This window comes from Roseovarius atlanticus, assembly GCF_001441615.1.
GTDB classification, from domain to species: domain Bacteria; phylum Pseudomonadota; class Alphaproteobacteria; order Rhodobacterales; family Rhodobacteraceae; genus Roseovarius; species Roseovarius atlanticus.
Genome location: NZ_LAXJ01000032.1, coordinates 1 through 55,821, shown reverse-complemented (window position 1 = coordinate 55,821; position 55,821 = coordinate 1). Strand labels below are relative to the sequence as shown.

Below are 55,821 nucleotides of genomic sequence, written 5' to 3'. Positions count from 1 at the left end.
CTGTCCCATGGGCGCTGATCCCGGACAGTCGGTTCGAACGTACGCGAGGTCAAGACACGTGCGGACCGAGAGGGCGATAAGATTTTCGTCACTGGCCAGAAACTCTGGATTTCCAATGGGGCCCAGTCGGATTTCGCCATCGTTGTCTGCAATCTGGACGACGGTATTTCCATGGTCATCGTCGACCGCGACACCGGCAACTACGAGAGCCGCGAATTGCGCAAGATGGGACTTGTCGGTGCATCGACCTGCGAATTGTTCTTTGATCAGGCCGAAACCACGGAGGCCCACGTTCTGGGCAATTCCGGCGGCGGTCTGTTCCAGACCTTGAAGCTGTTTGAAAGCGCGCGTGTGTTTGTTGGCCTGACCAGCATCGGCATCGCCCAGGCAGCGCTGGAATGTGCGGTCAAATATGCGCAGGAACGCGAGCAGCATGGCAAACCGATTGGCGGGCACCAGTTGATCCAGGGCTATCTGGCCGACATGGCCACACATCTCGATGCCGGGCGGCTTTTGTGCCAACGCGGGCTGCAACTCTTGGATCTGGGCGTGCGCTGCGACACCCAGACCTCGATGGCAAAATGGTATGCGACCGAGATGGCCGTCGAAATCGCCGGCAAAGCGGTGCAAATCCACGGCGGCAACGGCATCACCAAGGAGTTCCCCGTTGAACGGCACTTCCGCAATACGAAGGTCATGCCGATCCCGGATGGCACCACCGAAATTCAGAAGCTGGTGATCGGGCGAAACCTGACCGGGTTGAACGCGTTCTGAAAAAGGGCCTTGGCCGCCCCACCCTCGACGGTCGTCAGCGTCGAGGGTGGGCACGACCCGGCGGAATCGCGATACGGGCGAAGGGTCAGTAGGACTTGGGCATCCCCAGTGCCTTCTCGGCCACGTAGGAGAGGATCAATTCCTCACTGACCGGCGCGATGAAGTTCAGCACGCTTTCGCGAAAGTAGCGCTCGACGTGGTATTCCTGCGCGAAGCCAAAGCCGCCATGGGTGCGCACCGCCCGGAACGCCGCTTCGTAGGCTGCCGATCCTGCGAGGGTGCGCGCGGTATTGGCCTGGAGCCCGCGGAGCCTGTTCTGAACGTAAAGCGCGGCGGAACTGAAGACGCATCCACACCGAAGCGAGCGGATGCTGGATAGACTGGTTCTGACTGATCGGACGACCCAAGACGACGCGCTCGCGCGAAAAGGCCGGTGCCTGCCTCATGGGACCACTGCAACCCGCTGCCGTCAATTTACCCTGACTTTGCAAAAAGCCAGCGCCAGTGGGTTACCGATTCTGACCAGGGTCAGAACCTACTCTTTTGCCAGGGGGGGCACAAAAATCACGACGGGTGGGGATCCCGATGTTCAACAGACTCTAGGATCATGACCTTTCTTTCCCAGATGCCGAACAATTTCTTCACGCATGATCCTAACAATCTCGTTCTCGGATCGCTGGATGACATCCGTTGGGGCACCAACCCCGACGGCAAAAAGGCGGGAACTCTGGTGGCTGGGAAAAGGCATGGAGATCAATCCGGCGCCTTTGACGACTTGATCGGTGGAAAGATAGTACCCCTTGGCACGGGTCTCGGCCAACGAGGCGACGAAGGCCTTCACGTCCACCGCCGGTTTGTCGGGCGCACGATAAGCATTGATCTTTCGTAACAGGCGGCACACTTCTTCATCGCTGAAGCGGCTCATCAGAACCCGCCCCACCCCCGAAGTCCCCAGCGGACGTCGCGTTCCGAGTGAAATGTGGTGGATCGGCGACTTCTTCAGACGGATTACTTGGACATACTCGGCTTCGTCACCGTTCTTTGTTCCCAGGACAACGACATGTTGCGTCCGTTGCGCGATCGCCTTGAGCAACCGCTGGATGATGCCTTCGCCGAACAGATCCGGGTTCATCCATGAGCCCAGAAGAGGGACGCGTTCCGTGGGGAAGTAGTTCTTGTTTCGGGCATCGTGTGTCAGGAAGCCGAGGCTGACCATGCTCTTCAAGAGCGCCGAGGTACTCGATTGCGGATACCCCAGTTTCTTGGATACTTCCACGACCGATAGCGGCCGTCGCACCTCGTCGAAATACACCAACGTTTCACAGGTGCGGGCGACTGATTTCACGATGTGGTGCCCGCCGGTCTTCGCCAGCGTCTGATGCGCGTCTTTCATGATCCCCTCTCAGCATACTATTATATGAACAGTATTCCGAAATCAAAATGGCCGCGTATGTGGTTTCTGTCAACTGTTAGAAAATCGCAGAAGGCTCGCCGCAGCTGTCAGGGGATCGGGAAGATGTCGGGCTCGTTTGTCAGTCGCCGCCTCGCTTTGTGGGGATGATTACGCCATCAGCGGCCACGGCGCCCTGGCCACTGGGCCCGACGATCAACGGGTTCACATCAATGGTCTCAAGCGCTGCCCCGTGATAGGCGACAAAGGCCGACAGGCGCGCAACGGCGTCGGCGAGCGCGCCGATGTCGCGTTCGGGCGCCCCCCGGAATGCGTCCAGCAGTTTTCGACCGTGAATTTCGTCGATCATGCGGCGCGCTTCGGCGGGACCGAAAGGAGCAACCCGGAAGGACACGTCTCCCAGCGCCTCGACCAGCACGCCGCCCAGACCGAACATGACCACCGGGCCGAACGCCGGATCCTGGGTCACACCCAGTATGGCCTCCAGCCCAGGTGCTGCCTGTTCCGCCACGACCAGACCGTCGACTCGCGCATCGGGCGCTTTCTCGGACGCCAGTTCCAGAATGCGCGCACCGGCAGATCGGACCTCTTCGACCGAGCGCAGGTTCAGCGCCACGCCACCGATATCGGATTTATGCAGAATGTCGGGCGAGGCGATCTTCAACACGATCGGAAAGCCCATCTCCTGCGCCGCCTCGGCTGCCGCCTCCGGAGTCCTGGCCAGGGTTTCGCGCACGATCCCGATGCCGGCCTCGGCAAGCAGCGCCTTGGCCTCGATCTCGTTCACCATGCCGTCCGGCAACGGCGACAGGTCGGACAGTTCGGGTATCGGGTCATGTTCGCCGGCCCGCGCGAAGGACCTGGCGAAATAGCGCAATGCGGCCATCGCACGGACCGCGCGGGTCGGTTCCTCGAACACGATGAACCCCGACTTTTCATATGCAGCACGACCCTCGGGTTCGGTCAGCGAACAGAACAGCATCGGCCGGCCGGGAAACTTCTCGCGGATGCGCTCCAGCCCGGTCCGGATGGCTTCGTTCAGGTCGGCGACAAGGCCGACCGTGGACATGAAGATGATGGCTCCGTCGATTTCGCCGTCGCCAAACAACACATCCATGTTGGTTTCCAGCAGGTCGATCTGGTTGACCAACTGCGCCGTCACATCGACCGGGTTTCGGACACCTGCGAAAGGCAGCACCTCTTTCAGTTTTTTCTGCGCGTGATCGGGAAGCGCGGGCACGTCCAGTTTCAGTTTCTCGGCCTCGTCGGCCATCAGCACCCCAACGCCGCCGGACACCGTCACAAGACCCAGCCGGTCGCCCTGCATCATCGAACCGGATTCGGCGCAGGCATAGGTCACATCGAACATTTCGTCGACCGATTGCGCCCGGTAGACGCCGTATTGCCGAAAGGCCGCGTCATAGACCGCGTCGGACCCCGCCAGCGAGGCGGTATGCGATTGCGCGGCCTCGGCACCGACCGCGCTGCGGCCGACCTTCATCATGACCACCGGCTTTTCCCGTGCGCGCGCCAGTTCAAGGGCCTCGACCAGCCTGTCGCGGTCGGTCGCGCCTTCGAGGTATCCCATGATTACCCGGGTTTCGTCATCCTGCGCGCAATAGGCCACCGCATCGGCGAAATCGACGTCGCAGGAATTGCCCGTCGTCGCCCAGAGGTTCACACCCAGTCCGCGCATCCTGACCAGCGTCATGCAATACGACCCGAAGGCGCCGCTCTGGCTGACGATCGACACGCCGCCGGGCTTGGGCAGGTGCTTTTCGACCCCCGGTGTGAAGGTGGCGTAAAGATTGTGGCGCACATTGGCGATGCCAAGGCAGTTCGGCCCGACAAGCCGCATCCCCCCTTCGCGCGCGATATCCACCATACGCGCCTGAAGCGCGGCGCCTTCGGAATCAACCTCGGAAAACCCCGAGCTGAAGATCACCGCCCCCCGCACGCCGCGGGCCGCGCATTGCTCGACCGCTTGAACCGCCAGCGGCGCGGGCAGCGCGATCACCGCCAGATCCGGGGTCGTCGGGGCCTCGGAGATCGACGGATAGGCCGTCAAACCCTGCACCTCGTGCGACTTAGGATTTATCGGCAGGATCGGGCCGTCGAACCCGTGACGTATGAGAAAATCCACCGGCCGTCCGCCGATGCGCTTGGGGTCACTCGACGCGCCGATCACGGCAACAGAACGAGGAGCGAAAATGGCATCCATTCCGTCAATTCGCATGGGTCTTCCTTTGATATTCTAAACTAGTAGGACTTCGGCAGGCCGAGCGCATGTTCCGCGATGAACGACAGCACCAGTTGCGGGGTGACCGGCGCGATGCGGAACAGGATGGCTTCCCGCACAAGCCGCTCGACATGGTATTCCTTGGCATAGCCGAAACCGCCGAAGGTAAGCTGCGCGGTCTGCGTCGCCTTCACCGCCGCTTCGCCGGCTAGGTATTTGCCTGCGTTGGCTTCGTTTCCGCAGGGCTTGCCGGCATCGTAAAGCGCGCCGGCGTTCATCGCCATGAGGTTGGCGGCTTCCAGCTCGGCCCAGCAGGCGGCCAGCGGGTGCTGCACACCCTGGTTCTGTCCGATCGGCCTGCCAAAGACGACACGCTCATTGGCGTAATCCGCCGCACGCCGAAGCGCGTTGCGCCCGATGCCCACCGCTTCGGCGGCGATAAGCACCCTTTCGGGATTCAGCCCGTGCAGGATCTGGCGAAAGCCCTGACCTTCCTCGCCGATCAGATCTTCGGCCGGGATCGGCAGCCCGTCGATGAACAGCTCGTTTGAATCGACGCACTTGCGACCCATCTTCTCGATCTCGCGCACCGTGACGAACGTCCGATCAAGATCGGTGTAGAACAGGCTCAGGCCTTCGGTCGGTTTTTTGACCTCTTCAAGCGGGGTGGTGCGCGCCAGAAGCAGGATCTTGTCGGCCACCTGGGCGGTCGAAATCCAGACCTTCTGCCCATGCACGACATAGCGGTCGCCCTGACGCACGGCGCGGGTTTTCAGCTTGGTCGTGTCGAGGCCGGTCGTCGGTTCGGTGACACCGAAACAGGCCCGTTGCTCGCCGGCCACCAGTGGCGGAAGATAGGTCTTCTTCTGGTCCTCGGTGCCGAACTTGACGACCGGATTCAGGCCGAAGATGTTCATATGGATCGCCGAGGCGGCGCTGTTGCCGCCCCCGGACTCTGCGATCGCCTGCATCATGATCGCAGCGTCGACAATGCCAAGTCCGGCGCCGCCGTAGGCTTCGGGGATGGCGATTCCCAGCCAGCCATCGCGGGCCAGATTCTGGTGCAATTCGTGCGGGAAGCCGCCTTCGCGATCCCGGTTCAGCCAGAACTCGTCGTCGAACTCTTCGCAAATGCGCAGGACGGCATCGCGGATTCCCTGCTGATCGGATGTCATCTGATAGGTCATGGTGTTCTCCTCAAATCTCGCAGTCCGCTCTCAGCGTTTCGGTTCGGCTACAGTGCCGTTTTCGGTGAGCTTGTCGATCTTCCCGGCGTCGTATCCGAGCTCTTCCAGCACTGCGCGGCTGTCGGCGCCCAGTTCTCTGCGCCCGAGCCAGCGCAGCCGTCCCGGCGTCTTGTCCAGCTTTGGCACGGGTCCGACGACCTTGGTGTCGTCGCCCTCGACCCCGACGATGTCGCCGCGCGCGGCGATCTGCGGATCGGCAAGGATGTCATCGACGTCATAGACCATCGCCGCCACGGCATCGTGGGCCTGGAAGATGTCAATCGCCTTCTGCGCGTCATGCTGTGCCACAAATGCGCCGAGACGGTCCACAATCTCGTCCATGTGCTCCGCGAAGCCATCGAGGCTTTGGAATTGCGGCTGTTCCGCCCATTCCTTTCCGCCCGCGGCTTCCAGAAGCCGCCGCCCGGTCGCCGCACTGCCTGCGCTGATTGTGACCCATTTCCCGTCCCTGGCGCGAAACACCCCCGCCGGGGCGTAGGAATTGGGTGCCTGAAGTCCGTTTCGGTCAACCGGCAGCCCCGCGCCGGTTCGCGTCGGAACATGATAGTCGATCAGGCGTAACAGCGGCTCGAAGATGGCCAGGTCCACCACCTGGCCCCTGGCACTGCCGTTCTGCACCGCATGAAGCGCCATCATCGCGCCGTAGGCCGCCATCAGGCCGGTGGTCGAATCCGCGGCGGGAAAGCCGGGGTGCATCGGCGCGTTGTCGGCAAAGCCGGTGATGTGCGCCAGTCCGCTCATGGCCTCGCCGGCCCGACCGAAACCCGGCCACGAGGAACGCGGCCCGGTCTGGCCATAGCCCGAGATCCGCACGATCACCAGATCGGGATTCCAGCCATGCAGAACCTCTGGCGCCAATCCCGCCCTTTCAAGCACGCCGGGGCGGAAGTTTTCGATAAGAACCTGCGCGTTTTCGACCAAGCGGCGCAGAACCTCGCGGCCGTCTTCGGTTTTCCAGTCCAGCGCAACCAGTCGCTTGTTTCGGGCCAGCGTCTTCCACCACACACCGACGCCATCCTTGGCGCGCGCGCTCAGAACCCGCAGCATGTCGCCCTGCCCCGGCCGTTCGATCTTGATCACATCGGCGCCGAAATCGGAGAGCAGAGCGCCGCACATCGGCGCGGCAATCACATGCCCCATTTCAATCACCCTGAGATCGCTCAGCGGCCCGTCTGTTAATTTCACTCGGTAGTCTCCCAGATTGTCATTTCTCGGTCGTCAAGCCCCAACCTCCGGGTCCAGCGCCCTCAGTCTCATCGGAACCTAAATCCATTGCGAGAACAATCGAACGCCCGTTAGATCATCGAAGCGGGCAATAAAATTTTCACTTGACGGAGAAAGAAATGGCTGAGCCAAACACGAATCGAATGACGACACCCCGCCCCACGGTTGGCCAAGCTCTGGACGGGCTGTTCGATCCGCGCACCATCGCGGTCGTCGGGGCGTCCCGCACCAAGGGCAAGCTCGGGCAGGCCGTGCTGGCCCTGCTGAAGAGCAACGGCTATCGCGGCAAGATCATTCCCGTGAACCCCTCGGGCGGCGAAATCGAGGGGCTTGCGGCAGCACGCAGCCTAGAGGAGATCGACGGCCCGATCGACGTGGTCGTTCTGGCAACCCCTGTCGGCGTCGCTCTCGATGCGCTGGAAACCTGTACCCGGCTCGATGTGAAAGTCGTGGTCGGGGTGACCTCCGGCTTTTCGGAAGCCGGGCAAGACGGCCACAACAACGAGATGCGGCTGCGCCGGATCATGCAGGACGCGCCCTTTCGCCTGGTCGGGCCGAACTGCGAAGGCGTGGTGCGCCCAGCGTCGGATCTGCAATTGACCTTCAGCCCCATGTTCAACGGTCTCAGGCCCGGCCCCGTGGCCATGATTTCCCAGTCCGGCGCGCTAGGCGGCCTTATGGCGTTGCGTCTGGGCGAACGCGGCGTGGGGATCAATGCCATCGTCTCCAGCGGCAACGAAACGGATCTGACCGCCGGGGATCTGCTCGAATATCTCGGCAACGATCCGCAGACCCGCGTGGTTCTGTGCTACGTCGAGGAACTGCGCGACGGGCGCCGCTTTGCCGAGGCGGCCCAACGACTCACAAGAGCCGGAAAGCACGTCGTTGCGGTCAAGGGCGGACGAAGCCACGCCGGATCGCGCGCTGTCCAATCGCATACCGGCGCGATGGCCGGAGACGACCGGGTGATCAGTGCGGTCTTCCGCGAAACCGGGGTTATCCGCGCCCGGGAATCCGTGGCTGCCGTCGATGCCGTCACGGCCCTCGCCGCAGGCAGGCGGCCTGCCGGCAACCGGGTCGGAATCATCTCTGTCACCGGCGGGCTCGGCGTCGAGATGACCGACCTGGCCGAAAGCGCCGGCTTCGAGGTTCCGGTCCTGGCCGAAGCGACGCAAACCGCGCTGTCGCGTTATGTGCCGTTCTACGGCTCGGTGTCGAATCCGGTCGATCTGACCGGCGTCGTTCTGGCGAATCCCACCTATGTGGGCCGTTGCCTGAAGGCCGTAGCGGCCGATCCGGGCGTGGATATCGCCATCGCAATTATCACATTTGTGCCGGATCAACAGTTCATCGAGGCTTTGGCCGAGGCGTTCGACAGCACCGGCAAGCCGATCCTGATTGTCTGGACAGGCTCGGCGCGCAGCAATGCCTCGGGCGAGGCTCTGCGCGAACGGGCTGTCCCGGTTTATGATTCGCCCGCGCGGGCGGCCTCGGGCCTTTCGGCGCTGGCGGCTACGACAGGAGAAGTGGCATGACCCCGAGGGAAACACTGGAAAACTGGCAGCGCGCCGGGCGTAAAGTGGTCCACGAGGCCGACTCGAAGGACCTGCTGCAACAGATCGGGATACCGGTGCCGAAACGCGATCCCGCCGAGGGGCGCTGTGTCGCCAAGTTGTGTCACGACGACTACCCGCATAAGTCCGATCATGGTCTCGTCCGACTGGGTCTCTCGCCTCAAGAGGCGAAACAGGCCGCCGCCGAAATGGCGGAACGGTTTGTGGGCGGCACGGCGCTGATCGAGGAAATGGAAGAAGGGTCCGTGGCCGAATGGATCATCGGTTGCAAACGCGACGACACCTTTGGCCCGATCGTTCTGGCCGGCCCCGGCGGAATTCTGGTGGAACTGATAGACGCGGCCGAAATCCGGCTTGCACCCGCAGGGCCGCAAACCGCCGAGGCGATGGTGGATTCGGGCCCGGGTGCCAGGTTGCTGGCGGGGCTGCGCGGCGCGGAACCCGCCGACAAGGGGGCCCTGGCAGACCTGATTTCACGCATATCTGTTTTCTTCGCCGAAAACGCCGATCTGATCTCGGAAATTGAAATCAACCCTGTGATGGTTCGGGCGGACGGGAAAGGATTGGCTGCTGCCGATGCCTTGATCGTGTTGGCACCCAAGGCGAATGAACAGGAGAATTTAACGTGATACGTCACCCTTTTGGAGAGTTGTCACTGGGCCAGACCGGCGTTTCGAGCGGGCGGACGATGACGGAAACCGATGTCGTCAATTTCTGCATGCTCACCGGGAACTGGCTCGAACTGCATTCCAACATCGAGCATGCCAAGGAGGCGATATACGGCCAGCGCCTTGTTCAGGGCAGCCTCGTGTTTTCCATCGTCAACGCGATGATCCCCTTCGACAGCTCCGTGCTCGCTGCCTTCTACGGCTGCGACAAGCTGCGCTTTCTGCGACCGACCTTCATCAACGACACCTTCTGGGCCCGCGCGGAAATCGTCAATCTGAAGGATCATGACGAAAAGCATGGTGTCGTGACCAGCAAGCTGGAAGGCATCAACCAGCGGGACGAAACGGTGATGCGCTGCGAGTTCAGCCTGCTAATCCGAAAGACCCGTCTCGATCGCCCCGGAGAACCGCCCAAAATCCGGGCCGCGCACGACACCACACAAGGAGAGAGCGCATGAACTTCCTGACCCCCGAGCAGGAGATGTGGCGCGCGACCGTCGAGCGTTTCATCGACGAGGAGATCGGCCGCGACTATATCCGCAAATGCGATCTCGAACGCGAATACCCCTATGAGGCCTACGAAAAGGTGGCCAAGCAGGGCTGGCTCGGCATCCTGTTCTCGGAAGAGAGCGGCGGGCTGGGCGGCGACATCATGGATTATGCGCTGATGTGCGAGGGGCTGGCAAAATACGGCTTCGACTTTTCCACCGGCCTGATGGTCGCCACCTTCACCGCAATGAATATCGAGAAATTCGGCACGCCCGAACAGAAAGAGCGGTACATCCAGCCGTTCCTGGATGGCGACATCCGCTTCTCGATCTCGATTTCCGAACCCGGCGCCGGGTCGGACGCGGCTTCGACCAAGACCCGCGCGCGGCGCGACGGCAACGGCTGGGTGGTCAAGGGGCAAAAGCTCTGGTGCTCGGGCGCAAAGGCCGACAATGCGATCCTCGCCATGCTGACCCGCACCGACCCCGACGCGCCAAAGCACAAGGGGCTGTCGGTCTTCCTGATCCCCAACGACACCGAGGGTCTGGACATCCGCAAGCTGCCGACCCTGGCGCGGCGCGCAACAGGAACCACCGAGATTTTCGTGGACGACGTGAAACTGCCTTCCGATGCGCTGCTGGGCACCGAGAATGAAGGCTGGTCGATCATCACCGACCATCTGGAACTGGAACGTGTCGCCGTGGCCGCGGCCTATGTCGGCAATGCCCAGACAGCGGTGGACGATGCCCTGCGCTACGCGCATGAACGGATCCAATTCGACAAGCCGATCTTCGACTTTCAGGTGATCCGCCACATGCTGGCCGACATGCAGACCCAGGTCGACGCCGCGCGGCTTCTGGTCTATCGCGCTGCCAGCCTGGCCGCGGCCAAGACGCCCTGCACGCGCGAAGTGTCGATGGCGAAACTCTTTGCCTCCGAGACCCTGCAAACCGTCACCCGTAACGGCATGCAGATCCTCGGCGGGCATTCCATGCTGCCCGACTCGGACATGGAACGCTATTTCCGTGAAGGCATGCAAAGCACCATCGGTGGCGGAACCTCGCAGATACAGCGCACGCTGATCGCCAAGACCATGCGCCCGAACTGACCTCGGGACCGCTTTGGGACACCACCGCACAACAAAGGGAAAAAACATATGAAGAACGGACGCGATCCGGTGATCGTCGGCCTTGCCGACGCGCCAATCGAGGACGGGAAATTCGTCACCAAGGCCTCGGTTCTGGGCCATGCCGCCCTGGTGGCGAAGGCCGCCGTCGATGAAGCCGGCCTGACGCTTGATGATGTCGACGGTCTTTTGACCGCCGGCATGTGGGGCGTGCCGGGGCCGGGACAGCTCGCCACGGTAACGCTGGGCGAATATCTCAATATAATGCCAACCTATGTCGATGGCACCAATATCGGCGGCTCGGCCTTCGAAGCGCATGTCGCCCACGCCGCGATGGCGCTGCGCGAGGGCTATTGCGAGGTTGCCCTGATCGTCTACAGTTCCGACCAGAAATCCCTGCGCAGCCGAAACCTGGGGGGCCGGCCCTCGGTCCTGTCCATGCAACATGAAACACCCTTTGGGATGCCCACGCCTGTGGGCGGCTATGCGATGGCCGCGCAGCGTCACATGCACGAATACGGCACCACCTCCGAAAACCTGGCCGAAATTGCCGTCGCCACCCGGAAATGGGCACAGCTGAACCCCGCCGCGACTCGGCGCGATCCGCTCACCGTCGACGATGTCCTGTCCAGCACGATGATCTCGGAACCGCTGCATCTTCTCGATTGCTGCCTTGTCACCGACGGCGCGGGCGCCATCGTGATGACCACCGCCGAACGCGCCAGGGACCTCAAGACCAAACCCGTCGCGGTCAAGGGCTATGGCGAAGCGCACACCCATTGGGCCATCGGCGAGATGCCCGACCTCGCCCGCCTGCTGCCCGCGCAGAAGGCCGGCGAAACGGCGATGAAAATGGCCGGGGTAAGCCATTCCGACATCGACGTGGTCGAGGTCTACGACAGTTTCACCGTCACGGTCCTGCTGACGCTCGAAGCGCTTGGCTTCTGCAAGATCGGCGAGGGCGGCGATTTCGTGTCGGACCAGCGCACGGCACCAGGCGGGGCGTTCCCAATGAACACCAGCGGCGGCGGCCTCTCGGCGCTGCATCCGGGCATGTTCGGAATGTTCCTGCTGATCGAGGCCGTCCGGCAGCTTCGCGGCGAAGGCGGCGAACGCCAGGTCAAGGGCGCCGAGACCGCCCTGGTGCATGGTACCGGGGGTACGCTTTCCTCTGGTGCGACCGTGATTTTGCAGAAGGGCTAAGACGATGAGCATTGAAAAACCGCTTCCGGTGATCGACCATGACAGCGCCCCCTATTGGGAGGCCGCGCGCGAGGGCCGCCTCGACATCCCGCTTTGCGGCGATTGCGGCGAACATCATTTCTATCCCCGCTCTATTTGCCCGTATTGCCATTCCGACAATTTGCGCTTCAACACCGTGAGCGGACGCGGCAAGGTGCATACCTTCACCATCGCGCGCCGTCCGGCTGGGCCGGCATTCGCTGATGACGTGCCATATGTCGTGGCATTGATTGAGCTGGAGGAAGGCCCCCGGATGATGAGCCGGATCCAGACCGGCGACCCCGAGAAGGTTCATATCGGGGCCAAGGTGGAAGTGACGTTCGTCAAGGCAACCGACGAAGTGACTTTTCCCTACTTCAAAATGACCTGAGGCCAGAGGCACCGCCACTTCGGGGCCGAATGTGGAAGAGCCGTCGCAGAGGTTGTCTGCGGTGGCTCTTCGCTTTTTTGAGGTCACCCGGCGCGGCCGGGCTGCGGTGCTCCGCGCAAAAACCGCCACGCCAAGAGCCCGGCCAGCGCCAGCCCACCAACGATGTCGGCCGCAGGCGCGGCGTAAAACAGCAAGCCGGCAGCCGACAGGAACAGCAACCGGCCGATGACCGGCACCTTTCCACGAAACCAGCCGCTTGTGCCGACGCTGACGGCAAAAACCGCGGCGCAGGCCACGCCCATATCCAGTAGGATTTGCACCGTGCCGCCCTGGGCCAGTATGCCCGGCCGGAACACAAAGAGAAACGGCACCACATAGATCGCTCCGGCCAACATCAGCGCGCGACCCGCCACCCGCCAGAAATTGGCCCCTGCCAGGGCGGCGGCGGCATAGACACTGGCGCAAACCGGTGGCGTGATGGCCGATAGGATCGCATAGTAGAAGACGAAAAGATGAGCCGTCAGTTCGGGCAGGCCAAGCCGTACGAGACTCGGCGCGGCGATCGCCGCAGCCAGCACATAGGAGGCCGTCGTCGGCACGTCCATACCCAGCAAGATCGCCAGCACCGCCGCCAGCAACAGGGCCAAGATCAGCCCCTGACCGGACACAGAGAACAACAGGTTCGAGACTTTGACCCCGGCACCCGTCGCCGTCAGAACCTTGACGACGATGGCGGCGCAGGCAAGCAGCGCCGCGATCATCACCAGCGCCCGCCCTGCTTCGACCATCCCCTCATAGATGTCGCGGGCCAGCTTGGCCCAACAGGCCAGCACACCCTGCTTTTTTCCGTCGCGTGCGAAGGGACGCACCAGACCACAGGCCACGACCAGCACGATGATCGCACCCGCCCCTGCATAGCTTGGCGTGTAACCGTTGAAAAGGAAATAGACCATCGCCGCGATGGGAAGGAACAGCGGGATCGACTTGTCCGGCGCAAGGAATTCCGCCGGTTCGGGCATTTCGCTCCTCGGTGTCGGTTGCAACCCTGTGCGACGCGCATAGAGATCCACCCCGAGCCATACCGCCAGGTAGTAGAGAAATGCCGGACCGATCGCCGCAACGACAATGTCGGTATAGGGAATGTTCAGGAACTCAGCCATGATGAAGGCCGCTGCCCCCATCACCGGCGGCGTAAGCTGGCCGGCGGAGGAGGCAACGGCCTCGACCGCCCCGGCAAAGGCCGGCGGATAGCGCAGTCGCTTCATCGTGGGGATTGTAATCGACCCGGTCGCCATGACATTGGCCACCGCCGAGCCGGTCACCGTCCCGAACATCGCCGATGACAGGGCACAGACCTTTGCCGGACCGCCATAAGAGCGCCCGGCGATCCAGGTCGCCATTTTCATAAAGGAATCTGTCGACCCGGTGGACAACAGCAGAGCCCCCAGAAGCACATAGATCACGATGACCCGAGCCCCGATATCCGCAAGGTAGCCAAAGAGGCCAGTAGTCGAGCTGTAGAAAGTCTCGACCGCCGTACGGGCCGACACACGCGGTGGGCGCCAGGCCCCTTCGATCAGATCATGGCCGAAATAAAAATAGATCACAGTGCAAAGCGCCAGCAGCGGCAGGAACCAGCCGATCACCCGGCGCGCCGCTTCAAGAGTCAGCAGAACAGCCAACAGACCGGCCGCCTTGTCGAGCGGCCCGTAGCGCACCATGATATCCGACAAGCGATCCCGGTTCACGATTACATAGAGGCAAACCGCGAACGCCAGTAGTCCCAGCATGATGTCCACAGCCCGTTCAATCCCGCTTCGCGCACCGGTGCGCGAGGCCCGCGCCGCATAGAGAAAAAACGCGCAGCCGATTCCAAAACCGACAAAAATCGGTCGCTGAACCAGCGGTTCGAACTGTCCGAAGAGGGCATTATAGAAATGCAGCGCGACGAATGCGGCGAACAATACGCCAAGCGCCTGCTCTCCGCGCCGTTCCCAATTGGGTATTGCGGTCGATGTCTGCGTCATGTTCTCTCCGAGAGCGGTAACGGCGGGGTGCCCGCAGCACCCCGTCTGGATCAGCCTATGGCCGCCGTCGTGACGGCCCGCGATTCCGGTCAGCTTCCGGCCGCCTCTCTCCAGTAACGTTCCGCACCTGGATGATAGGTAATTCCTGCCTCCATCGTGGCGACGGCATCGGCGGCAATGTCATAGTCCGCCAGTTGTGGCCAGGCTTCGGTCAGCAGGCTCATGTTCTGGTGGATGCTGCGAGCGATGTCGTAGGCGGTCTGGTCATCCATGACACCGGTGCGGGTCAGAAAGAAAACGTTGAGCTTCGGAACGCGCATTGCTTCGGAGCCGGGAATGAGTTCTGCCGGAAGAGTTGTGAAACCGACGCCCTCCATAGCCCCTGTCGCCGCTTTCTCCTGCTCTTCGGTAAAGCCGATCAAGCGCATCTTGGTGCTGGTCATCAATTCCTGCAGACTTGCATCGACGGAGTCTGCGGCCCCATATTTGCTGTAACCGACGATTTGGCGGTTCTTGATGCCTTCCACCGCGTCGCCAACGGCGCCATGCACCAGGTCCGCGTTGATATCGAACATGGACAGGACACCGGTCGTCAACGTCTCGGCCGCCGATCCGCGGATGCCGGGATTGAACTTCTTTCCGTCCAGTTCGTCCAGCGTCGTCACACCAGACTCTTCGGTGACCGCGATCAGCAGGATCGAGGCGCTGTAAGGATAAAGCGCAACCGTATCTGGGATTGCGTTACCTTCGAACTTGCCGGTCCCGTTTCTGGCGGAGATCAGAATGTCGGTGGTGGCAAGCCCAAGGTCGATCTCGTCGCGCGCCAGCCGCAGCACATTGTCCACGCTGGCCCCGGTTTCGATCACGCTGACATTGGTGCCTTCCATGCCGGTCTCGATCGCCTTGCTCATCGCAACCGAAATGGTGAAATGGCTCGACGTCGGGCTGGTCGTGCCCATCGTGAGATCCTTGGCAGATGCCGCGCCGCCAAGGGCCATCGCGCCCATGGCCGCGATAGCACCCACCGCCGCCCGGTATCCGGTCAACTTGCGTTGGATCATTTTATCCTCCCGTTTTTGCCTTTAAAGTAACGTCAGCCCGGTCGCTTAAGCACGCAGGGCCCCCGATGTATCGATCCGCTCTCTCAGAACGCGCAATTCTTCCTCCGTTGGTGGCCGCGTTTGCGGCACCTCGCCTCTGATCGCCAGATCGAACCCCGTATGACGCTGGACCTCTTCGGGCGTATTTCCCGCATGCACCGATTTCAGTCGCATTCGCAGCGTCGTCTTGTCGAAATCCATAACCGCTCGCGGTGTCACCACCAGGCGCGGTCCTTCATTGACCAGCCCGGCGTCGCGTTTCGCGGCAGGCCCGGACAGATGTCCGGGTATTGTGATGAAATCGACCGTTTCCACAAAGTTTCGCGCCGTATGCACGGTGGGGCAAATGTAATACCGCGACGAGGTGTGGCAGTATGACAGGTTTGCTGCCCCCGGCCCGCGCATCTTTGGTGCGTGCAGCGTGCCGCCGACGTGGTGCAGGTTGATGTTGCCGTACACATCGTGCTGCAAGCCACTGTGAAAGAAAAAATCCAGCCCGTGATGGCTGTGGCCGAACAACTCGATAAAGGTCTCGGCGGCCTCGCAGCGGCCGAGCGCACGATCGTCCAGCATCGACGGATACAAACGCCCCGGCTCGGGGTTGAAGAACATCTCGCCGCCGACCGTCAGGTTCGGTGCATGCAGCTCGCGGGCTAGCGCAATGGCCGCCATCGGCACCAACGCGGCTGCACCCGCCGCACCCAGTTCTCCGTCGGCCAGATCGCGGGCCAACACGACGACCATCTGTTCAATTGGGGAAACCGCTGCACTCATTCGTTCCGTGCCTCGGCTTCGAGCACGGCGAAATACCCGGTTCCCCCGACCGCTTCGATGTAGTCGCTCTGGTTTTTCGGTCCGGTCACATGGCGGGCGATATAGGTGTCCAGCCCCGTGCTGTCGCCGGTCCGGGCGGCATCCCCCAGATCGGCGTAGGCATCAATATATTCCTCGTCCATCGCATAGTTGGGAAAGCTCGCGGTTGGGTGCGCGCCATAGGGCACCTCGACCACGGCATCGACATAATAAGACGGCACGGTAACCCGCGAGGGATCGTCCAGAACGACCTCGTCCGGCACGATCCGGTCCACGCTGGCAATGACCATGTCAGACGCGCGTGCCATCAGCTGATCGGCGTAGACCATCGTGCTGAGATGGCGCAGGTTTCCCCAGCGGTCGGCTTCCTGCGCGTGCAAGAACGTCACTCTGGGGCGGATCGGCCCGACGGCGTGAATACGGCGGCCGGAGAACGGGCAGTCGATTTCCCGCAAAAGCGGGTTGTGCTTCAGAACGTCCGATCCGCGCAGCGCGTCGATTGGCTGGAACGGCACGCCATGAGCCGACGCCATCAGCCCGCCCACCACGGTCAGCGCATCCAGCGCGTGCGCGGTCACCTGCCCTGCCTCGACCGCGCGGCGGAAATTCGGGCAAAGCCGGTTTTCCAGCGTAACGCCGGGAATAAAGACCTGTGCGACCGCGCCTGCCGCAATCATCAGGTCGACATCATACCCCGCGCCCGGCGAGGAATACAAATGCAGACCATCCGCGCCCGCGGCCAGCAACGCGCGCACCAGTGCGACAGGGCGGCTTTGCTTGAACAGACCACCGAGACAAAGCTCGGGGCGTTCTTCCAAAGCGCCTCGTGCCAGCCGGGCTGCGTCTTGCAGGCCTGTGACCTTGCTGCGACGTGCGGGTTTCGCTTGGCCTTCCATCGTTGGGCGTGCCACTCCGATAGTGATTGCGCTGACCCATCCTAGTTGACGCTATGGGGTCCATCACCTTCCGACTGGCGCAAAGCCTGATCGAACACATATGTGGAAATGCTTGCGCCCGGTTCCTGACAGGCAATTGAGACCGGTCAGAACCACCCTGCCGCGACACCGCCGCCAACGATGAGCGTGATGAGGAGGATGCTCGCAACACCGAAGATCCCGTTCCACCGCAAGCCGATGGTCAGCGGCCGCTCGCCCACGATGGAAGAGGCGTAGACCACGGCCGTGATGGCCGGCCCCATGCAGATGATGCTGCTCCAGCCACCAGCCAGCGCAAGGCCCAGAGCAAGCGGCGACAAACCTTCCACGCCGACGCGGTTGACCACCTCTGCCAGCAGGACCACCGAGATCATCGGATGCACGCCCAGCAGCCCCGTCAGGAACACCGTCATGATCAACAGCACAACAGTCGTGACCGGCCGCGCGGCCATCCAGCCCAAATGGTCGGCAATCCATTCGACCGGGGCGACCTCCAATGCGACAAGACCAATGAACCCCGCCGACGCGATGACGCTCATTTCGGTCGCGAAACCCGGTGCCTGGGTCACAAACCGGCGCGATATACCGGCAAGGCTGCCACTGCCGCTGCGCATAACCGACCAGAGCAGCGCATAGATCGGCACGATGGTGATCAGGACGGTCTGGAAACTGTACTGGGTCAACCGGTCCAGCGTGACCACGGCGGCGCCCAAAAAAAGCACATGCCCGGACACGATCAGGACGGCCCAGCGGCTCCAGTCCGGCAAGTCACCGGTCAGGGCCGGTGCCCGGCCGCGCGCCGAGGGCGGGCGCCACCATTCCACCGTGTCGAACAGCCATCCCAGAAGAAACAGAATCCCGGCCAGAGCAATCCCGTAAGGCGCCAGGGTCGTCCATTCGAGCCCCGGTATTGTGAGAATCATCAGATTGAGAGCGATTCCGAACGGCGTCCAGAAAGCGATCGAGGAAAACCCTCGCATGCAGGCGCTTACCATCCTGCGCTTGCGAGCCTGGAACACGAATTCGTCCATCTCGTGCCGATGCGCCGCCAGCCCTTTCATTATGATCTCCAGCATCACCCCAAGCCCGCCGAGATTCAGAAGCACCCCGAACAGATGCCCGCCCGCACCCAGAGAGGCGTAGCGACGGGTCGGCGGCTGCAGTGTCAGGAATTCACCGGCAACCTCGACGATCGGGTCTTGGGTGGCCGCGATGCGCAGGAAGGCGACAGCCGTGAGCAGCGCGGACAGGAACACGACACGCCCGGCCGCTTCGACAAAGATGCCGGCTCGGATCCCGTCTGCCAGCGCCAGAAGGGCAATCGCGAGGGAAAAGAAAAGCAGTACCCATCCGATGCGGGCGATATAGCGAGATGCAATAACGAGATAGAGTCCGAAGAACGGCACGGCTGCAATGGACGCAATGCTGGAGGAGAAAACGCCCTGCACGATGGCAGCGCCGAGACAAATCAGCAGACATAGGGCAGTAATGCGCGTGGCGGAAGGCTTCACGGATTTATTGGACAACAACTCGCCCCACCGTTCCGAAAGCGTCCCTCATGTCTGCGAGGCGACGGCAACTGAGTTCGCTCAAGGCAAGAACGCGGAGCAAATGCGAGGTCGACTATTGCACCCCTACAAGCTGTGACACGCAGGGCGTCGATCTCGTGAACACGGGAATGGCACGAAACAACTCTCGTCGGAGCCGACCGCATTTTTCTTTGGTCTTCGAGAATACATCGTCTGGCGAAAAATGACACGACGGCACCTCGAAATATCTCTTCGCAATCGCGCGCTTGTCCTCTGGACCTTATACGCCACCACCCTCAGCCAGATTTGCCATTCTTTCCGAAGCTTTACTGGTCAGGGTCAATTTCCGATTCAGCGCCGATACGGGTGGAAGTTCGACATCCAGAATGTCCAACTGCCGCAAGTATCACAATACGAAAATCCTGTTCCAACACATATGTGCGAAAGTGTAGCGCCGAGAGTTGATTGCGTCTTCCTTTATCAGGCAATGTGCAGTGAAGGACAATATGGTCAGCGATTTCACCACCCGTTTGTCGCGGTTCGTTGCCGCGCCGCACCGGCTGAGCGATGCGGACGCCGAGCAGGCCGCGCTTTGCGTTGAGGATACCATAGCCGCCATCTATGGCGGGTGGCATGAACCGGTGGTTCGCCGGCTGGCCGCGCTTGACGCGGGCGGACCGGCAGTCCCGGCAGGAGCTGCTGAAGGTGGCAGTCCCGAACAGGCCGCGTTCCTGAACGCGGTTGCCGGTCATGCGCTCGATTTCGACGATGTCCATACGGTCAGCGTCACCCATCCCAGTGTTGTAATCGTGCCGGCGCTGCTGGCCACCGCGGGTGTCCGGCCGGACACGGCCGGCCGCATTGCCCCCGCGCTTGCGGTCGGAACCGCCGTCAATGTCGCGCTCGGTCAGATCCTGGGTTTTGGCCACTACAACAAGGGCTGGCACGCAACGTCGACCATCGGGGTTCTGGCATCGGCGGCAGCGGTCGCGCATCAGCTTGGGCTCGACGACGACGCAGTCCGCAACGCCCTGTCCCTGGCCGCGTCGCTGGCCGGGGGAATGCAGATCAATTTCGGCGCCATGGCGAAACCGATCCAGGCCGGAAACGCCGCCCTTGTCGGATTGCGGGCCACCCGGATGGCCGAGGCCGGCATCACAGGCGCCCCGGACATCTTCGCGGCGCGCGGCTTCTTCGACCTTTATGCCGGCCCGGACGGGATTGCGGCCGACCCCGCAGCGGTGGAACCGCGGATCGATCTGGGCACGGTGTCCCGCAAGCTGTATCCCTGCTGCTACCTCACCCACAGGATGATCGCCGCCGGGCGGCACCTTCACGCCGAACGCGGCGGCGAGGCGGTGCCCGAAGGGTCGGTGATTGAAATGACAGTTCCCGAAAGCGTCATGGTCCCGTTGCATGTCACCGACCCCAAAGATGGAATGCAGGCCAAGTTCTGTGCCGCCTATACGCTCGCCGTGGCCCTGCAGCAGGGCCAGGTCGGGCTGGTGGATTTCGAAGGGGACAGCCCCCATCGCCCCGCGGTGCGCCGGCTTATGGACATGGTGCATATCCAAACCATGCCGGAAGCGGGGCGGGATCACGTTGGCGTGGACCATGGGACGGTCCATGTCCGCCTGCGCAAAGGGAACGTAACCCTGGCCGAAACCTCGGTCGCGGCGCACCCCGGCTCTCCCTCGGATCCGGCAACCCCTGCCGCGATCGGCGACAAAATCGCCGATTGCCTCGGAAAATATCGCAGGGACGGGGGCGCGGCGCCCTCTGCCAGTGCGTTCCGCCGGGATCTGCGCACGCGGCTGCATCTGCCGCCACTGCGAGAGGCGTCGGCCCCCGACGGGCAAAAAAACCATGCGCGGCAGGACAAGCCCGTGAAGGAAATGTCCAGCGCCGATCAAACACCGTCTGAAAGGACCGTCTGATGGAATCGATGATTCATGACATGGCAGAGCGACTGTTCCGCGACCATGTCACCCACCGCATGCGCGAAGACGCCGCCTCGGGACAATGCCCCGAGGCGCTCTGGACGCAGATCGAGGAGGCAGGGTTAACCATGGCGCTGGCGCCAGAGGACGCAGGCGGTTTCGGCGTGCCACCGGCCGAGGCGCTCGGTCTTGTGCGTATTGTCGGGGCGCATGGCCTGCCCTTGCCTCTGGCTGAAACCCTGATCGCAAACGCCGTTCTGGCGGCCGCGAATATGGCCCTTCCCGGTGGCAGGCTGACCATCGCCGAAGGCGAAGCGCTGCGGTTGGAACGGCGCGGCAAGAAGATCCATGCGAGCGGGCATCTGACACTGGTGCCCTTTGCCCGCTGGGCGAACCGGATCGTGACCATTGGCGTCCTGGACGGTGTCGATCACGTCCTGTCCCTGCCGGTGAAGGATCTGATCGTTGACCCGGCGCAGGATTTTGCCGGGATGCCGCGCGATGACATCGAACTCGATTATACCCTGACAGAGACCGATGTCACCCCCTTGCCACGACCCGTGGGAGGGATGCGCGGGCTCGGTGCACTTATCCGCAGTCTTGCCACCACCGGGGCGATGGAGACCATCCTGAAGATGAGCGTTCAATACGCCAACGACCGGGTGCAGTTCGGACGGCCAATCGGCAGGTTCCAGGCGATCCAGCACAATCTTGCGACAATGGCCGGAGAAACCGCAGCCTCGCGCACGGCCGCCGAGATGGCGGCCGGCAGCTATGACACACCGGCCTTTGCGCTGGCCGTTGCCGCCGCCAAGGCCCGCGCCGGAGAAGCGGCCGAGAAGGTCGGGGCCCTGGCCCACCAGATTCACGGGGCCATCGGTTATACCCAGGAACACGCGCTTCACCATTTCACCAAACGGATTTGGGGCTGGCGTGACGAGTTCGGCACCGAGCTTGACTGGACCAGGGAACTTGGGCGGGCCGCCCTGTCGAGCCCCCACGACACCTTCTGGCATTTCATCACAGACAGCGCTGCAAAAGGGACCCAGGCATGACCCTCACCGCTTTTTCTCCCCCCCCGCCCGGCGCCGACTATGACGACCTCCGGCAAGAGGTCCGCGCGTTCCTGGCCGACGAACTGGCCGATTTCCCGCCCATAAAACGCGCGCAGTCGTGGAATGGGTTCAGCCGTGATTTTTCACGAAAGCTGGCGCAGCGCGGCTGGGTTGGCATGACCTTCCCAAAGGAATACGGCGGCCACGCGCGCAGCGCGCTTGAGCGGTATGTCGTGTCCGAAGAGCTACTGGCCGCCGGTGCCCCGGTGATTTCGCACTGGATCGCAGATCGGCAGAGCGGTCCGCTCATACTTGCCAAGGGCACCGACGATCAGAAACGCCGGATCGTGCCGCGCATCGCCGCGGGCGAACTGTGTTTCTGCATCGGGATGAGCGAGCCGGATTCCGGCTCGGACCTGGCGGCGACGCGCACGATGGCCACCGAGGTCGACGGGGGGTTCCGGATCAACGGCACGAAGGTCTGGACGACCTATGCGCATGTCGCCGATTACATGATCCTGTTCTGCCGCACCGGCAAGAGCGACGACCGCCACGGCGGGATGAGCCAATTTCTGGTCGATCTCAAGGCCACCGACAACATTCAGATCACCCCGATCATCGATCTGGGCGGCGAGCATCATTTCAACCAGGTGGTATTCGACGATACCTTTTTGCGCTCCGATGCGCTGCTGGGCGAAAAGGGCGAGGGCTGGTCGCAGGTCATGAGCGAACTGGCGTTCGAGCGCAGCGGCCCCGAGCGGTTCCTGTCGTCGTTTGCCCTGATCGAGGAACTGATCCGTTTGCTACGCGAGGACGCAACCGAAGCGCAGCAGGCCGAGATTGGCCGTTTGTCCGCGCATCTGATGGTGCTGCGGCAGATGTCACGATCGGTGGCCGGAATGTTGAACGAAGGAGAGAGCCCGTCACTTCAGGCTGCCATTGTCAAGGATCTGGGAGCGCTTTTCGAACAGGACATTCCGCGCCTGGCCCGAAGTCTTGTGTCGCGCCCGGCGGTGCCTGGCGGGAGCGATAGCTATGCGGCTGTTCTGGCGTATACCGAACTCGCCGTTCCGTCGTTTTCGTTGCGCGGCGGCACACGCGAAATTCTTCGCGGTATCATTGCGCGGGGACTCGGACTGAGATGATCCCGCCTGCGGAATGACAACAACGGCGGGCGGCACACGTCTAGTGCCGGCCGGTTTCCTCAAACTCCGAACGATAGCCGAGTGCTCGGGAGAGCTGTTCAGCGGCCGTTTTGGCAGCGGCAACATATCGCTTCTTGTTACGCTTGGCGCGCTCCAGAGGAGCACCAATCACCAATGCTCCTGCCAAGTGTCCGTCGGCGCGAAAGACCGGAACCCCGAACCCCGCTGCATCTACATGCGCGGTTCCAGCTGTACTGGAATACCCGGTTTTGCGAATCTCCGAAATTAACCCGCGCAGTTCATTTTCATCGGTGATCGAATTAGGCGTCAGCGGCTTTAATTCAGTGCGCCGAAAATAATCGTCCAGTTCCTGCTGCGTGTCAAAGGCCAGCATGACCAGCCCCGATGCCGAACAGAACAATGGCCGGTTGATCCCCTGTTGGGCGACATACCGAACGGGCTGGGGGCTTTCGATGACCGACGAATAAATGACTTTCTCGCCGTCCCGGACAGCAAACAGGATGGTTTCACCGGTCTGGTTAACCACATCATTCATCACCCCGCGCAGGACCGATTCGAACGGGTGGTTGGTCAGAATTGACTGGGCGAACTGAAAAATCCTCGGACCCAGAAAGTAATTGTCTTCCTCGCGCATCAGATACCCCTTCTCGGTGAGGGGCCGAAGCAGCACCAGCAAACTGCTCTTGGGGCAATCAATCGCGATACTGAGTTCCGAAAGAGACATGTGACGTTTGCAGCGCGCCAAAAGATCGAACAACGCAAGGATACGCGTCAAGGACCGGGGCCCTTCCGATGTGCGCCCGGCGGCTTCGGCTGGGCCAGATTGCGCGGTTTTCATAGTCATGTCTCCAGTGCCGCTATCCGGAACAGGCCTATGCCTTTCCTGGCTCTTTATCCGTCGTGCGGGCCTTGATCATCCGCAACGGCGTATACTCCAATACCTGTTCTCCGGTTTGCTTGAACACCTTGTTTCGCGTCCGCACCAATCCGCGGTTCGGACGGCTCTTCGACCGGCGCGATTCTGTTACCTCGACCTCACAATGGATGGTGTCCCCGGCAAATGTGGGCCCCATGACCTTCAGTTCCATGTCCAGAAAGGCAAAGCCTGTATGTTGCATTGTGGATTGGGTCAAGAGCCCTTCCATGAAGGTATAGACCAGCGCACCGGGCGCGGCGAAACCGGGGATATTGGATTCCTTCTCCCGGAAGTCACGATTGATGAACAAGACCTCAAGCATGCCGGTGACGCTGACAAAATTCGTGATATCGGTTTCGGTCACGGTGCGCCCAATGGTCCGAAACCTGCGCCCCACAGGCAAATCTTCGTAACAAAACCCGAGTCCTACAGTTTCCATTCCGCAAAATTCCCTTGATCAGTTCCATTTTCTGAGAGGGTTCGGCCACATCTGTCCTGCGCCCGGAACACGCCCCGGTTCCTTCACGTTAGGCGGCAAGCTCCGCAGCAATCAATCGACTGCCTCGTTTTTGCGGCTTTCACGTCGATTGAGCACATTCTTGATGAATCGCATTCTTCGCTCCATTGGCCCCTTTTTCCACGCCACAGCACATATGTGGTTTTACGCGGCTGGTGCCGGATAGCGTTTGGGACATACCGAACGCGGGCCTTACCTTTTTGTGAACAGGCGCCAAATGCCATGACCCGAAGAGGACCAGCATGAATTTCGGCTTTTCCGACGAACACGATGCCATACGCGACACGCTGGCACGAATGCTGAGCGATCACGCCACTCTCGCGGTGGCACATGACTGTCTTGAGGCTGCCGACGGGTTCGATTCCGCAACCTGGACCGCCTTGGCGGACGGCGGATGGCTGGGCCTTGCAATTAGCGAAAACTACGGGGGGGCGGCGATGGGGGCGATCGAACTGGCCATTGTCGCCGAAGAGTTCGGCCGTAGCCTGGCCGCCATACCTTTTGGCCCAGTTCTTGGCTTGGCGATCCCCGCGATTCAGGACTTGGGCACGCAAAGCCAAAGGGAAAATCTGCTTCCCCGGATCGCCGAAGGCCGCATGATCGTTACCGCCGCGCTTGCCGAGGATGGAGGGTCTGCACCGGAACGGGTCTCGGCAAAAGTGCTGCAGGATCGCCTTTCGGGACGGAAATCGCCAGTTTCGTTCGCATCCGATGCGTCATTCGCGATCGTCGCCGCCCTGGACGAAGGTGGCACCGCGCGCCTTTATCTGGCGGATCTTTCGGACCCCTCGGTGTCGATCAGCGCGCTGGATGCGATCGACCGCACCCGTCCGACGTCCGAGATCGTCTTTCACGACACGCCGGTTGAACTGCTTCCCGGTTCCGATCCCGCAGCGATCCGGACTCTTTTGGACGGCGCCGCAGTGTTGGCCGCCTTCGAACAGATCGGCCTGGCCGAGCGGGCGCTTTTCCTGACCAGAGACTATGCCTGCGAGCGGCAGGCGTTCGGACGCCAGATCGGCAGTTTTCAGGCGGTCAAGCACCGGCTCGCGGACATGTTCGCCAAGATCGAGCTGGCACGGTCCAATGCTTTTTTCGGCGCCTGGGCGCTGGCGAGCGGGGATGAACGGCTGTCCGAAGCGGCGGCGGTAGCACGCCTCGCGGCTCTCGATGCAGTGCAATTCACCACTGAGGAATCGGTGCAGCTTCACGGTGGGATCGGGTTCACCTGGGCGGCCGACCCGCATTTGTTTCTGCGGCGAGGATGGCAGTTGAAGGCCGAACTCGGCCTGGCCGATTTGTGGCGCGAGCGGCTGCTTTGCAATCTGGCGGACGGCCAAAGGGCCGCGAACTGACAAGGACAAAGTGCAGATGGATTTCAGCGACAGCCCGGAAGAAGCCGCGTTCCGCGCCAAGGCGCGCGACTGGCTTGATGCCAGCGCGACCCGCCGCAATGGAAGCGAAAAGGCCCAGGACCATTTCATGGCCCGCGACGCCGACGAAGTTGCCCGTGCGCGCGACTGGCAGGCACGAAAGGCCGACGCAGGCTGGGCGGGGCTGACATGGCCCCGTGCTTTCGGTGGGCGTGACGCCACTCCGATCGAGCAAGTGATCTGGAATCAAGAGGAAGGGCGCTACGCCGTCCCGCCCAACGTCTTTCTGATCGGGATCGGGCTGGTTGGGCCTACGGTCATGATCCACGGCACCGAAGACCAGAAAACAAGATTCCTGCCCCGGGCTCTCACGGGCGAAGACATCTGGTGCCAACTTTTTTCCGAACCCGCCGCCGGGTCCGATTTGGCCGGTATCCGCACCCGTGCACGCCGCGAAGACGACGAATGGGTGATCTCCGGTCAGAAGGTTTGGACCTCGGGGGCGCATTATTCCACTCACGGCATCCTGCTGGCGCGCACCGATCCACAGGTGCCCAAGCACAAGGGAATGACCATGTTCCTTGTGGACATGTCCGACCCGGCCATCGAAACCCGTCCTATTCGCCAGATTTCGGGCAGCTCCAGTTTCAACGAAGTGTTCATCGACAACCTGCGCGTGCCAGACAGCGCCCGCTTGGGCGGTGTATCCGAAGGGTGGAAGGTGGCGCTGACCACACTCATGAACGAACGGTTCAGTATTTCCGTCGGCCGGGCCAGTGGCGGTGCGCGGGCCGAGGAATTGATTGATCTGGCTACCCGTGTCGAACGGAACGGTCGCCCGGCCATCGAGGACGACGAGGTGCGCGCGCGCATTGCCGATTTCATCGCGCGTCAACGCGGACTGGAATTCACCTCTTACCGGGTCATGACGTCGCTTTCGCGCGGCCAGGCACCGGGTGAAGAGGGCTCGATCGGCAAGCTGTTGCTGGGCAAGCTGCGGCAGGAAATGGGCGCTTTCGGGATGGATCTGGCGGGAACTTTGGCGGGCATATCAGCCAAGGTCGGGGATGACGTGGCGCGCTGGCGAAACGAATACCTGACCGCGCCGGGCAACCGGATCGCGGGGGGATCGGACGAGATCCAGCGCACGATCATTGGCGAACGCATTCTCGGGCTGCCGCCTGAAATACGCGTCGACAAGGATGTCGCGTTTTCAGAGCTTTGATCTGAATGGGCGCCATCCGGGACCAACGGCCAACAAGGAGGAGAATATCATGAAGTTCAAGATAACCGGGATCGCTGCCGCATGCCTGGCAATGGCCACCTCGGCTGGCGCGCAAGACATCGATCTGCCTGACGTGATCGCTTGGTCGGCCTATGACACGGGATCAGCCGGACATGCACATTCCATAGCCATCGGTAACATGATGCGCAGCAAATACGGATCGACGGTCCGCGTGCTTCCGGGGCGAAACGACGTCTCGCGGATGACCCCGCTCAAAAACGGGACGGTCGATTACTGCCTGTGCGGCATCGCCTCATATTTCGCCGCCGAAGGGGTTTTCCTTTTTGCTGCGCCTGAATGGGGGCCGCAGCCAATCCGGGCAGTTCTTCAGGCCGTCGGCGATTACGGACTGGGTGTCGCTGTCGCCGCCGATGCAGGCATCGAAACCATCGCGGATCTCAAGGGGAAACGGGTCGCTCGTGCCGTCAGTTCTCCCGCGATTGACAACAACATGGAGGGACTGCTGGCCTTTGGCGACCTGACATGGGACGACGTAGAAACCGTGGAGTTTTCGGGCTATGTGAACTCTCTCAAGGGTATTCTCGAAAATCGCGTGGATGCGGCGTTTGCCCTGACGACGACGACCGTGAACTATCAGATCGAATCGAGCCCGCGCGGTCTCAAATGGCTTGAAACACCCGCGGACCAAGACGAAGCGTGGCAGCGTTATACCAGCGTGACGCCCTTCGTGACACCGCACATGGTGTCGGTGGGACCCGCCATCGACCCTGACTCGCCTCTGCCCATGGCGCTGTATCCCTATCCGATTCTCGTCACTGAAACCGATCAGAATACCAGCGAGGTGCGCAACATCGTCGCCGCGCTTGACGCCGGGTTCGACGATTACAAGGATGCCGCCCCCGGTGCCAATGCATATGCGATCGACCGCCAGATCCTGTCTTGGGTGATGCCGTGGAGCGATGGCAGCGTTGCGTATTTCAAGGAAAAGGGCCTCTGGACCCCGGAGGCCCAGGCCAACCAAGACAAGTTGGTGGAACGGCAAGAGGTGCTCCTCCAAGCCTGGAACGCATTTGTCGACGGCGCTCCCGAGGGTGAAGAAGAATTTGCCGCTGCATGGATGGAAGCCCGTGCCGCCGCACTGGGAGAGGCCGGCCACGAAGTCTTCTTTCGCTGATGCGACACAGCGCGGCGTCCAGGGGCGCCGCGCTGGATGAAACGCAGCACAGAACGGGAATACGGGCATGGCACCAAAATCGCAGGACACGCCGGCGCAACCGACCGAAATGGGCACGCTGCCCGCCTTCGTTCGCTGGTTGCTCGTCGTCTCGGCAGTGCTGTTGACCGCGGCCTCGGTCAATCACCTCTTCAATCTGGGCTTCTTCATGAACGTCCGGTTGCTTGAAATTCACTACCTCTATGTGATGCTTCTGCTAACGCTGCCGCTGGTGTTTCTTGTCTTTCCCTGTTCAAAGTCAGATCCCTACGGATCGACGCGGTGGTGGGATTACTTTCTGGCCCTGCTGGCCCTGATCACCTGCGCCTTCTTTGCCTACTACGGGCGCAGCGTGGTGAACAAAGGGTGGGATTTCGCCGCTCCTCTTAATGCCGTGATCGCCAGCTTCGCCTTCTGGTTCCTGCTGCTCGTGGCCGCGCGCCGCACCGGCGGCTGGATGCTCTTCGCGGTAATTCTAATGTTTTCCATCTACCCCATGGTCGCCAGCTATGCGCCCGGCCCGATCCAGGGCTTCCAGCGCTCACCCGTCGAGACGGCGATTTTCCACGCGATGAGCGGCGAAAGTGTGCTGGGCATACCGATGCGCAGCTTTGTCAATCTTGTCGTGGGGTTCATGATCTTCGGGGTCGCGATGCAACATACCGGCGCAGGTCCGTTTTTTATCGACATCGCCTTTGCCGCGCTCGGACATGTCCGGGGCGGGCCGGCCAAGGTAGGAGTTCTGACCAGCGGGCTGACCGGTTCGATGAGCGGCAGCGTGATCACCAATGTGCTGACGACCGGATCAATTACCATTCCAGCGATGAAAAAGGTGGGGTTCAGGCCCACTTATGCGGCAGGGATCGAAGCGGCGGCGTCGACGGGGGCGGTGCTGATGCCCCCTATCATGGGCGCCACGGCCTTTGTCATGGCGACATTCCTGGCGACCGACTACACCAACATCGTTTTGGCGGCGGTGCTTCCTTCGCTGTTCTACTTTTTCGGCCTGTTCGCACAAATCGACGCATACTCGGCGCGCAACGGACTGAAAGGCGTTCCGCGCGCCGACCTTCCCAGGATCGGCAAGGTGCTGCGCGAAGGCTGGTACTTTCTCGCCGTCTTCGGGCTGCTGATCTGGATGCTGCTCTACCTCAAGCGCGAGGCGATCGCTCCATTCTATGCGACCGCGCTGCTTCTTGTCCTGAACCAGCTGCTCTCAAAATCACGCTGGGGGCGAAAAGAGCTGATGAACTTTCTGATAGCCACGGGACGTTTGTTCGTCGAACTGGTTGCCATTCTTGCGGCGGTTGGGCTGATCGTCGGCGGGCTGGCGGTGACCGGGATGTCCGGGACAATCTCGAACGATCTGCTGTTCATCGCGGGCGGCAACATCTTTCTGCTTCTGCTGCTCGGGGCATTGACCAGTTTCATTCTTGGAATGGGCATGACCGTGACCGCCGCCTATGTGATTCTCGCGGTGTCGCTGGCACCCGCCCTGGTCGCCGGCGGACTCGATCCGATCGGCGTCCATTTATTTATCCTTTACTGGAGCATGCTGAGCTATATCACCCCCCCCGTCGCGCTGGCGGCTTTCGCCGCGGCGGCCATCGCCCAGGCCAAACCCTTTGCGTCTGCCTTCGAAGCGATGAAGCTTGGAAGCATCGTCTATATAATTCCCTTCTTCTTCGTCCTTGATCCGGCGTTCATCCTGCAAGCCGGTCCACTCGAAAGCCTGCTTACGGTTCTGCGCGCCGGTCTCGGCATTCTGCTGATCTGCGCCGGTATTCAGGGGTATCTGTTTGGCGTCGGGCGGATCGAAACCGGGCTGCCAGGAACAATCGCCCGCGTCCTTCTTGGTATTGCCGGTCTGGCCTTCGCCTTTCCCTCGAACGCGGGTCTGGCGGTTCCGATCCTCGGCGCGGTGGGCGCAGGTGCCCCTATGGCGGCAGTGGCGGTCGCTTTGGTGATGGTCTCGGCCAAGCAGGAGAAAGCGTAATATGAGCGCACAAGACGGCAGACCGGACATCCCCGCCCCGTTCAACGCATTGCTCGGCGTGCGCTTTGTCTCGTGGTCCGATGGGAAGGCCGAACTGCGGTTGCCAATCGGACGCGATCACCTGAACGGCGCTTTTTCGGTGCATGGTGGTGTCTACGCGACCATGCTGGACAATGCGGTTACCTTCTGCGCGGCCTACGCGGGGGATGGCCGCCCCGGTCATCGCTGCCTAACGCTTTCGCTTACCACCAGTTTCGTCGCCCCTGCGGCCGAAGGAGACACGCTGACCGCCCGCGCGCGCGTTGTCGGGGGCGGACGCAAACTGGTTTTTGTACAGGGCGAGATCTTCAATCAAGACGGGCACCGTCTGGCCCATGGCGATGCCGTGATCAAGCGGCTCGCACCACCCTCGTGATCACCTGAGTGAACCGACAGTGGACGAGCCAAACAAACGAAGGACAAAAGGAGACAGAGATGATCAACCCGATGGCATTGGACAATCAAGTGGTTATCGTCACAGGCGCCGGACAGGGTATCGGCCGCGGTGTGGCGGCGCTGGCGGCAGAGCTGGGTGCCAGAGTCGTAGTGAACGATCTGAACGAAGACGACGTGAAGGAAACCGCCGAACAGATCGGTGGCAATGCCCGCGCCATCGTGGGGAATGTGGCCGACCCGGACTTTCCCGGGAAGCTCGTGAAATTTGCCCTCGACGAATTCGGCGACATCAACGGGCTTGTGAACAACGCCGGGATCGTGCGCGCCGCGATGATCCACAAGATGGACCGGGCCACCTGGCAACAGGTCATCGACGTGAATCTCACCGGTGTCTTCGCCTGCCTGCAGGCCGTTGGGACCTATTACAAGGAACAGGCCGAAAAAGACCCCGAAAGCGCCGCGCGCCGTGCCATCGTGAATATCTCATCCGATGCCGGGCGTCGCGGCACCATCGGTCAGATCAATTATGGCGCGGCAAAATCCGGGGTTCTTGGCCTGACAATGAGCGCCGCGCGTGAATGGGGCCGTTACCGCATCAACGTCAATTCAGTCTGTTTCGGAATGGTCGAGACGCCAATGACTGAGACCATCCGCTCTGAAAAATTCGCCGACAGGTATATGGCGCAGATTCCGATGGGACGGATGAGCACCCCTGAAGAAGTCGCGCAGCCCGTCTGTTTCCTGTTGTCCAACGCGGCATCCTATATCACCGGCCAGCACCTGAGCGTGAACGGTGGCTTCCACATCGGGTTCTGAGATGGCCGGCATTGGACAAGGCCCAGGGCCGGACGCCGTCTTCGCCGCGAAGCTGGCCGAGGGCGTCTTCGAGATTCAGAAATGTGGCGGCTGCGGCACCCATGTATTCCATCCGCGCGTGATCTGTCCGGCCTGCGGCAGCGCGGATCTGGGATGGATCGCGCCAACCGGGAGGGGCACCGTCTATGCGCGAACGGTCGTGCGCCGAAAACCGGAACGAGGCGGCGATTACAACGTGGTTCTGGTGGACCTGGAGGAAGGGGTACGAATGATGTCGCGCATCGACGGTATCGCGCATGACCAGATTGTCGCCGGGCTGAAAGTAACCGCGTCGATCGGCGAAGGCGCCGAAGGTGACCCCGCCGTGGTTTTCCGGCCAGAAGGAGAAGCAAATTGAGTTTACGGGGAAAAGCCGCCATCGTCGGTGCAGCGCTGGCAGGCTGCGGCGAGGCCCATGGCAAAAGCTCGATGGAGATCACAATCGAGGGGGTGCACGGCGCGCTTGCCGATGCGGGGATCGCACTTGGCGAGGTCGATGCCGTTGCCACCTGCCAGCCGCTGGATATGCTGTCGGGTCTTACACTGGCGCAGGAATTGGGCTTGAACCCCAGGTTCACGATGAACAACCGCATGGGCGGCTCGTCGTTCCTGTCGCACACGCTCTGGGCCGCGATGCTGCTCGAATTGCGGCTCGCTGATACCGTGTTGATCTGCTACGGATCGAACCAGCGCACCGCCTCGGGCAAGCTGATGACTGCGCTTGGCCTGCCGACCTACGAGGCCCCCTACCGACCGTTGTTCCCGCTGTCGTCCTATGCGCTGGCCACAGACCGTCACATGACGCAATTCGGCACAACGCGCGAACAGCTGGCCGACGTGGCGGTGGCGGCCCGCGCCTGGGCAAAAAAGAACCCCGACGCTTTCATGCGCGATCCTCTGACGCGCGAGGATGTGATCTCCTCGCGGCCGGTTTCGGACCCTCTGCGGGTGCGCGACTGCTGCCTTGTGACCGATGGCGGCGGCGCGATAGTTATGCGGCGGGCCGAGACGGCCAAGGATCACCCCAGGCCGCCGGTGTATCTGCTGGGCGGCGGCGAGGACACGACGCACCGCGACATCTCCGAAATGGCGGACCTGACCGTGACCGGCGCTGCGCAATCAGGGCGAACGGCCATGGACATGGCGGGTGTCAAACCCGCGGACATCGACGTGGTCCAGCTCTACGACGCGTTCACCATCAATGTGATCCTTTTTCTAGAAGATCTGGGCTTTTGCAAGAAAGGCGAAGGCGGTGCGTTTGTGGCGAACGGCGGCATCGCGCCTGGCGGCCACCTGCCGGTCAATACCAATGGTGGCGGCCTGTCATGCGTGCATCCCGGGATGTACGGCATCTTCACGCTGGTCGAGGCGGTGCGGCAACTGCGCGGCGATGCTGGCGATCGCCAGATCGGCAGTGCCGAACTGGCCCTAGCCCACGGCAACGGCGGTGTCCTGTCCAGCCAGGTGACGAATATCCTGGGCACCGAAGCCACCCTCTGAACAGACGAAGGAAGCAATGAAGCGGCCCTTCTTGCGAAGGGCCGCTGTGTATTCAGGCCTGAAACGGCTCAGTTCGGGTAGGTTGCGAAGTCGATCTTGGAATAAATCTCCTGACGCAGAAGGTCGGCAAAGGGCTGCGGATTGTCGCGGATCGGATGCAGCGGCTCAACCAGACCGTGCCATTTCTCGATCAGCTCGCGATAGGTTGCGATCAGCGGTTCCGGATCTTCGATGCCGCGTTCCTCGCGCGAGATGCGGGCGATCTCTTCAAGATCGGCGGTGCGGAAATCGATCAGATCCTGAAGAAACTCGGGCGAGGGTTCGTGCACCTCAAGACCAAGGTCGCCGGCCTCTTTCAGCACGTCCAGATCGTCGGTTTCGTAATACACCTCGGTCTGCGCAACGGCGTCGGGCAGGTTCTTGGCGAATTGCTCGCGTTGCTCCGGCGAAAGAGAGGACCAGAATTTCGGGCCGACAGCAAAGATCGAACCGGAATGATAGGTACCCAGCGGCAATTCCGTCATATGCTTGGCAACTTCGATCAGGCTGTGCCCTTTCAACGCCCCGATCGGCTGCACCGCTGCGGTGACGACACCATGACTCATCGTGTCATACATCTCGCTCGAGGGCACGTTCACCGGTTCAGCCCCAAGGCGCACCGCCCAGCGGTCCCAGACTGACCCGCCAGTGCGCAGCTTTACGCCTTGCATGTCTGCGATGTCGATGATCGGCTTGGTGGTCAGCAATACGTAGGGTGCCGTGCTGATCCCGCTCAGCGCCACCATGCCGTTCTTCGCGAACTCGTCCTTGCATGGCTGACAGTGCAGCATGACGAATTCGCTGGTCGCGCCGGCCATGGCATAGTGGTCCTCGCCCAAAAGAGCGAGATCGGCGACGAGCTGCGCATAGGGCATTTCCGACCTGAAATAGGTCAACGCCAGCAGACCTACATCGGCGACACCGTCGCGCAGGCCGGACAGTGTTGGCTTGGGTCCAAGCAAGGCGCCGCCGGTAAACAGCTTGAAGTCGAAGGCATCCGGAAATTCAGATTCGGTCATTTCGGCAAAGGCGGCATGGCCACGCGATGTCGCGTGATTGGGTGACGTCCAGTTGGATATAGTCACCCGCTTCTCGGCCAGGGCCGGTGTCGCCGCTAGAACGGCCGTAGCCGCCAGCGCGGCAAACGCATTGGTCAGTTTCATGTGGTCTCCTCCTCTTTTTCAAGACCCCGCTATTGCGCGGGGTTCGTCACGGCCGGGATGGCCAAATCAGTTGCCGAGCTCTGGCAGGAACATGATCAGTTCGGGAAAGGCGACCATGATGATAAGGACCACCACATCCGCAGCCAAAAACCACAAAACACCCTTGAAAATCAGTGAAATCGGGACCGCATCTCCGACGATGCCCTTGATCACGAACACGTTCAGCCCCACCGGTGGGGTAATCAGAGCCATCTCGACCAGCTTGGTTGCAAGCACGCCCAGCCAGATCAGGCTGATATGGTTCGCCTCGTAGATCGGCAGAAGGATCGGCAGCGTCAGCAGCAGGATGCCCAGCGGATCGAGGATCATGCCCAGCAGGCAAAAGATCACGGCGGTGCCAAAAACCAGCATCACATAGCTGGCCCCCAGGTCAATCACCAGGTCCGTCATCGCTGCGGGAATACCGCTGATCGCCAAAAACCTCGAAAACAGGTTGGCACCGACCGCAATGATGAAGATCGCCGCGGTCATTTTCGCAGTGTCCATCAGCGCGATTCTGGAAACTTTCCAGTTCAGGGTGCCGCGCGCCGCCGCAATCGCGAAGGACAACGCCGCCCCGACAGCCCCGGCCTGCGTGGGTGTGAATATCCCGGTGAACAGACCGCCGAAAACGCCCACCACCAGCAAGAGCACGGGCCATGTCTCGCTCAGGGCCTCCAGCCGTTCGGACCATGTCGCGCTTTCGTCGAGCGACGGCGCGAGCGCGGGATTGATCCACGCACGAACGATGATCACGGCCCAGTACCCCAGCATCGTCAGTACGCCCGGCACGATCGCGGCCAGAAACAGCTTGCTGATCGCGACCCCGGCAAAAATACCGTAGATGATCAGAAGGATGCTCGGCGGGATGAGCGACCCCATGGTGCCGGCCGCGGCAACCACCGCAGTGCTCAGCCCGGGATCGTAGCCGCGCTTGAGCATTTCCGGCACAGCGATCCGGCCCATGGCCGCGGCACATGCCAGGCTGGAACCGGCCGCCGCCGAGAACAGCGCCGCGCCGCCCACGCTGGCGACCGCCAGCCCCCCCGGCAGGAACGACAGCCAGACCCTGGCGGCCTTGAATATCCCGCGCGTGATATCTGTCTGGTAACAGACGTATCCCATCAACAGGAACATCGGGATCGAACTGAGGGTCCAGTGCGCAGCGAAATCATAGGGCACCGCCGTCAGCAGACCGAATGCGGCCCCGCTGCCCAACATGGCCCAGAACCCGAAAAAGGACACGATACCCAGTGCAACCGCTATGGGGACGCGCAACAGTACCAGCACGATCACAGTGAAAATGCCACAAAGGCCGATCTGAAAAAAACTCACCGTCGTGCTCCTATTCGTACATGTCGTGATTGGGGCTGGCCATGCCTGCATCGGTGGAGGGGCGTTGGATCAGCTTTGCCAGCAAGAGCAGAACCATCAGACCCGCGCCGATTGGCAGAAAGAAGCGGCCGGGCCAGACGGTCACCGCCGCCATACCCATGGATTTCTCTCCAACGGCGTATTTCTCGAGCGCGTCTATCCAGGTTTGCCATGTCAGCAGGCCATAGAATACCGCCGACAATGCCAGCGCCAGCATGTCCAGAACGGTTTTGCCCGCCGCCGGGATCAGATCGTGGATCAGATCAACCTTGATGTGTTCGTTGGTGAATTCGACGAATGGCAGCGGAAGGAAGACCAACCCGACCATGTAATAGTATGACACGTAGTCCACCGTTGCCGGCAACGGCTCGGCGACAAACTGGCTCAGAACGACATCAATCGTCACATGGACCATCATCAGCGCCGCCAGGGCAGTCGCAATATAGGTAATAATCCGCGACACCCAGCCGAGTCGTCCAATAACTGTTTCCATCGCTATCTCTTCCCTGTCCTTAAAAAGGCGCAATCCGCTTGGTCATGTGCCACGGAAAACCGGTTGTCTCTTGCTCAGAAAGGCGTCGATGCCTTCGGCGTGATCCGCGCTCTTGATGATTTGCCCCTGAATGATGGCTTCTGTTTCAAGAAAGCTCTCCAGAGACGGTTGCATCGCGGCGCGCATCAGCCGCTTGGTACCGGCCAGGGCAAAGGTTGGCCCCGCGGCCAGGTCTGTCGCATAGTCCAGGGCCGCCCGGTCGAGGGCATCATCGGGATGAACCTGGCTTGCCAATCCCAGGCTCAGGGCTTCATCCGCCGGCACCATCCGCGCTGAGAAGGCAAGGTCCGTCGCACGTTGCCGACCGATCAGATTCTGAAGGAAAAACGCCGCGCCGCCATCGGGGGCCAGCCCGATCTTGCGAAAAACCTGACCGAATCTTGCCGTCTCGGAGAGCAGGATAACGTCGCAGGCGAGCGCCATGCTCAGACCGATCCCGACCGCCGGACCGCGCACCGCGGCAACCACAGGCTTCTCGCAATTGAATATGGAAAGGATCATCTGGTGTGCCCTGTACAAGCGCGCCCGATCACCCCAGACATCGTCCTTGCCCATGGTCGAAATATCCGCACCCGCACAAAAAGCGCGGCCCTCGGCCCGCAGTAATACGGCGCGAATCCGCGGGTCAGTTTGGATATCGCGAAACGCGTCCAGGAGTTCGACGCGCATGTCGAGGGTCAGCGCATTCAGCTTGTCGGGCCGGCTCAACGACACGACGGCCAGACCTTCTGAGTGTTCCACAGTGATATCGCTTGTCATGACCGCCCCTCCCTTTGGCGAAGATTCGTCAGTCAGTGAACAGCGCCCGAGCAATCCCGTTCTTGTGTATCTGGGTCGTTCCCCCGGTGATCGTCAGCATCCGCACATCCCTCACCATCCGCTCCAACGGAAGCGAACCGAAATAGCCGTAGCCACCGAACATCTGCATGGCGTCATGGGTGACGCGCTGTGCCATTTCGGTGGCCTGAACCTTGGCGATCGAAGACAATGTTGGATCGGGCTGGCCGCGGTCGATCAGCGACAGCGCCGTATAACACAACGACCGCGCGGCCTCGATCTGCACCTTCATGTCCGACATCATCCATTGCAGCCCCTGCATCTCGGACAGCGCCTTGCCGAATTGCCGGCGGGTCTTCATGTAGTCGCGTGCAAGGTCGAACGCCCCCTCGGCGACACCAAGCGCCAGTATCCCCATGCCGACGCGCGTGGCGTTATAGACACCCAGCGGGCGGACAAAGCCGCTGGAGTTGCCGGCCAGCCCTTCGGTCACGACGTTTTCGGACGGCACCCGCACATCGTCGAAATGGATCTCGCATTCGTTGCAGCCGCGCGCGCCCATCTTCTGTTCAAGAATATGGACCGAAACGCCGGGGCTTTTGCGGTGCACCAAAACGGTTCCGATGCCTCGCGCGCCTTTGCTTTCGCAGAACCGAGCATAGACCAGAAGGTAATCGGCCCTGTCGCCGAAAGTGGTAAAGATCTTGCCGCCGTTCAGCACAAACCCGTCCCCGTCCGGGCGCAGCGATGTCGTCACCGCGGTGGCGTCCGACCCGGCCTCTGGCTCGGTCCAGGAGATCGCGCATTCGATCTCGCCTGCGGCGAAGCGGGGCAGGAAAGCCTGCTTCAACGCCTCGCTGCCGCAGGTGGCGATGATCCGGGGCGAGACGTTCTGATCGTGAACGATCAGCGCGGTATTGAAATCCACCTTGGCCAGTTCCTCGATCACGAGATAGCAATCCACCAGCGGCGCACCGCCACCGCCGTATTCTTCGGGAATGGTCATGCCCAGATAGCCAAGCGCGCCCAGGCGATGGTGGTTTTCCTCGGGGTAGATGCCGTCGCGGTCCCAGCGTGCGGCGCGGTCCCGGAATTCCCCGAGCGCCAGTTTGCGCGCGGCATCCTTGAGAGCGACCTGTTCTGTCGTTAGCAACGAGGGATGCATCCGCCCTACCCCCGCCGCTGGTCGAAGCTGTGGCCGTAGACCATGGCGGCGATCGTATTGCGCAGGATTTCGATGGTGCCACCGCCAAGCGCGAAGCCGCGCGCGTCACGCACCATACGTTCCAGCGGGTATTCGCGCGTGTAACCATTGTGACCGTGGATCTGCAGCGCTTCGTTCGTGACCCTCTGCGCCATTTCGTTGGCGTAAAGCTTGGCCATGGTCGCATCCATCGGATCGGGAAAGCCGTTCGGCGCGGGGTTGGTCGCGGCCCGATAGACCATCAGACGCGCAGCATGGATCTGTGTGGCCATGTCGGCGATTTTCCATTGCAGGCCCTGGAATTCCTTGATCGGGCGCCCGAACTGATGGCGAATCTCGGAATACGACTTTGCAGCATCGAAAGCGCCCTGCGCCAGCCCCACGCACATCGCTGCGTTGCCCACCCGCTCGGGTCCGAAACTGCTCATCAACAGCGCGAAGGAGCGCGAGCTTTCCGGGTCCCCTTCGACCAGCACATCCTCGGGACCGGCCTTGTAGTTTTCAAGGATAATCTCGGCCTCGGTCAGTCCCCGGCCACCCATCTTCAGCGATATGTGGCCGATCCGCGCGCCCGGCTTCTTCAGATCGACGACAAAGGCACCAATCCCCTTCGCCCCGCTGGCCTTGCCGAAACGGCAGAAGACCAGCGCATAATCGGCCACATGGGCGCCCGTGGACCAGCATTTGTTGCCATTCAGCACCCATCCGTCGCCGTCCCTTGTGGCCGTGGTGCGCAGGTCTGTCACCGCCGACCCCGCCTCGGGCTCGCTGATGGCGATTGCGATGAATTTCTTGCCGGCCGCCATGTCTGGCAGGAACCGCTTTTTCTGCTCGTCGCTGCCCAGAACGCTGATTGCCCGGGATGGGCCGTTCAGGTAGAGTTGCGAGACCAGCGCCGTGTTGAAACAGACCCGCGCCATTTCTTCCAGAAACACCGTGCCCTGGATCACTGGCGCGCCGGAGCCGCCGTATTCTTCAGGGATGAACATTCCCAGATAGCCAAGTTCGGCCAGCTTGTCGCGGTTCGCGGCTGGAAACTCTTCGGCTTCGTCCCAATGGGCGGCCCTGGGAGCAAACTCGCGCTCAGCCAGCTTGCGTGCCTCGTTGCGAAAATCCTCCAATTCCGGATCGAGCTTGAACATGTCAGTAGGTGTCCTTTGATTGAGCAGAGGGCAGGTCCTGTTCCAGTGCGGCCAGGATGCGCGCCGTATCGGCGCCTACGGTTGGTGCGGGGATAGGGGCGACCTGTGGGTGAGCCGCGAAACGCATCGGCAGCCCTGGAACAGGGACCGTGCCCAGGTCTGGATGCGGAAGGTCATGGATCATGCCGCGGGCGCGCATGTCATCGTCCGACACCACCTCAGCGAGCGTGCGCACCGGGGCGCCCGGCACATGTGCGCTGCTCAGGGCCGCGAAAATCTCGGCGCGGGTCTGACTTGAGGTCCACGCCGTCACCGAGCCATCGACTTGGGCACGCCGCGCGCAGCGCGCGGGTCCCGCGGCCAGTTCGGGATCTTCGGCCAGATCAGGGCGACCCATGGCCCGGGTCAGCTGCTGCCAGTGGCGATCATTCAGGCACATGATGGCCACCTGCCCGTCGCGCGCCGGAAACAGGTCGTAGGGTGCGACCTTGAGCACGGCCTGACTGTTGCCGGCCCGGTCGGCGAACCCGTCAGGCGCCAGCAGATAGCTTGCGATATTCGACGCCAGCGCGTGGTGCGTGACGTCCTGCATCGCGATCTGGACAAAGTCCCCGCGCCCTGTCGCGCCGCGCGCATGCAACGCCGCCATAATGCCACCAAAAAGGTGGATACCGCCCAGAAAATCGGTGATCGCTGCACCGCATTTCACAGGTGGACCATCGGGAAACCCGGTCACCGACATCAGACCCGTCAGGGCCTGAATAGGAAAATCCATCGCCGGTGCATCGCGATAGACGGAATCGGCCGCGTAACCCTTTCCTGACCCCATGACCAGGCGCGGATTGCGGGCACAGAGTGTTTCCCACCCCAGCCCCAGTTTCTCCATCGTACCGGGACGGAAATTCTCGATTAGAACATCGGCCGTATCTGACAGTGCCAGCAGGGCGGTGCGCCCGTCCTTGGAGCCCAGATCGAGCGTCACGCTCTGTTTGCTGGAATTGAGCATCATCGCTGCAGGGTTCTCGCGCCCACCCGCGATGCCGCGGATACTGTCGCCGCCGGGCGGCTCGACCTTGATGACCTCGGCCCCCATGAGCGCGAACATCAGACCGCAATAGGGCCCAAGGTAGACCTGCCCGAGATCAATCACCCGAAGACCGGCCAGCGGGCCACTATCGGGCGCCGCGTTCATGACCCGACAAAGCGCGGCGGACGCTTTTCCTTGAAAGAGGCGACCGCCTCGCGGTGATCTTCGGTCTGCATGATATGGGCTTCGGCGGTTGCCTCGATCTCGAGATAGGTCGCGAAATCGCAATCCATGCCACGGTTCAGCATCGACTTGCCCAGCCCAAAGGCTCGGGTCGGCCCTTCGGCCAGACGCGTGGCCAGCGCAGCGGCCTCTGCGTCGAGCGCGTCTTCTTCGTGGATTGCGTGGACGATCCCAAGGTCGTGCGCTTCGTGGGCATCGATCACCTGGGCCGTCAGGAACATCGCCTTCGCCCGCTGCGTCCCGACCGTCCGCGCCAGCAAGTAAAGCCCGCCACCGTCAGGCACGATCGCCACGCGCGCATAGGCCTGGCAAAAGCGGGCCGAGGGCGCGGCCAGGATCACATCAGCCAGAAGTGCAATGTTGAACCCCACGCCAAAGGCCGGCCCGGCAACCGCCGCGACGACCGGCTTTTCAAGATCATATAGCATCCGGGTTACGCGATGCTGTTGTTTCATGCGGTCCCGCATGGCCACAGGCGAAGACCCGGCGAAAGTGTTGATGTCACCTCCGGCGCAAAACGTGCCCCCGGCGCCAGTGATCAACAGCGCGCGCACGCGGTCATCGTCGCGCACTTGGGTGACGATGCGTTCCATCTCTTTGCGTGCGTCTTGATCAAGGGCATTCTTCTTCTCTGGAAAATCGAAGGTCATCCGACCAACGCTTTCCGAGCGGCTGTAGAGCAATGGCACCGCTTCCTCCTCCCAGAATCGGCTAGCATGGAACACGATAGGAGTGGCATTGATAGACGGGCTATAGTCCGGTGCGGAACATCAGACATGTGTAAAATTCACCCGTTCTGTGTATTTCCTTGCGGTCTGCTGGCACGTTTGCTTCGGCTTCCCTTCCCATGCACGCCCGTCAAGGCTACGGGCCTCGGCAACCCCTGTTGAAACAGCAAAGAAGAAATAGACAATGTACTCTGACACCCCTCTCGGCCGCTTGCGCCTGCCTGTGATCTGCTCGCCCATGTTTCTGGTGTCCGGGCCGGATCTTGTCATCGCCCAGTGCAAAGCCGGTGTCATCGGCAGCTTTCCGACGCTGAACGCACGCGAGTCCGAAGGTGAACCGCCGCTGCTCGAAGCCTGGCTCAAGCGCATCACCGAAGAGCTTGACGCGCACAATCAGGCCAATCCTGATCGGCCCGCCGCGCCGTTCGCAGTCAACCAGATCGTCCATCGATCGAATGATCGGATTGAGCGGGACGTCGAAATATGTGCGCGCTGGAAAGTGCCTGTCTGGATCACATCAATGGGCGCACGGGAAGACGTCAACCAAGCGGCACATGACTGCGGCGGCACTGTACTGCACGATGTAATCAACAACAAATACGCCAGGAAAGCGATCGACAAGGGCGCCGACGGCCTGATCGCGGTCTGCGCCGGCGCTGGCGGCCACGCCGGGGCCTTGTCACCCTTTGCGCTGGTTCAGGAAATCCGGGAATGGTTCGATGGTCCGCTTGCCCTGTCCGGGTCCATCGCGACCGGGCGCTCAATTCTGGCGGCGCAGGCCATGGGTGCGGATTTTGGGTATATCGGATCCCCCTTCATTGCCATGACCGAGGCGGTCGCGTCGGAGGAGTACAAGCAAATGATCGTCGAAGGCGGGGCCGATGATATTGTCTATACCGACTATTTCAGCGGCGTGCATGCCAACTATCTGAAACCGTCGATGCGGGCGGTCGGTCTCGATCCGGACAACCTGGCCGGGATCGGCAACAAACTCGATCTGGCCACCGGCGACATTCGCCCCAAGGCCTGGCGTGACATCTGGGGCAGCGGTCAGGGGATCGGAGCGGTGAAAGAGGTGATGACCACGGCGGACTACGTCGACCGTCTCGACCGGGAATACCAGGCCGCCAAAGTTGCGCTCTGTTCCTGACGAAAGAGGGCGGCCGGTCACCCGACCGCCCATCTGTTTCTGCGGTTGTCGCCGAAGATCGAGACGCGATCTCAGACGTCCTTTTGATTGACGATCAGTTCTGCATTTTCGGGTAGTTCCGCAACGATGCTCACCTCGTCGGCGCGAATTCGTGCATGCAGTTTGAAGGTATCGGCGGCGGCGGCTTCCGCAGCAGACGTATCGGCACCGTCTTCCAGCACAAGCGAGAGGCGGATCATGTCGCGATCGTTCTCGCGCGTTACCACGGCCTGCGCGGCCTTTGCGCCCGGCGTGCCGATGACAACTTCTTCAACCACACGCGGATAAACGAAAATCTCGCGCACTTTGACCGCTGCCCCGACCCGGCCCTGCAATGCTGAAATCCGGCTGACAGTGCCATCCGCGTTGCTTTCCAGCGCAAAGGCGCTGTCGCCGGTGCCGAACCGGATCATCGGCCAGGTGGCATCGCGCGCGGTCACAACAACCTCGCCCGGTTCCCCGTGAGCGACCTGTTCGCCACTGACCGGATCGCAGATCTGCACCACGCGGTCGGGATGAACCATGTAGCCTTCGCCACCATCCTCATAGGCGACAAGGCCCAGATCGGCGGTGGCATAGGCGGCCCAGGTGGACACGCCATAGTCTTCCTCGATCCGGCGGCGTTTGGCCATCCAGTCGCCCATCTCTCCGCCGAGGAAGGCTGTTTTCACCTTCCAGGCGTCGCGCCCATAGGTTTCGATCACCTTGTCCGCCAGCGTCAGGAAAAACGCGGTCGAGGCGCAGATTGAAGTCACACCGGTTTCAACGATGATCTGGGCCTGAAGCTCGGTATTGCCGACACCGCCGGGGATCACCGTGGCCCCGACGGACTGTGCCGCTTCGTCGAACAGCAAGCCTGCCGGCACCAGATGATACATCCAGGTGTTCAGGATGATATCCCCCGGCCCCATCCCGGCCGCCTTGAACAGCAGGTCAAGGCCGTGGCCGCCACCGCCCGAAAGTGCCGGTTCGAAGATCGGGCCGGGGGACACGTAGATCCGCCCGACATCCTTCAGACCAGAGGCGAGGAACCCGCCAAAAGGCGGGTTATCACGCTGGATCTTCAGAAGCTCTTCCTTCTTCATCACTGGCAGCCGCGACAGGTCCGCCAACGATGTGACGGCTGCCGGATCGAATCCGGCAGCCGTAAACCGCGATTTGAGACCAGATGCCTTTTTGGCCGCATCGGCATAGGCTTGAGCTATATCTCGATAAATATCTTCAGACATGTCCATGCCTCCTCGTCCGATCAGACTTTAAAGCGGGCAGTCCTTGCGGAAGTTTGGCGCGCGCTTCTCCCGGTGCGACAACACACCTTCCTTGACGTCCTCGCTCATGAAGCCAAGCATCTCCAGTGCAGTCGACGCATCAAAGATCGGCCCGGCCTGGCGCAGCCAGTTATTCAGCGAATACTTGGTCCAGCGGATCGCGCTTTGCGAGCCGTTGGCCAGTTCGACGGCTGTATCCAGCGCGATCTGCTGCAGCTCGTCATCCTCGACGCACATTGATACCAGACCGATCCGCTCGGCCTCTTCGCCCGACACCGGCTTGCAGGTCATCAGATAGTATTTCGCCTTGGCCATCGAGGTCAGCAGCGGCCAGATAATCGCCGCGACGTCACCGGCGGCAACACCAAGGCGGGGATGACCATCGACAATCTTGGCCCGTTTTCCGGCGATCGAGATGTCGGCCAGGATGGCAACCACAAGGCCCGCGCCCGCCGCGGGACCATTGATCGCGGAAATGATCGGCTTGTTGCAGTTGATGATGTTGTAGACGAGATCCTTGGCTTCTTTCCACGTCTTCATGATCTCATGCGAATTGCCAATCATGTTTTCGATCAGGCTAAAATCACCACCGGCGGAAAACGCCTTGCCCGCACCGGTCACGATGACCGCGTTGATGTCGGGGTCGCGGTCGATGTCGATCCACATGTCCGTCATCTGGGTGTGGGTTTCGGCATCGACCGAGTTGAATGTCTCGGGCCGGTCGAACGTGATGCGCAGGACGCGATCCGCCGGGTAGTCAAATTTCAGTTTGTCGTACTTTGCGTAACGCTCCGACATAGGTCTTTTCCTCCTCACGGTATGGGTTCAGCCAGGCAGTCCCAGGACGGCCTTAGACAGGATGTTTCTTTGGATTTCGTTCGATCCACCGTAGATCGTGGTAGGTCTGGCCTTGTAGAAGCTCGACAAAACGTCGACGCTAACATTGCCAACCTGAAGCGGCCCGATGGAGCCGCCATCGGGACCGGCTGCTTCGATCATCAGCTCGGTGATGCGCTGGAAGCACTCAGTCACCCAGATCTTCAGCATGGACACATCCGCACCCAGCGTCTCGCCACGTTTGAGCTGATCTGCAAAACGGGCATAAAGCGCGGCATGATCTTCCACATCCAGTGCCGCCTGGGCAAAGCGGTCACGGAACACCGGATCGTCAAACGCGCCACGGCCACGGGCAAAGCTTTCAAGCTGTCCCAGAGCGTTCTGGGCCAGACTTGGCGAACCGATGAAAATGCGTTCGAAGCTCAAGAGCGCCTTGGCCATCGTCCAACCCTTGTTCAGCTCGCCCACGAGGTTCTCGCGGGGCGTCCGTGCATTGTCAAAGAAGACCTCGCAAAACTCGGTCTCGCCCGACAGGGTCGTGATAGTGCGCACATCGACTCCGGGCTGATCCATCGGAGCGAGCAGGAAACTGATACCCTGTTGTTTCTTGGGCGCATCCGGATCGGTGCGCACCAGCATGAAAATATGCGTGGCGTCATGCGCCATCGTGGTCCAGATCTTCTGTCCGTTGATGACAAAGTCGTCCCCGTCAATCTCTGCGCGTGTGCGCAGGTTCGCCAGATCGGACCCGGCGCCGGGTTCCGAGTATCCCTGGCACCAGATGTCTTCGCAACTCAGGATACGCGGCAGCCAGTAGTCTTTTTGTTCCTGGGTGCCGAATTTGATGATCAGGGGACCGACCATCTGCACGCCCATGTCGCGACCGCGATTGACGCCCCAGCGCTGCTGCTCTTCATAAAAGATCAGCAGCTTAGCAGCGTTCAGGCCCATACCGCCGAATTCAGCGGGCCAGGCTGGCGCAACCCAGCCCTTGGCGTGAAGCTTGCGGTGCCAATGTTCGATCTCGGCGAACTTCGGGCGGTGCGGCAGGTGACGCAGCTCCTCGGGATATTCCGCTTCGAAGAACTGGCGCACTTCTTTGCGGAATTCCGCATCGCTCATTGCATTCCAGTCGGTCATTGTGCTGCCCCCTCTGCTTCGCGTGCCTCGAACCAAATCCGCCTGTGATAGGCATCGTCGCCCAACCAGGCCGACAGCACCAGCGCCCGGTTCAGGTAGAGCCCGATATCGAACTCATCCGTGTACCCGACCGCCCCGTGCAACTGGATCGCATCACGGGTAATTCTTTTGGCGGCCGTAACCGCCCGCGCCTTGGCACGGCTGGCAATCGGGGCCCGAACCTTCGGATCGGTTTCGCTGTCCATCTGCGCAAGCGCCTCCCGCACTCCGGCCTGCGCGACCTCGCACATCACGTTGAGGTCGACGGCACGGTGCTGGATGACCTGAAAAGACCCGATCGGCTTGTCGAACTGCTCCCGCGTCTTGATGTAGTCTAGCGTGATCTCGAAGGCACGCTCGCTCAGGCCGACAAGCTCGGCCGCAGCAAGCGCCGTTGCATCGGCGACAGCCTCGGCCAGTGCAGTGGGAACCGCACCGCCGCTGGCCAATTCCGCGGCCGGGGTTCCCGAAAACGAAAGCTCGCCCAGAGAGCTGCCGTCGGCCTGCGCTCGTTTGTCAATGACAAGCCCGTCCGCGTCTGCCTCGGTCAGAACCAGAACCGGGCCGTCATCTCCTTCAGCCACGACCAGGAACCCTAGAGATCCGGTCGCGCCGACGACCCAGGCCTTGCCACCGGTCAGCTTACCGTCCGTGTATCGGCAGGCCGCATCGGCAGGCGCCCCGCCCAGGCCACGTTCCTGCCAGGCAACCGCCAGTGAAATTTCGCCGCCGATAAGTTGCGCCATCTTCGGATGATCCGGACAAAGGCGGCGCAGAAGACCGAGGCTTAGACCGATCGTCGACACGACCGGTTCCGGTGCAATCACACGGCCGACTTCCTCGGCGATGACACCCCCGGCGGCCAGGCCCATGCCAAGCCCGCCCTGATCTTCGGGCACCGCCACGCCGAAAACACCGGCCTCGGCGAGTTCCCGGACCATCTCCGCATCGAAACCGCCCCCGGCATCACGAAGTTTTCGGGCTCTGTCACTTCCGCCCGCCCGTTCAAACAACGTGCGCGCGCTCTCGCGCAACAGGCGAAGGTCTTCTTGTTCGCTGGAAAGGATATCAGTCTGTGTCATTTTGCTTTCGCAGGATCATCATGGGGGTGTCGGTCGAAAAAACGACCTCGCCCTCAGGGTTTTTGGCGCTGAGCGTATAGTGCAAAACACCTCTGTCGGGCTTGCTCTTTGACGGCGTGACCGCGTTGACCGTCAGTTCGACATCAAGGGGTTCGTTCGGACGCACCGGCCGCAGCCAGCGCAAATTTTCAAAGCCCATGCCACCGATATTGGCGACATCGACCATCATCTCAGCCATGATCGGCCTGAACACTTCCAGCATCGTCTGAAAGCCCGAGGCGATCAGGCTGCCATGTATGGCGGTTGCATAGTCTTCGTCGGTGTGCAGCCGCTGCGGATCCCATTCCTCGGCAAACGCCTTTATTGAATCCGCGCTCATCGGAGCGCTGCGAAAGCGATAGGCTTGGCCCGGCGAGAAGTCTTCCAGATACCTCAAGAGGCACCCTCCTTTGCGAAACCGTCATCGTATCCGCTCGCATCCTTGGATATCCGGATGCGGTTGAATTCTTCCAGCTTCGGATAGGTTTCCTTGAACGTCGTCAGAAACTCACCCATCGGCGCGTCGAAATAGAGCCCACGGTCGTTCACATATTCCATGTGCCGGTGATTCTGTTCGTCGAACTCGTGAAAGAGCGCGTCGTGATATCCGTCGAAGACCAAAGGTTTGACCCCGAATCTTTCACACAGTTCCATGTTGAATGCAGGTGTCACCTTGTAGGCCTCATTCCCCAACCACAGCTGAACATAGCCGTGGTAGATAAAGAGATCGGTCTCCATCAATTCCTGCAACTTGGGTGTATTCAGGTGGTTGCGCACATCCGCGAACCCAAGAGCGGCGGGGATACCCACAGCACGCAGACAAGCCGCCAGCAGAATTGCCTTGGGAACGCAAAACGCCGCTTCCGCCCCAGCGATACGGCTTGCACGGTAAGAGTCCTCATCCAGCGCGAAACAATAGGGATCATAGCGAATATCGTCGCGCACCGATTCGAACAGGCGAATCGCCTTGTCCCGATGGGTTGCGTCCGCGGGAAGACCCCGCAAAGCCGATGTCACGAAATCCTGCACTTCCAGGCTATCGCTTTCCACAAAGCGCGATGGCATGACATAACGCTCGGCTTCGGCCGGCAGGTCATCGTGGGACTTGTCCATTGGCTTCTCCATTTTTCTAACAATTGTTAGATTACCGATTCAAATCCTGCCCGTCAACGGGATTTACTCTGTCTTCGGTTGGTCCACGCCATAACGCGCATTGTCTTTGCCCAAAGTGGTTGCAACTCCAAACGAATTTCCCGAAGAACGGAACTCCGACGCAATTGGCAGCGGCAAAGCGGGCGCGTTCCGGTCGGAGATTTTTACGGCCCGTCCGAACACGTCACGCGCTTTGAAATGCGGGTCTCGCGCCGCCTCGGCGGGCGTTTTCACGACCGAACAGCAGCAATCGGCCGCAGCCAGCAGAGGCTCCCAATGGGTCGAGGGGTGTTCCCTCAGACGACGCGCAACCTCCGCGGCACAGGCATTGGGATCGGACCAGTCATCGCGAAGCGCCACCGGCAAACCAATGACGCCGCAGAACGACTGCCAGAACTTTTCTTCCAACGCGCCGACGGCGATCTGACGCCCGTCCGCGGCCGTATAAAGCCGATACCGGGCCAGGCCACCCGTCAGGCGGCTGCCACCGTTCTTGATGTTCTGCCCGGCAATCACACCTTCGGCATGGGCCCAATAGGCAAAGGCGAACGCTCCCTCGGACATTGCGATATCCAGATGCGTCCCCTGCCCGCTCGCCTGCCGCGCAATCAGGGCCAGCAGGATATTCATCACCGCAGGATAGGTTCCGCCTCCGATATCGGCGACCAGCCCGAACGGTGCCGTTGGCTGGTCATCCGGTCCGCGACTGAGCGACAGGATACCCGCATCACCAACATAGTTGAGGTCGTGGCCGGCGGCGCTGGCCTTTGGTCCGGTCTGGCCATAGCCGGTGATCGAACAATAGATGAGACTGGGATTGATCTCGCGCAGAGCATCATAACCAAGCCCGAGCCGGTCCATCACGCCGGGACGGAACTGCTCTACCAGAACATCGGCCTTCTCGATCAAGGGGCGCAGACGTTCCACTGCGCCCCTTGACTTGAGGTCGATGGCCACCGATCGCTTGCCGTGGTTCAACACAGCAAATCCGACGCTCTCTCCGTCGATCTTTGGCTCCGTGTGGCGCGCGTCCTCGCCGGCTCCGGGCCGTTCGAACTTGATCACTTCGGCCCCGGCCTCGGACAGCATGAGCGTTGCCATCGGACCGGGAAGAAGGGTGCTGAAATCCAGCACCAGGATATCCTTGAGAGGTTGAGCCATCTTCACTGCCTCAGGCGAAGCGCGCTGCGCCGTTGTTCAGAACAACCACGTCGCGTGCGGGAATAGATGCTCGAAACCGGGCCTCGCCGTCCTCTTCCCAGATTTCGAACCGCACGGTTTCGCCGGGATAGACCGGAGCCGAGAACCGAACATCCAGACCGACAAGCCGGGCAGAATCATAGTCAAGCAATGTCTTAAGAATCGCCCGGGCCGCCAGCCCATAGGTCGCCAGACCATGCAGGATCGGGCGGTCGAACCCGACAGAACGGGCCACATCCGGGTCAGCGTGAAGCGGATTGAAATCACCGCTGAGACGATAAATAAGGGCTTGGCGCGGCAGGGTATCGATATCACATATGTGATCAGGCGCCCGGTCAGGCAGCACTGCAGGTGCCGGACCCGCCTGGTTTTCACCACCAAAACCCCCATCACCGCGACAGAAAGCCGACATTGCCACGCGCGCCAGTTTTTCACCGCTGTCCGGGTCGACAATGTCGCGGCTTTGGTAAATGACGGCTCCCTTGCCCTCGCCCTTGTCGGCGATGAAGTCGATCTTGCTGCGGCCGACAATCCGGCCATGTGTCGGCAGCGGTTTGTAGATGTCGAGCCACTGTTCTCCGTGCAGCACTTTTTGCCAGTTTACGCCGGTCTTGGGATCGCGCAGCCAGAAGCCGGGATACCCCAAAATGACCGCCATCGAGGGAACTGCCTTGAGCCCGTCTTCATAGACATAGGCCAGTTCCTTTTTGTCGGTCGGATCCTCGCCGAACCCAAGGCCGAGTGCATACAGGATGGTATCCCGCTCAGTCAGCGTCTGTTCGATTTCCTCAAAGTCCCAGTTCGATAGTGCATCAAAATCCAATGGCATTTGCTTTCCTCCCTTAGTTGCCGTCAGAGCGTGTTTTGCGATCCAAGTATCGCCGTGACCTGGCTGGAGAGCACACCACCGTTGCCATGTGCCAGCGCCAGGTCGATATCCTTCAACTGAATGCCCGGCGCGTCGCCACGGATCTGGCGGGCAGCCTCGATTACTGTGAAGATTCCGTACATCCCGGGGTGCACGCAGGACAGGCCGCCGCCATTCGTGTTCACCGGCAAGACGCCGCCAAGCGCGATGCGCCCGCCTTCGACAAAGGCCCCTCCCTCGCCCTTGGCGCAGAACCCCAGATCTTCAAGAAACAGGATGGTATTGATGGTGAAGGCATCATAAAGCTCGACCGCCTGGATATCCGCAGGGTTCACTCCGGCCGCCGCAAAGGCGCGCGCGCCCGAGTCGCGGGCCGCGGTCACGGTGAAATCCTTCATCTGGGAAATCTGCCGGTGCGAGCTTGCCGCAGCACTGCCCAGCACATAGACAGGCGCCTTCGGGAAATCCCGGGCGCGGTCCGCGCGGACCATTACGATCGCGCCGCCACCATCGGTGACAAGACAACAGTCGCGCACGGTCAATGGATCGCCCACCATGCGCGCACCCAACACGTCCTCGCGGGTAAGCGGGCCACGCTCGAACGCTTCGGGGTTGCGCTGCGCCCAGGCCCGCGCGGCAACGGCCACGTCGGCCAGCTGTTCGCGGGTGGTGCCATATTCATGCATGTGCCGCGCCGCCGCCATCGCATAGGCCGAGATCGGATAGCGCGGATTATACGGCGCCTCGTAGGCCGGCGGACGTGAAGCGGTCACCAGTCTGCCCGACGCGGTGCGCTGGTTGGAGCCATAAACAATCAGCGCGACATTACACAGACCGGCGTCCAGCGCCATGGCCGCGGACGTCAGGTAGTTTACGAAGGACGAACCGCCCGACATCGTGCCATCAATGAAACGGGGCTGGATGCCCAGATACTCCGCCGCCATAAGCGCCGGCATGCTGTCTTCCATCATGGTGCAAAACAGCCCGTCGACGTCGGACAGTTTCAGCCCGGCATCGCCAAGCGCCGCAAGCGCAGATTGCGCCATAACATCATAGGCCGTCAGGCCATGGGCTTCTCCGAAACCGGCATGACCGGTTCCCACGATGGCGGATTTCCCCCGAAGTTCAGTGGTCATGGCCTATCCCTCCGACGGTTTGAAAAGCACGGCCGGAACACCCTCGGCCTCGCCCACGAATGCGGTTACAGGCATGTCGATGACGACCTCACCCGGGGCAATGCCCTCGACCCGGCTCATCATCCGGACACCCTCGTCCAGCTCGACGACGCATACGTTGTAGTCGCCGCCCCGTTCGGGCTTTCGGCGCACGACTGTTGTGGTGTGGACCCGTCCCTTGCCGCCGGCCTGCTTCCACGAAATCGCGGTGCCATGACAATGTGGACACAGGACTCGCGGGAAAAAGTGATAGGCCCCGCAGTCGTCGCACTTGGGCAGCAGGATCTCTCCCTCTGCCAGCGCGCGTTGGAAAAGCTGGTCTGGTCCTTTGGCATCCTGCATAGGCGTTCTCCTTCAAGCGACCCAGTCTTTGTTTAAGCGTATTGATAATCTTTCTAACAGTTGTTAGATTTAGTCAACCTTTCAGGATCAATTGAGAGAAACTCATGTCAGGTTCAGACTTAGCCCCCCTTTCCGGCAAACTCGTCGTTGCGCTCGAACAGGCAGTCGCCGCGCCTTTTTGCTCCTCGCGGCTGGCCGATGCCGGTGCGCGTGTGATCAAGATCGAACGCAAGGGTACGGGCGATTTCGCCCGCGCCTACGATACCGCCGCAAAGGGCGAAAGCGCCTATTTCACATGGCTGAACCGCGGAAAAGAATCGGTCGCCCTGGACATTAAAGCCGACGAGGACCGGGACATCCTGCTCCGGATGCTGGAAAACGCGGATGTGTTTATTCAGAACCTGCTGCCCGGCGCGCTGGCCAAGCTCGGTCTAGATTCCGCCAGTCTGCGAGAACGGTTCCCGCGCCTGGTGACCTGCGACATCACCGGATATGGCGAAGACGGCCCGATGCGCAACGCCAAGGCCTATGACCTTCTGGTGCAATGCGAAAGCGGCCTGGCATCGGTGACCGGCACGCCGGATGGACCGGGGCGGGTCGGCGTGTCGGTCTGCGATATCGCCACCGGCATGACAGCCCATGCCGGGATCTGCGAAGCGCTGATCGGGCGTGATCGAACCGGCAAGGGCAGCGGCATCTCGGTCGCCATGTTCGACGTCATGGCGGACTGGATGGCGGTTCCGCTCCTTTTTCACGACTATGCCAATCAGCCCACGCCCAGAACCGGGCTTGGCCACTCTGTCATATGCCCCTACGGCGCATTCCACTGCCAGGGCGGTGAACAGGTCGTCATCTCGGTTCAGAACAGCCGCGAATGGAACCGGTTCTGCGTTCAGGTTCTCGGCGACCCGGCCCTGGCCGATGATCCGCGATTCCATGACAACGCAGCCAGGATCGCGCACAAATCGGAACTCGAAGAGCTTATCAAGACCGTGTTCGGCGCGCACGAACGTGCCGAATTGTTGAAGCTGCTTGATGGCGCGGGCATTGCATCGGCGGCGGTGAACGACGTTGCCTCGCTGTCGGATCACCCGCAACTTGATCGGGCGACCATCGGAACGCCCACGGGACCTGTCAGCATCGCAATGCCCCCGATACGACGTGGCAGCACCGAAGCCGCGATTGGACCTTCCCCCGCATTGGATGCCGATGGAGCGGCCATTCGCGCGGAATTCGGTTCTCGTTCCTAGAACAGGAAATCAACCCATATGGCCACCTCGACGAACACCGCAATCCTGCAAGGCGTCAGGATCATCGACCTGACGTCGATCATCTTCGGTCCTCTGGCCACGCAGATGCTGGGCGATCTGGGAGCGGATGTGATCAAGGTGGAAGCGCCCGAGGGCGATCTTCTGCGCCAGGTTCAGCCATCGCGGCACAGGTTGATGGGCGCCGCGTTTCTAGGGGCCAACCGCAACAAGCGCAGCGTCGTACTCGATCTTAAGACGCAAGCCGATCGCGACCGTCTGCGCAAGTTGCTCGTCGATGCAGATGTTATGATTTCAAGCATCAGGCCCGCGGCGCTTGCCAGATTGTCTTTGGATCCGGAAACCTTAAGGAACGAGAATCCGAGCCTGATCACGGTTTTTGCAACCGGATACGGTCAGGACGGGCCATACGCTTCGAAACCTGCCTTTGATGACATCGTCCAGGCGGTTTCGGGTTTGGCCAGCCTGCCCACCCTTCGCGATCCAGAGGCAAAACCCGATTATTCCCCGACCATTCTTGCCGACAAGCTTGGCGGCGTTACCACGGCTTATGCCGTCATGGCAGCCCTGTTTCATCGGGAACGCACGGGCCAGGCACAACATGTCGAGGTGCCGATGTTCGAAACGCTGACGGCGTTTCTGCTGGCCGAGCACATGGACGGCGCGACATTCGACGAGGTACCGAGGAATTTCGGATATGCCCGCATGCTGGTGCCGCACCGCCGCCCGCTCCAGACGGCGGACGGGTTCATCACGATCCTGCCCTATACCAACGCCCAATGGGCGCGGTTCTTCAAGACGGTTGGGCGCAATGACATGATCGACCATGTCTGGGTCACGGACATGGACGCCCGTAGCCGCAACATCGGCGCGGTATACGATATGGTGGCGCACATTGCGCTGACCCGGACCACGGATGACTGGCTTGACCTCATGGAGCAGGCCGACATACCCGCCATGCCAGTGCGCAACCTGTCAGATTTGCCGAACGATCCCCATCTTGCCGCGACCGGCTTCTTCCAACGGATTGATCACCCATCCGAAGGACCGATCTGGACGACACGCCCGCCGATACGATTCTTGGCAACACCGGCGCGACATGATCATCGCCCGGCCCCGCGACTTGGGGAACACAGCGACGAAATTCTGGGGCCGGGCAGGGAATAGCCCCACCCGGCACCGGACGGATCAAACATCCATCGAGCGTGCGATCAGTTCCTTCATGATCTCGTCGGTGCCGCCATAGATCATCTGGACCCTGCTGTCGGCATAAAGTCGCGCGATGGGGTATTCCATCATGAAACCGTAACCGCCGTGCAGTTGCAGGCATTCATGCATGACCTCGTTCTGCGTCTGACTGCCCCACCATTTCGCCATCGAAGCCGTGGCCGCATCAAGTTCGCCCGCTTCAAGACGCGCGAGCCCGTCATTTACGAAGGAACGTAGCAATTCGGCCTTGGTTTTGCATTCCGCAAGTTTGAAGCGTGTATTCTGGAAGTCCATGATCCGGCTTCCAAATGCCTTGCGGTCCTGAACATATTTCACCGTTTCGTCGATCGCAAAATCAATACAACCGAGGGCGGTAATGCCGATCATCAGCCGCTCCCAAGGCAGTTGCTTCATCAGCTGGTAGAACCCCTGCCCCTCTTCCGGACCAAGCAGGTTCGCCGTGGGCACGCGCACATCCTCGAAGAACAGCTCAGCAGTATCCGAACCTTTCATACCCAGTTTCTTCAGGTTCCGTCCCCGGCGAAAGCCCTCAGCGCCCTCGGTTTCCAGAACGATCAACGAAACGCCCTTAGCGCCGGCGTTGCGATCGGTCTTTGCCACGATAACAACGAGATCCGCCGTGTGCCCGGTTGTGATAAAGATCTTCGAACCGTTGATCTTGTAGTGGTTGCCATCCTTTTCCGCATAGGTTTGTACGTTCTGGAGGTCAGAGCCCGTTCCAGGCTCGGTCATGGCAATCGCCGCAACGCTGTCGCCGCTGACCAGTTTCGGCAACCACTTTTTCTTCTGTTCCTCACTGCCATATGCATTGAGATAATGGATTACGATGGACTGGATCCCATAGCCCCAACCCGTATCACCGGTGCGCCCCTGCTCGTAGACGGTAATCGCGTCGAACCCGATGCCGCCACCGAACCCACCATATTCTTCGGCAATCGAGCCACCCATGACACCCTGCTGACCGACTGTTTTCCAGAAGTCGCGGTCAACAATGCCCTGCTCCACCCATTTCTCAATGTTCGGAGCCATCTCTGCATTGAAAAGCCTGCGCGTACTATCCGCGAACATCTTGTGTTCATCCACTACCCAGCTAGGGCCCGTGGACAATCATCGTGATGCGATCAGGGTTGCTGCGAGGTTCCAACAGGCGGCATAGCTACAGTCTGTCTTATCGTAGCGCGTGGCTATGGCTCTGAACTCTTTGATTTTCGCAAAATAGTTTTCGACGAGGTGTCGCCATCTGTAGGCGTCCACGTCGTAGTTTCGCTGGAGTTTGCGGTTGGCTTTGGGCGGGATCACAGCGATTGCGCCGCGCGCATCGAGGTCTTGCAATAGCAGTCAGCATCAAACGCCTTATCTGCCAGTAATGCGCCAAATAGAGTATCCCTGATCAGAGGCGCAACGCCCTTCATATCGTGCGCCTGCCCGGGCAGCAGCAGGAACCGCACCAGATTGCCGAGCGCATCGACCAGCGCCACGATCTTGGTCGTCAGCCCACCGCGCGAGCGCCCGATGGCCTGAGTTTGAGTCCCCCTTTTGCGCCCGTGGCCTTCTGGTGGACTTGAACGATGGTTCCATCAATGAGCGCATACTCGAGGTCGGGGTCATCACTCAGCGCGTTGAAAAGACTCTCGAAAACACCCGTCTTGGCCCATCTTCGAAAACGCCGGAACTGGCTGTTCCAGTTGCCGAAGAGGTGGTCGCGGAAATTCGGACCAGTGGT

At 61.3% G+C, this 55,821-nt stretch carries 52 protein-coding genes and 2 pseudogenes; 22 read left to right on the top strand and 32 right to left on the bottom strand.

The genetic code is table 11. From position 1 onward, the window contains the following. Positions 1 to 36: 36 nt before the first annotated feature. A pseudogene (locus XM53_RS23975) lies at positions 37 to 258 on the top strand (acyl-CoA dehydrogenase family protein); the annotation flags it as partial. Next, positions 256 to 774: an acyl-CoA dehydrogenase family protein gene (locus XM53_RS21235; protein ID WP_268873935.1), complete on the top strand. Its 519-nt coding sequence runs from the start codon at positions 256 to 258 to the stop codon at positions 772 to 774. The pseudogene XM53_RS23975 and the gene XM53_RS21235, both read left to right, overlap by 3 nt. A gap of 85 nt (positions 775 to 859) precedes the next feature. On the opposite strand, the gene XM53_RS22825 is transcribed toward XM53_RS21235, so the two are convergent. The 5 genes from XM53_RS22825 to XM53_RS21215 form a co-directional block, all read right to left on the bottom strand. Beyond that, complete coding sequence (locus XM53_RS22825) at positions 860 to 1,144, bottom strand: acyl-CoA dehydrogenase family protein (RefSeq protein ID WP_082631167.1); 285 nt, start codon at positions 1,142 to 1,144, stop codon at positions 860 to 862. A 219-nt stretch (positions 1,145 to 1,363) separates the two neighbouring features. Beyond that, entirely contained in the window at positions 1,364 to 2,167 is an 804-nt protein-coding gene (locus tag XM53_RS21230; RefSeq protein WP_057796806.1) for an IclR family transcriptional regulator, read from the bottom strand. A gap of 139 nt (positions 2,168 to 2,306) precedes the next feature. Continuing rightward, positions 2,307 to 4,421 (bottom strand): acetate--CoA ligase family protein, encoded by a 2,115-nt coding sequence (locus XM53_RS21225; RefSeq protein ID WP_236544599.1) that lies wholly within the window; start codon positions 4,419 to 4,421, stop codon positions 2,307 to 2,309. 23 nt (positions 4,422 to 4,444) lie between these two features. After that, positions 4,445 to 5,611 carry an acyl-CoA dehydrogenase family protein gene (locus XM53_RS21220; RefSeq protein ID WP_057796804.1) on the bottom strand — a complete coding sequence of 389 codons (1,167 nt, stop codon included), beginning with the start codon at positions 5,609 to 5,611 and terminating at the stop codon, positions 4,445 to 4,447. A 30-nt stretch (positions 5,612 to 5,641) separates the two neighbouring features. Continuing rightward, positions 5,642 to 6,856 carry a CaiB/BaiF CoA transferase family protein gene (locus tag XM53_RS21215; protein WP_082631166.1) on the bottom strand — a complete coding sequence of 405 codons (1,215 nt, stop codon included), beginning with the start codon at positions 6,854 to 6,856 and terminating at the stop codon, positions 5,642 to 5,644. A gap of 182 nt (positions 6,857 to 7,038) precedes the next feature. Between XM53_RS21215 and XM53_RS21210 the strand changes: the two genes are divergently transcribed. From XM53_RS21210 to XM53_RS21185, 6 genes are read left to right on the top strand one after another with little or no spacing between them, the layout of a single operon-like run. After that, positions 7,039 to 8,430 (top strand): acetate--CoA ligase family protein, encoded by a 1,392-nt coding sequence (locus XM53_RS21210; RefSeq protein WP_057796802.1) that lies wholly within the window; start codon positions 7,039 to 7,041, stop codon positions 8,428 to 8,430. Then, a complete protein-coding gene (locus XM53_RS21205) occupies positions 8,427 to 9,098 on the top strand; it encodes an acetate--CoA ligase family protein (protein WP_057796801.1) in 672 nt (223 codons plus the stop codon). Before XM53_RS21210 ends, XM53_RS21205 begins: the two co-directional genes overlap by 4 nt. Before the next feature lie 59 nt (positions 9,099 to 9,157). Next, positions 9,158 to 9,595, top strand: a complete 438-nt coding sequence (locus XM53_RS21200; RefSeq protein WP_057796810.1) for a MaoC/PaaZ C-terminal domain-containing protein — start codon at positions 9,158 to 9,160, stop codon at positions 9,593 to 9,595. Then, positions 9,592 to 10,734, top strand: coding sequence for an acyl-CoA dehydrogenase family protein (locus tag XM53_RS21195; protein WP_057796800.1), 1,143 nt, complete (start codon positions 9,592 to 9,594; stop codon positions 10,732 to 10,734). Before XM53_RS21200 ends, XM53_RS21195 begins: the two co-directional genes overlap by 4 nt. A gap of 48 nt (positions 10,735 to 10,782) precedes the next feature. After that, entirely contained in the window at positions 10,783 to 11,955 is a 1,173-nt protein-coding gene (locus tag XM53_RS21190; protein ID WP_057796799.1) for an acetyl-CoA acetyltransferase, read from the top strand. 28 nt (positions 11,956 to 11,983) lie between these two features. Next, the gene (locus XM53_RS21185) at positions 11,984 to 12,364 is read left to right on the top strand and encodes a Zn-ribbon domain-containing OB-fold protein (protein ID WP_236544598.1); all 381 of its coding nucleotides are present in this window, start codon (positions 11,984 to 11,986) and stop codon (positions 12,362 to 12,364) included. An 83-nt stretch (positions 12,365 to 12,447) separates the two neighbouring features. On the opposite strand, the gene XM53_RS21180 is transcribed toward XM53_RS21185, so the two are convergent. The 5 genes from XM53_RS21180 to XM53_RS21160 all read right to left on the bottom strand — a co-directional run bounded on the left by XM53_RS21180 (position 12,448) and on the right by XM53_RS21160 (position 18,687). Beyond that, positions 12,448 to 14,391, bottom strand: a complete 1,944-nt coding sequence (locus XM53_RS21180) for a TRAP transporter permease (protein ID WP_236544597.1) — start codon at positions 14,389 to 14,391, stop codon at positions 12,448 to 12,450. An 89-nt stretch (positions 14,392 to 14,480) separates the two neighbouring features. Next, the gene (locus XM53_RS21175) at positions 14,481 to 15,452 is read right to left on the bottom strand and encodes a TAXI family TRAP transporter solute-binding subunit (protein ID WP_057796796.1); all 972 of its coding nucleotides are present in this window, start codon (positions 15,450 to 15,452) and stop codon (positions 14,481 to 14,483) included. A gap of 45 nt (positions 15,453 to 15,497) precedes the next feature. Then, positions 15,498 to 16,265, bottom strand: a complete 768-nt coding sequence (locus XM53_RS21170; RefSeq protein WP_027264349.1) for a CoA-transferase — start codon at positions 16,263 to 16,265, stop codon at positions 15,498 to 15,500. Beyond that, on the bottom strand, positions 16,262 to 17,215 hold the full coding sequence (locus XM53_RS21165; protein WP_236544596.1) for a CoA transferase subunit A: 954 nt from the start codon (positions 17,213 to 17,215) through the stop codon (positions 16,262 to 16,264). Before XM53_RS21165 ends, XM53_RS21170 begins: the two co-directional genes overlap by 4 nt. Positions 17,216 to 17,346: 131 nt before the next feature. After that, on the bottom strand, positions 17,347 to 18,687 hold the full coding sequence (locus XM53_RS21160; RefSeq protein ID WP_236544595.1) for a hypothetical protein: 1,341 nt from the start codon (positions 18,685 to 18,687) through the stop codon (positions 17,347 to 17,349). 575 nt (positions 18,688 to 19,262) lie between these two features. Here XM53_RS21160 and XM53_RS21155 point away from each other — a divergent pair. Genes XM53_RS21155 through XM53_RS21145 form a run of 3 tightly spaced genes read left to right on the top strand, consistent with a single transcriptional unit; the run spans position 19,263 to position 22,908 of the window. Next, the gene (locus XM53_RS21155) at positions 19,263 to 20,705 is read left to right on the top strand and encodes an MmgE/PrpD family protein (RefSeq protein WP_236544594.1); all 1,443 of its coding nucleotides are present in this window, start codon (positions 19,263 to 19,265) and stop codon (positions 20,703 to 20,705) included. After that, entirely contained in the window at positions 20,705 to 21,763 is a 1,059-nt protein-coding gene (locus XM53_RS21150; RefSeq protein WP_057796792.1) for an acyl-CoA dehydrogenase family protein, read from the top strand. The genes XM53_RS21155 and XM53_RS21150 overlap by 1 nt, the downstream gene beginning before the upstream one ends. After that, positions 21,760 to 22,908, top strand: coding sequence for an acyl-CoA dehydrogenase family protein (locus XM53_RS21145; protein WP_057796791.1), 1,149 nt, complete (start codon positions 21,760 to 21,762; stop codon positions 22,906 to 22,908). The genes XM53_RS21150 and XM53_RS21145 overlap by 4 nt, the downstream gene beginning before the upstream one ends. 40 nt (positions 22,909 to 22,948) lie before the next feature. Here XM53_RS21145 and XM53_RS21140 read toward each other — a convergent pair whose 3' ends face one another. Then, positions 22,949 to 23,767: an IclR family transcriptional regulator gene (locus XM53_RS21140; RefSeq protein ID WP_082631170.1), complete on the bottom strand. Its 819-nt coding sequence runs from the start codon at positions 23,765 to 23,767 to the stop codon at positions 22,949 to 22,951. Positions 23,768 to 23,801: 34 nt separating this feature from the next. Beyond that, complete coding sequence (locus XM53_RS21135) at positions 23,802 to 24,284, bottom strand: MaoC family dehydratase (protein ID WP_057796790.1); 483 nt, start codon at positions 24,282 to 24,284, stop codon at positions 23,802 to 23,804. 320 nt (positions 24,285 to 24,604) lie between these two features. On the opposite strand from XM53_RS21135, the gene XM53_RS21130 reads away from it, so the two are divergent. From XM53_RS21130 to XM53_RS21095, 8 genes are all read left to right on the top strand, one after another. Further along, positions 24,605 to 25,717, top strand: coding sequence for an acyl-CoA dehydrogenase family protein (locus XM53_RS21130; RefSeq protein WP_057796789.1), 1,113 nt, complete (start codon positions 24,605 to 24,607; stop codon positions 25,715 to 25,717). Positions 25,718 to 25,733: 16 nt separating this feature from the next. Next, positions 25,734 to 26,960 carry an acyl-CoA dehydrogenase family protein gene (locus XM53_RS21125; protein ID WP_057796788.1) on the top strand — a complete coding sequence of 409 codons (1,227 nt, stop codon included), beginning with the start codon at positions 25,734 to 25,736 and terminating at the stop codon, positions 26,958 to 26,960. 49 nt (positions 26,961 to 27,009) lie between these two features. After that, a complete protein-coding gene (locus tag XM53_RS21120) occupies positions 27,010 to 28,155 on the top strand; it encodes a TAXI family TRAP transporter solute-binding subunit (protein ID WP_057796787.1) in 1,146 nt (381 codons plus the stop codon). 67 nt (positions 28,156 to 28,222) lie between these two features. After that, positions 28,223 to 30,190 carry a TRAP transporter permease gene (locus XM53_RS21115; protein WP_057796786.1) on the top strand — a complete coding sequence of 656 codons (1,968 nt, stop codon included), beginning with the start codon at positions 28,223 to 28,225 and terminating at the stop codon, positions 30,188 to 30,190. Between the two features lies 1 nt (position 30,191). Further along, positions 30,192 to 30,605, top strand: coding sequence for a PaaI family thioesterase (locus XM53_RS21110; protein ID WP_144435643.1), 414 nt, complete (start codon positions 30,192 to 30,194; stop codon positions 30,603 to 30,605). A 59-nt stretch (positions 30,606 to 30,664) separates the two neighbouring features. Further along, complete coding sequence (locus tag XM53_RS21105; protein ID WP_057796785.1) at positions 30,665 to 31,441, top strand: SDR family NAD(P)-dependent oxidoreductase; 777 nt, start codon at positions 30,665 to 30,667, stop codon at positions 31,439 to 31,441. Between the two features lies 1 nt (position 31,442). After that, the gene (locus XM53_RS21100) at positions 31,443 to 31,838 is read left to right on the top strand and encodes a Zn-ribbon domain-containing OB-fold protein (RefSeq protein ID WP_057796784.1); all 396 of its coding nucleotides are present in this window, start codon (positions 31,443 to 31,445) and stop codon (positions 31,836 to 31,838) included. Further along, on the top strand, positions 31,835 to 32,980 hold the full coding sequence (locus XM53_RS21095; protein WP_057796783.1) for a thiolase: 1,146 nt from the start codon (positions 31,835 to 31,837) through the stop codon (positions 32,978 to 32,980). The genes XM53_RS21100 and XM53_RS21095 overlap by 4 nt, the downstream gene beginning before the upstream one ends. Before the next feature lie 68 nt (positions 32,981 to 33,048). Here XM53_RS21095 and XM53_RS21090 read toward each other — a convergent pair whose 3' ends face one another. The 8 genes from XM53_RS21090 to XM53_RS21055 all read right to left on the bottom strand — a co-directional run bounded on the left by XM53_RS21090 (position 33,049) and on the right by XM53_RS21055 (position 41,230). After that, complete coding sequence (locus XM53_RS21090) at positions 33,049 to 34,182, bottom strand: C4-dicarboxylate TRAP transporter substrate-binding protein (RefSeq protein ID WP_057796782.1); 1,134 nt, start codon at positions 34,180 to 34,182, stop codon at positions 33,049 to 33,051. Between the two features lie 66 nt (positions 34,183 to 34,248). Next, positions 34,249 to 35,556, bottom strand: coding sequence for a TRAP transporter large permease (locus XM53_RS21085; RefSeq protein WP_057796781.1), 1,308 nt, complete (start codon positions 35,554 to 35,556; stop codon positions 34,249 to 34,251). 10 nt (positions 35,557 to 35,566) lie between these two features. Next, entirely contained in the window at positions 35,567 to 36,088 is a 522-nt protein-coding gene (locus tag XM53_RS21080) for a TRAP transporter small permease subunit (protein WP_057796780.1), read from the bottom strand. A gap of 42 nt (positions 36,089 to 36,130) precedes the next feature. Continuing rightward, complete coding sequence (locus tag XM53_RS21075) at positions 36,131 to 36,907, bottom strand: enoyl-CoA hydratase/isomerase family protein (RefSeq protein ID WP_057796779.1); 777 nt, start codon at positions 36,905 to 36,907, stop codon at positions 36,131 to 36,133. 28 nt (positions 36,908 to 36,935) lie between these two features. Then, positions 36,936 to 38,090, bottom strand: coding sequence for an acyl-CoA dehydrogenase family protein (locus tag XM53_RS21070; RefSeq protein WP_057796778.1), 1,155 nt, complete (start codon positions 38,088 to 38,090; stop codon positions 36,936 to 36,938). A 5-nt stretch (positions 38,091 to 38,095) separates the two neighbouring features. Beyond that, the gene (locus tag XM53_RS21065; protein WP_057796777.1) at positions 38,096 to 39,271 is read right to left on the bottom strand and encodes an acyl-CoA dehydrogenase family protein; all 1,176 of its coding nucleotides are present in this window, start codon (positions 39,269 to 39,271) and stop codon (positions 38,096 to 38,098) included. A gap of 1 nt (position 39,272) precedes the next feature. Further along, the gene (locus XM53_RS21060; protein ID WP_057796776.1) at positions 39,273 to 40,463 is read right to left on the bottom strand and encodes a CaiB/BaiF CoA transferase family protein; all 1,191 of its coding nucleotides are present in this window, start codon (positions 40,461 to 40,463) and stop codon (positions 39,273 to 39,275) included. After that, the gene (locus tag XM53_RS21055) at positions 40,460 to 41,230 is read right to left on the bottom strand and encodes an enoyl-CoA hydratase/isomerase family protein (RefSeq protein WP_236544593.1); all 771 of its coding nucleotides are present in this window, start codon (positions 41,228 to 41,230) and stop codon (positions 40,460 to 40,462) included. The genes XM53_RS21060 and XM53_RS21055 overlap by 4 nt, the downstream gene beginning before the upstream one ends. Positions 41,231 to 41,453: 223 nt before the next feature. On the opposite strand from XM53_RS21055, the gene XM53_RS21050 reads away from it, so the two are divergent. Next, positions 41,454 to 42,419, top strand: coding sequence for an NAD(P)H-dependent flavin oxidoreductase (locus tag XM53_RS21050; protein WP_057796774.1), 966 nt, complete (start codon positions 41,454 to 41,456; stop codon positions 42,417 to 42,419). A 71-nt stretch (positions 42,420 to 42,490) separates the two neighbouring features. Here XM53_RS21050 and XM53_RS21045 read toward each other — a convergent pair whose 3' ends face one another. The 10 genes from XM53_RS21045 to XM53_RS21000 all read right to left on the bottom strand — a co-directional run bounded on the left by XM53_RS21045 (position 42,491) and on the right by XM53_RS21000 (position 51,600). Beyond that, the gene (locus tag XM53_RS21045) at positions 42,491 to 43,687 is read right to left on the bottom strand and encodes a phenylacetate--CoA ligase family protein (RefSeq protein WP_236544592.1); all 1,197 of its coding nucleotides are present in this window, start codon (positions 43,685 to 43,687) and stop codon (positions 42,491 to 42,493) included. 27 nt (positions 43,688 to 43,714) lie between these two features. Beyond that, complete coding sequence (locus XM53_RS21040) at positions 43,715 to 44,524, bottom strand: enoyl-CoA hydratase/isomerase family protein (protein ID WP_017467550.1); 810 nt, start codon at positions 44,522 to 44,524, stop codon at positions 43,715 to 43,717. Positions 44,525 to 44,551: 27 nt separating this feature from the next. Beyond that, positions 44,552 to 45,703: an acyl-CoA dehydrogenase family protein gene (locus XM53_RS21035; protein WP_057796772.1), complete on the bottom strand. Its 1,152-nt coding sequence runs from the start codon at positions 45,701 to 45,703 to the stop codon at positions 44,552 to 44,554. Next, on the bottom strand, positions 45,700 to 46,824 hold the full coding sequence (locus XM53_RS21030; protein ID WP_057796771.1) for an acyl-CoA dehydrogenase family protein: 1,125 nt from the start codon (positions 46,822 to 46,824) through the stop codon (positions 45,700 to 45,702). The genes XM53_RS21035 and XM53_RS21030 overlap by 4 nt, the downstream gene beginning before the upstream one ends. After that, positions 46,811 to 47,260 carry a MaoC family dehydratase gene (locus XM53_RS21025; RefSeq protein WP_057796770.1) on the bottom strand — a complete coding sequence of 150 codons (450 nt, stop codon included), beginning with the start codon at positions 47,258 to 47,260 and terminating at the stop codon, positions 46,811 to 46,813. Before XM53_RS21025 ends, XM53_RS21030 begins: the two co-directional genes overlap by 14 nt. Next, a complete protein-coding gene (locus XM53_RS21020) occupies positions 47,257 to 47,976 on the bottom strand; it encodes a transglutaminase-like domain-containing protein (RefSeq protein ID WP_057796769.1) in 720 nt (239 codons plus the stop codon). The genes XM53_RS21025 and XM53_RS21020 overlap by 4 nt, the downstream gene beginning before the upstream one ends. A 63-nt stretch (positions 47,977 to 48,039) precedes the next feature. Beyond that, positions 48,040 to 49,176, bottom strand: coding sequence for a CaiB/BaiF CoA transferase family protein (locus tag XM53_RS21015; RefSeq protein ID WP_057796768.1), 1,137 nt, complete (start codon positions 49,174 to 49,176; stop codon positions 48,040 to 48,042). Between the two features lie 10 nt (positions 49,177 to 49,186). Next, a complete protein-coding gene (locus tag XM53_RS21010; RefSeq protein WP_201455461.1) occupies positions 49,187 to 50,044 on the bottom strand; it encodes a MaoC/PaaZ C-terminal domain-containing protein in 858 nt (285 codons plus the stop codon). Between the two features lie 23 nt (positions 50,045 to 50,067). Then, a complete protein-coding gene (locus XM53_RS21005) occupies positions 50,068 to 51,219 on the bottom strand; it encodes a thiolase (protein ID WP_057796767.1) in 1,152 nt (383 codons plus the stop codon). Positions 51,220 to 51,222: 3 nt separating this feature from the next. Beyond that, the gene (locus XM53_RS21000) at positions 51,223 to 51,600 is read right to left on the bottom strand and encodes a Zn-ribbon domain-containing OB-fold protein (protein ID WP_057796766.1); all 378 of its coding nucleotides are present in this window, start codon (positions 51,598 to 51,600) and stop codon (positions 51,223 to 51,225) included. Positions 51,601 to 51,704: 104 nt separating this feature from the next. Here XM53_RS21000 and XM53_RS20995 point away from each other — a divergent pair, with 104 nt between their 5' ends. Both XM53_RS20995 and XM53_RS20990 read left to right on the top strand, forming a co-directional pair. Next, entirely contained in the window at positions 51,705 to 52,850 is a 1,146-nt protein-coding gene (locus tag XM53_RS20995) for a CaiB/BaiF CoA transferase family protein (RefSeq protein WP_057796765.1), read from the top strand. Positions 52,851 to 52,868: 18 nt separating this feature from the next. Then, positions 52,869 to 54,035 (top strand): CaiB/BaiF CoA transferase family protein, encoded by a 1,167-nt coding sequence (locus XM53_RS20990; RefSeq protein ID WP_057796764.1) that lies wholly within the window; start codon positions 52,869 to 52,871, stop codon positions 54,033 to 54,035. A 21-nt stretch (positions 54,036 to 54,056) separates the two neighbouring features. On the opposite strand, the gene XM53_RS20985 is transcribed toward XM53_RS20990, so the two are convergent. Next, the gene (locus XM53_RS20985; protein ID WP_201455463.1) at positions 54,057 to 55,166 is read right to left on the bottom strand and encodes an acyl-CoA dehydrogenase family protein; all 1,110 of its coding nucleotides are present in this window, start codon (positions 55,164 to 55,166) and stop codon (positions 54,057 to 54,059) included. A gap of 39 nt (positions 55,167 to 55,205) precedes the next feature. Then, a pseudogene (locus XM53_RS23830) lies at positions 55,206 to 55,821 on the bottom strand (IS5 family transposase); the annotation flags it as partial.

Coding starts and splice junctions, on each gene's coding strand:
- XM53_RS21220 (WP_057796804.1), bottom strand. CDS start 5,611: ATGACCTATCAGATGACATCCGATCAGCAGGGAATCCGCGATGCCGTC.
- XM53_RS21100 (WP_057796784.1), top strand. CDS start 31,443: ATGGCCGGCATTGGACAAGGCCCAGGGCCGGACGCCGTCTTCGCCGCG.
- XM53_RS21000 (WP_057796766.1), bottom strand. CDS start 51,600: ATGCAGGATGCCAAAGGACCAGACCAGCTTTTCCAACGCGCGCTGGCA.
- XM53_RS21110 (WP_144435643.1), top strand. CDS start 30,192: ATGAGCGCACAAGACGGCAGACCGGACATCCCCGCCCCGTTCAACGCA.
- XM53_RS21175 (WP_057796796.1), bottom strand. CDS start 15,452: ATGATCCAACGCAAGTTGACCGGATACCGGGCGGCGGTGGGTGCTATC.
- XM53_RS21210 (WP_057796802.1), top strand. CDS start 7,039: ATGACGACACCCCGCCCCACGGTTGGCCAAGCTCTGGACGGGCTGTTC.
- XM53_RS21190 (WP_057796799.1), top strand. CDS start 10,783: ATGAAGAACGGACGCGATCCGGTGATCGTCGGCCTTGCCGACGCGCCA.
- XM53_RS21090 (WP_057796782.1), bottom strand. CDS start 34,182: ATGAAACTGACCAATGCGTTTGCCGCGCTGGCGGCTACGGCCGTTCTA.
- XM53_RS21145 (WP_057796791.1), top strand. CDS start 21,760: ATGACCCTCACCGCTTTTTCTCCCCCCCCGCCCGGCGCCGACTATGAC.
- XM53_RS21130 (WP_057796789.1), top strand. CDS start 24,605: ATGAATTTCGGCTTTTCCGACGAACACGATGCCATACGCGACACGCTG.
- XM53_RS21205 (WP_057796801.1), top strand. CDS start 8,427: ATGACCCCGAGGGAAACACTGGAAAACTGGCAGCGCGCCGGGCGTAAA.
- XM53_RS20990 (WP_057796764.1), top strand. CDS start 52,869: ATGGCCACCTCGACGAACACCGCAATCCTGCAAGGCGTCAGGATCATC.
- XM53_RS21225 (WP_236544599.1), bottom strand. CDS start 4,421: ATGCGAATTGACGGAATGGATGCCATTTTCGCTCCTCGTTCTGTTGCC.
- XM53_RS21125 (WP_057796788.1), top strand. CDS start 25,734: ATGGATTTCAGCGACAGCCCGGAAGAAGCCGCGTTCCGCGCCAAGGCG.
- XM53_RS21060 (WP_057796776.1), bottom strand. CDS start 40,463: ATGAACGCGGCGCCCGATAGTGGCCCGCTGGCCGGTCTTCGGGTGATT.
- XM53_RS21035 (WP_057796772.1), bottom strand. CDS start 45,703: ATGACCGACTGGAATGCAATGAGCGATGCGGAATTCCGCAAAGAAGTG.
- XM53_RS21030 (WP_057796771.1), bottom strand. CDS start 46,824: ATGACACAGACTGATATCCTTTCCAGCGAACAAGAAGACCTTCGCCTG.
- XM53_RS21070 (WP_057796778.1), bottom strand. CDS start 38,090: ATGCATCCCTCGTTGCTAACGACAGAACAGGTCGCTCTCAAGGATGCC.
- XM53_RS21105 (WP_057796785.1), top strand. CDS start 30,665: ATGATCAACCCGATGGCATTGGACAATCAAGTGGTTATCGTCACAGGC.
- XM53_RS21140 (WP_082631170.1), bottom strand. CDS start 23,767: ATGAAAACCGCGCAATCTGGCCCAGCCGAAGCCGCCGGGCGCACATCG.
- XM53_RS20985 (WP_201455463.1), bottom strand. CDS start 55,166: ATGTTCGCGGATAGTACGCGCAGGCTTTTCAATGCAGAGATGGCTCCG.
- XM53_RS21010 (WP_201455461.1), bottom strand. CDS start 50,044: ATGCCATTGGATTTTGATGCACTATCGAACTGGGACTTTGAGGAAATC.
- XM53_RS21195 (WP_057796800.1), top strand. CDS start 9,592: ATGAACTTCCTGACCCCCGAGCAGGAGATGTGGCGCGCGACCGTCGAG.
- XM53_RS21015 (WP_057796768.1), bottom strand. CDS start 49,176: ATGGCTCAACCTCTCAAGGATATCCTGGTGCTGGATTTCAGCACCCTT.
- XM53_RS21200 (WP_057796810.1), top strand. CDS start 9,158: ATGACGGAAACCGATGTCGTCAATTTCTGCATGCTCACCGGGAACTGG.
- XM53_RS21045 (WP_236544592.1), bottom strand. CDS start 43,687: ATGTCTGAAGATATTTATCGAGATATAGCTCAAGCCTATGCCGATGCG.
- XM53_RS21150 (WP_057796792.1), top strand. CDS start 20,705: ATGGAATCGATGATTCATGACATGGCAGAGCGACTGTTCCGCGACCAT.
- XM53_RS21080 (WP_057796780.1), bottom strand. CDS start 36,088: ATGGAAACAGTTATTGGACGACTCGGCTGGGTGTCGCGGATTATTACC.
- XM53_RS21135 (WP_057796790.1), bottom strand. CDS start 24,284: ATGGAAACTGTAGGACTCGGGTTTTGTTACGAAGATTTGCCTGTGGGG.
- XM53_RS21180 (WP_236544597.1), bottom strand. CDS start 14,391: ATGACGCAGACATCGACCGCAATACCCAATTGGGAACGGCGCGGAGAG.
- XM53_RS21065 (WP_057796777.1), bottom strand. CDS start 39,271: ATGTTCAAGCTCGATCCGGAATTGGAGGATTTTCGCAACGAGGCACGC.
- XM53_RS21115 (WP_057796786.1), top strand. CDS start 28,223: ATGGCACCAAAATCGCAGGACACGCCGGCGCAACCGACCGAAATGGGC.
- XM53_RS21005 (WP_057796767.1), bottom strand. CDS start 51,219: ATGACCACTGAACTTCGGGGGAAATCCGCCATCGTGGGAACCGGTCAT.
- XM53_RS21230 (WP_057796806.1), bottom strand. CDS start 2,167: ATGAAAGACGCGCATCAGACGCTGGCGAAGACCGGCGGGCACCACATC.
- XM53_RS21120 (WP_057796787.1), top strand. CDS start 27,010: ATGAAGTTCAAGATAACCGGGATCGCTGCCGCATGCCTGGCAATGGCC.
- XM53_RS21075 (WP_057796779.1), bottom strand. CDS start 36,907: ATGACAAGCGATATCACTGTGGAACACTCAGAAGGTCTGGCCGTCGTG.
- XM53_RS21170 (WP_027264349.1), bottom strand. CDS start 16,265: ATGAGTGCAGCGGTTTCCCCAATTGAACAGATGGTCGTCGTGTTGGCC.
- XM53_RS20995 (WP_057796765.1), top strand. CDS start 51,705: ATGTCAGGTTCAGACTTAGCCCCCCTTTCCGGCAAACTCGTCGTTGCG.
- XM53_RS21020 (WP_057796769.1), bottom strand. CDS start 47,976: ATGGACAAGTCCCACGATGACCTGCCGGCCGAAGCCGAGCGTTATGTC.
- XM53_RS21040 (WP_017467550.1), bottom strand. CDS start 44,524: ATGTCGGAGCGTTACGCAAAGTACGACAAACTGAAATTTGACTACCCG.
- XM53_RS21050 (WP_057796774.1), top strand. CDS start 41,454: ATGTACTCTGACACCCCTCTCGGCCGCTTGCGCCTGCCTGTGATCTGC.